This window comes from Pseudarthrobacter sp. NPDC092424 (genome assembly GCF_044754925.1).
Taxonomy (GTDB): domain Bacteria; phylum Actinomycetota; class Actinomycetes; order Actinomycetales; family Micrococcaceae; genus Arthrobacter.
The window spans coordinates 393,401-449,565 of sequence record NZ_JBIVQC010000003.1; the positions used below are offsets into that span (position 1 = coordinate 393,401).

At 67.4% G+C, this 56,165-nt stretch carries 52 protein-coding genes and 1 pseudogene (2 of these 53 running past the window's edge); 33 read left to right on the plus strand and 20 right to left on the minus strand.

Features of this window, described 5'->3' with window-relative positions; genetic code table 11:
• A protein-coding gene (locus ACIQCN_RS07595; RefSeq protein ID WP_400610224.1) for a S8 family serine peptidase crosses the window boundary here: on the plus strand, positions 1–2,131 show its 3' portion. 158 nt of this gene lie to the left of the window's left edge; 2,131 of the gene's 2,289 nt are visible here — the last part of the coding sequence; the start codon falls outside the window, past its left edge; the stop codon is at positions 2,129–2,131.
• A gap of 50 nt (positions 2,132–2,181) precedes the next feature.
• Here the strand turns inward: ACIQCN_RS07595 and ACIQCN_RS07600 are convergent, their stop codons facing one another.
• Complete coding sequence (locus tag ACIQCN_RS07600) at positions 2,182–2,481, minus strand: DUF4193 domain-containing protein (RefSeq protein WP_377216560.1); 300 nt, start codon at positions 2,479–2,481, stop codon at positions 2,182–2,184.
• Positions 2,482–2,631: 150 nt separating this feature from the next.
• Between ACIQCN_RS07600 and ACIQCN_RS07605 the strand changes: the two genes are divergently transcribed.
• The 6 genes from ACIQCN_RS07605 (at position 2,632) to ACIQCN_RS07630 (ending at position 9,107) form a co-directional block, all read left to right on the plus strand.
• Positions 2,632–3,222: a TetR/AcrR family transcriptional regulator gene (locus ACIQCN_RS07605; protein WP_400607562.1), complete on the plus strand. Its 591-nt coding sequence runs from the start codon at positions 2,632–2,634 to the stop codon at positions 3,220–3,222.
• Entirely contained in the window at positions 3,219–4,241 is a 1,023-nt protein-coding gene (locus tag ACIQCN_RS07610; protein WP_400610225.1) for a DMT family transporter, read from the plus strand. Before ACIQCN_RS07605 ends, ACIQCN_RS07610 begins: the two co-directional genes overlap by 4 nt.
• Positions 4,242–4,277: 36 nt before the next feature.
• Positions 4,278–5,012 (plus strand): GAF and ANTAR domain-containing protein, encoded by a 735-nt coding sequence (locus ACIQCN_RS07615; protein WP_400607557.1) that lies wholly within the window; start codon positions 4,278–4,280, stop codon positions 5,010–5,012.
• Between the two features lie 131 nt (positions 5,013–5,143).
• Positions 5,144–7,297, plus strand: coding sequence for a 4-alpha-glucanotransferase (malQ, locus tag ACIQCN_RS07620; RefSeq protein WP_400610227.1), 2,154 nt, complete (start codon positions 5,144–5,146; stop codon positions 7,295–7,297).
• Between the two features lie 292 nt (positions 7,298–7,589).
• Positions 7,590–8,405 carry a hypothetical protein gene (locus tag ACIQCN_RS07625; RefSeq protein ID WP_400610229.1) on the plus strand — a complete coding sequence of 272 codons (816 nt, stop codon included), beginning with the start codon at positions 7,590–7,592 and terminating at the stop codon, positions 8,403–8,405.
• Positions 8,406–8,414: 9 nt separating this feature from the next.
• Positions 8,415–9,107 carry a class F sortase gene (locus tag ACIQCN_RS07630; protein ID WP_400610231.1) on the plus strand — a complete coding sequence of 231 codons (693 nt, stop codon included), beginning with the start codon at positions 8,415–8,417 and terminating at the stop codon, positions 9,105–9,107.
• Between the two features lie 144 nt (positions 9,108–9,251).
• Here ACIQCN_RS07630 and ACIQCN_RS07635 read toward each other — a convergent pair whose 3' ends face one another.
• The 4 genes from ACIQCN_RS07635 to ACIQCN_RS07650 form a co-directional block, all read right to left on the minus strand.
• The gene (locus ACIQCN_RS07635; RefSeq protein ID WP_400607548.1) at positions 9,252–9,611 is read right to left on the minus strand and encodes a YtxH domain-containing protein; all 360 of its coding nucleotides are present in this window, start codon (positions 9,609–9,611) and stop codon (positions 9,252–9,254) included.
• Between the two features lie 112 nt (positions 9,612–9,723).
• Positions 9,724–9,990, minus strand: a complete 267-nt coding sequence (locus ACIQCN_RS07640; protein WP_377216569.1) for a GlsB/YeaQ/YmgE family stress response membrane protein — start codon at positions 9,988–9,990, stop codon at positions 9,724–9,726.
• A 168-nt stretch (positions 9,991–10,158) separates the two neighbouring features.
• Entirely contained in the window at positions 10,159–10,371 is a 213-nt protein-coding gene (locus ACIQCN_RS07645; protein ID WP_400607546.1) for a dodecin, read from the minus strand.
• Positions 10,372–10,460: 89 nt separating this feature from the next.
• Positions 10,461–11,165 carry a FadR/GntR family transcriptional regulator gene (locus tag ACIQCN_RS07650; protein WP_400607543.1) on the minus strand — a complete coding sequence of 235 codons (705 nt, stop codon included), beginning with the start codon at positions 11,163–11,165 and terminating at the stop codon, positions 10,461–10,463.
• Between the two features lie 147 nt (positions 11,166–11,312).
• Between ACIQCN_RS07650 and ACIQCN_RS07655 the strand changes: the two genes are divergently transcribed.
• From ACIQCN_RS07655 to ACIQCN_RS07675, 5 genes are all read left to right on the plus strand, one after another.
• The gene (locus tag ACIQCN_RS07655; RefSeq protein ID WP_400610233.1) at positions 11,313–12,848 is read left to right on the plus strand and encodes a four-carbon acid sugar kinase family protein; all 1,536 of its coding nucleotides are present in this window, start codon (positions 11,313–11,315) and stop codon (positions 12,846–12,848) included.
• Positions 12,849–12,859: 11 nt separating this feature from the next.
• Positions 12,860–13,759 carry an NAD(P)-dependent oxidoreductase gene (locus ACIQCN_RS07660; RefSeq protein WP_400610234.1) on the plus strand — a complete coding sequence of 300 codons (900 nt, stop codon included), beginning with the start codon at positions 12,860–12,862 and terminating at the stop codon, positions 13,757–13,759.
• A gap of 24 nt (positions 13,760–13,783) precedes the next feature.
• Positions 13,784–14,635, plus strand: a complete 852-nt coding sequence (locus tag ACIQCN_RS07665; RefSeq protein WP_400610236.1) for a class II fructose-bisphosphate aldolase — start codon at positions 13,784–13,786, stop codon at positions 14,633–14,635.
• A gap of 67 nt (positions 14,636–14,702) precedes the next feature.
• Positions 14,703–16,052, plus strand: coding sequence for an acyltransferase (locus ACIQCN_RS07670; protein WP_400610238.1), 1,350 nt, complete (start codon positions 14,703–14,705; stop codon positions 16,050–16,052).
• Between the two features lie 15 nt (positions 16,053–16,067).
• Positions 16,068–16,397 (plus strand): GNAT family N-acetyltransferase, encoded by a 330-nt coding sequence (locus ACIQCN_RS07675; protein ID WP_400607529.1) that lies wholly within the window; start codon positions 16,068–16,070, stop codon positions 16,395–16,397.
• A gap of 90 nt (positions 16,398–16,487) precedes the next feature.
• Here ACIQCN_RS07675 and ACIQCN_RS07680 read toward each other — a convergent pair whose 3' ends face one another.
• Complete coding sequence (locus ACIQCN_RS07680; protein WP_400607526.1) at positions 16,488–17,288, minus strand: IclR family transcriptional regulator; 801 nt, start codon at positions 17,286–17,288, stop codon at positions 16,488–16,490.
• Between the two features lie 119 nt (positions 17,289–17,407).
• Between ACIQCN_RS07680 and ACIQCN_RS07685 the strand changes: the two genes are divergently transcribed.
• The 13 genes and pseudogenes from ACIQCN_RS07685 (at position 17,408) to ACIQCN_RS07745 (ending at position 31,011) form a co-directional block, all read left to right on the plus strand.
• Positions 17,408–17,911, plus strand: coding sequence for a tripartite tricarboxylate transporter TctB family protein (locus tag ACIQCN_RS07685; RefSeq protein ID WP_400610240.1), 504 nt, complete (start codon positions 17,408–17,410; stop codon positions 17,909–17,911).
• A 2-nt stretch (positions 17,912–17,913) separates the two neighbouring features.
• Entirely contained in the window at positions 17,914–19,416 is a 1,503-nt protein-coding gene (locus ACIQCN_RS07690; protein ID WP_400607520.1) for a tripartite tricarboxylate transporter permease, read from the plus strand.
• Positions 19,417–19,462: 46 nt separating this feature from the next.
• Positions 19,463–20,469, plus strand: a pseudogene (locus tag ACIQCN_RS07695) (tripartite tricarboxylate transporter substrate binding protein).
• A 31-nt stretch (positions 20,470–20,500) separates the two neighbouring features.
• Complete coding sequence (locus ACIQCN_RS07700) at positions 20,501–21,130, plus strand: methyltransferase (protein WP_400610242.1); 630 nt, start codon at positions 20,501–20,503, stop codon at positions 21,128–21,130.
• Positions 21,131–21,149: 19 nt separating this feature from the next.
• Positions 21,150–21,932: a DUF1932 domain-containing protein gene (locus tag ACIQCN_RS07705; RefSeq protein ID WP_400610243.1), complete on the plus strand. Its 783-nt coding sequence runs from the start codon at positions 21,150–21,152 to the stop codon at positions 21,930–21,932.
• A 76-nt stretch (positions 21,933–22,008) separates the two neighbouring features.
• Entirely contained in the window at positions 22,009–23,346 is a 1,338-nt protein-coding gene (locus tag ACIQCN_RS07710) for a TRAP transporter large permease subunit (protein WP_400610245.1), read from the plus strand.
• A gap of 11 nt (positions 23,347–23,357) precedes the next feature.
• Positions 23,358–23,618, plus strand: a complete 261-nt coding sequence (locus tag ACIQCN_RS07715; RefSeq protein ID WP_400610247.1) for a hypothetical protein — start codon at positions 23,358–23,360, stop codon at positions 23,616–23,618.
• Entirely contained in the window at positions 23,615–24,604 is a 990-nt protein-coding gene (locus tag ACIQCN_RS07720; protein WP_400610248.1) for a cyclase family protein, read from the plus strand. Before ACIQCN_RS07715 ends, ACIQCN_RS07720 begins: the two co-directional genes overlap by 4 nt.
• Positions 24,605–24,804: 200 nt before the next feature.
• Positions 24,805–26,445 (plus strand): pyridoxal phosphate-dependent decarboxylase family protein, encoded by a 1,641-nt coding sequence (locus ACIQCN_RS07725; RefSeq protein ID WP_400610288.1) that lies wholly within the window; start codon positions 24,805–24,807, stop codon positions 26,443–26,445.
• Between the two features lie 2 nt (positions 26,446–26,447).
• Positions 26,448–27,806, plus strand: coding sequence for a lysine N(6)-hydroxylase/L-ornithine N(5)-oxygenase family protein (locus ACIQCN_RS07730; RefSeq protein ID WP_400610290.1), 1,359 nt, complete (start codon positions 26,448–26,450; stop codon positions 27,804–27,806).
• Positions 27,803–28,378, plus strand: coding sequence for a GNAT family N-acetyltransferase (locus ACIQCN_RS07735; RefSeq protein WP_400610250.1), 576 nt, complete (start codon positions 27,803–27,805; stop codon positions 28,376–28,378). The genes ACIQCN_RS07730 and ACIQCN_RS07735 overlap by 4 nt, the downstream gene beginning before the upstream one ends.
• On the plus strand, positions 28,375–30,201 hold the full coding sequence (locus ACIQCN_RS07740) for an IucA/IucC family protein (protein ID WP_400610251.1): 1,827 nt from the start codon (positions 28,375–28,377) through the stop codon (positions 30,199–30,201). The genes ACIQCN_RS07735 and ACIQCN_RS07740 overlap by 4 nt, the downstream gene beginning before the upstream one ends.
• A gap of 21 nt (positions 30,202–30,222) precedes the next feature.
• The gene (locus tag ACIQCN_RS07745; protein ID WP_400607497.1) at positions 30,223–31,011 is read left to right on the plus strand and encodes an SDR family NAD(P)-dependent oxidoreductase; all 789 of its coding nucleotides are present in this window, start codon (positions 30,223–30,225) and stop codon (positions 31,009–31,011) included.
• On the opposite strand, the gene ACIQCN_RS07750 is transcribed toward ACIQCN_RS07745, so the two are convergent.
• From ACIQCN_RS07750 to ACIQCN_RS07775, 6 genes are all read right to left on the minus strand, one after another.
• Positions 30,995–31,177: a hypothetical protein gene (locus ACIQCN_RS07750; protein ID WP_400607494.1), complete on the minus strand. Its 183-nt coding sequence runs from the start codon at positions 31,175–31,177 to the stop codon at positions 30,995–30,997. The two genes, ACIQCN_RS07745 and ACIQCN_RS07750, sit on opposite strands and share 17 nt — an antisense overlap.
• Positions 31,178–31,449: 272 nt before the next feature.
• Complete coding sequence (locus ACIQCN_RS07755) at positions 31,450–33,066, minus strand: MFS transporter (protein WP_400610252.1); 1,617 nt, start codon at positions 33,064–33,066, stop codon at positions 31,450–31,452.
• A 498-nt stretch (positions 33,067–33,564) separates the two neighbouring features.
• Positions 33,565–33,945 carry a universal stress protein gene (locus tag ACIQCN_RS07760; protein ID WP_400607491.1) on the minus strand — a complete coding sequence of 127 codons (381 nt, stop codon included), beginning with the start codon at positions 33,943–33,945 and terminating at the stop codon, positions 33,565–33,567.
• A 40-nt stretch (positions 33,946–33,985) separates the two neighbouring features.
• Positions 33,986–35,956 carry a tripartite tricarboxylate transporter permease gene (locus tag ACIQCN_RS07765; RefSeq protein ID WP_400607488.1) on the minus strand — a complete coding sequence of 657 codons (1,971 nt, stop codon included), beginning with the start codon at positions 35,954–35,956 and terminating at the stop codon, positions 33,986–33,988.
• 8 nt (positions 35,957–35,964) lie between these two features.
• Entirely contained in the window at positions 35,965–37,158 is a 1,194-nt protein-coding gene (locus ACIQCN_RS07770; protein WP_400610253.1) for a hypothetical protein, read from the minus strand.
• A 73-nt stretch (positions 37,159–37,231) separates the two neighbouring features.
• On the minus strand, positions 37,232–38,311 hold the full coding sequence (locus ACIQCN_RS07775; protein ID WP_400610255.1) for a PrpF domain-containing protein: 1,080 nt from the start codon (positions 38,309–38,311) through the stop codon (positions 37,232–37,234).
• Between the two features lie 277 nt (positions 38,312–38,588).
• On the opposite strand from ACIQCN_RS07775, the gene ACIQCN_RS07780 reads away from it, so the two are divergent.
• The 3 genes from ACIQCN_RS07780 (at position 38,589) to ACIQCN_RS07790 (ending at position 41,157) form a co-directional block, all read left to right on the plus strand.
• Positions 38,589–39,503 carry a LysR substrate-binding domain-containing protein gene (locus ACIQCN_RS07780; RefSeq protein ID WP_400610257.1) on the plus strand — a complete coding sequence of 305 codons (915 nt, stop codon included), beginning with the start codon at positions 38,589–38,591 and terminating at the stop codon, positions 39,501–39,503.
• Positions 39,504–39,570: 67 nt separating this feature from the next.
• Positions 39,571–40,734, plus strand: a complete 1,164-nt coding sequence (locus ACIQCN_RS07785) for an MFS transporter (protein ID WP_400610259.1) — start codon at positions 39,571–39,573, stop codon at positions 40,732–40,734.
• Positions 40,735–40,905: 171 nt separating this feature from the next.
• Entirely contained in the window at positions 40,906–41,157 is a 252-nt protein-coding gene (locus ACIQCN_RS07790; protein ID WP_400607475.1) for a hypothetical protein, read from the plus strand.
• A 116-nt stretch (positions 41,158–41,273) separates the two neighbouring features.
• Here ACIQCN_RS07790 and ACIQCN_RS07795 read toward each other — a convergent pair whose 3' ends face one another.
• A complete protein-coding gene (locus ACIQCN_RS07795) occupies positions 41,274–43,799 on the minus strand; it encodes an ATP-dependent DNA ligase (protein ID WP_400610260.1) in 2,526 nt (841 codons plus the stop codon).
• Positions 43,800–43,839: 40 nt separating this feature from the next.
• On the opposite strand from ACIQCN_RS07795, the gene ACIQCN_RS07800 reads away from it, so the two are divergent.
• Positions 43,840–44,895 carry a Ku protein gene (locus ACIQCN_RS07800; RefSeq protein ID WP_400610262.1) on the plus strand — a complete coding sequence of 352 codons (1,056 nt, stop codon included), beginning with the start codon at positions 43,840–43,842 and terminating at the stop codon, positions 44,893–44,895.
• A gap of 5 nt (positions 44,896–44,900) precedes the next feature.
• On the opposite strand, the gene ACIQCN_RS07805 is transcribed toward ACIQCN_RS07800, so the two are convergent.
• Entirely contained in the window at positions 44,901–45,167 is a 267-nt protein-coding gene (locus ACIQCN_RS07805; protein WP_400607469.1) for a Rho termination factor N-terminal domain-containing protein, read from the minus strand.
• Between the two features lie 162 nt (positions 45,168–45,329).
• Here ACIQCN_RS07805 and ACIQCN_RS07810 point away from each other — a divergent pair, with 162 nt between their 5' ends.
• Entirely contained in the window at positions 45,330–46,193 is an 864-nt protein-coding gene (locus ACIQCN_RS07810; protein WP_400610264.1) for a class I SAM-dependent methyltransferase, read from the plus strand.
• 112 nt (positions 46,194–46,305) lie between these two features.
• Here ACIQCN_RS07810 and ACIQCN_RS07815 read toward each other — a convergent pair whose 3' ends face one another.
• From ACIQCN_RS07815 to ACIQCN_RS07835, 5 genes are all read right to left on the minus strand, one after another.
• Positions 46,306–46,584, minus strand: a complete 279-nt coding sequence (locus ACIQCN_RS07815) for an HPr family phosphocarrier protein (RefSeq protein WP_400607464.1) — start codon at positions 46,582–46,584, stop codon at positions 46,306–46,308.
• A gap of 67 nt (positions 46,585–46,651) precedes the next feature.
• Positions 46,652–48,685 (minus strand): fructose-specific PTS transporter subunit EIIC, encoded by a 2,034-nt coding sequence (locus tag ACIQCN_RS07820; RefSeq protein ID WP_400610266.1) that lies wholly within the window; start codon positions 48,683–48,685, stop codon positions 46,652–46,654.
• Between the two features lie 2 nt (positions 48,686–48,687).
• Positions 48,688–49,668, minus strand: coding sequence for a 1-phosphofructokinase family hexose kinase (locus ACIQCN_RS07825; protein WP_400607461.1), 981 nt, complete (start codon positions 49,666–49,668; stop codon positions 48,688–48,690).
• Entirely contained in the window at positions 49,665–50,489 is an 825-nt protein-coding gene (locus tag ACIQCN_RS07830; protein ID WP_400610291.1) for a DeoR/GlpR family DNA-binding transcription regulator, read from the minus strand. The genes ACIQCN_RS07825 and ACIQCN_RS07830 overlap by 4 nt, the downstream gene beginning before the upstream one ends.
• 277 nt (positions 50,490–50,766) lie before the next feature.
• The gene (locus ACIQCN_RS07835; RefSeq protein WP_400607458.1) at positions 50,767–51,024 is read right to left on the minus strand and encodes a DUF6458 family protein; all 258 of its coding nucleotides are present in this window, start codon (positions 51,022–51,024) and stop codon (positions 50,767–50,769) included.
• A 161-nt stretch (positions 51,025–51,185) separates the two neighbouring features.
• Here ACIQCN_RS07835 and ACIQCN_RS07840 point away from each other — a divergent pair, with 161 nt between their 5' ends.
• From ACIQCN_RS07840 to ACIQCN_RS07850, 3 genes are all read left to right on the plus strand, one after another.
• The gene (locus ACIQCN_RS07840; RefSeq protein ID WP_400610268.1) at positions 51,186–51,803 is read left to right on the plus strand and encodes an alpha/beta hydrolase; all 618 of its coding nucleotides are present in this window, start codon (positions 51,186–51,188) and stop codon (positions 51,801–51,803) included.
• A gap of 104 nt (positions 51,804–51,907) precedes the next feature.
• The gene (locus ACIQCN_RS07845) at positions 51,908–52,645 is read left to right on the plus strand and encodes an HAD family hydrolase (RefSeq protein ID WP_400607453.1); all 738 of its coding nucleotides are present in this window, start codon (positions 51,908–51,910) and stop codon (positions 52,643–52,645) included.
• 134 nt (positions 52,646–52,779) lie between these two features.
• The gene (locus ACIQCN_RS07850; RefSeq protein WP_400607451.1) at positions 52,780–55,122 is read left to right on the plus strand and encodes a glycoside hydrolase family 65 protein; all 2,343 of its coding nucleotides are present in this window, start codon (positions 52,780–52,782) and stop codon (positions 55,120–55,122) included.
• Between the two features lie 32 nt (positions 55,123–55,154).
• Here ACIQCN_RS07850 and ACIQCN_RS07855 read toward each other — a convergent pair whose 3' ends face one another.
• Positions 55,155–56,165: the 3' portion of an MFS transporter gene (locus tag ACIQCN_RS07855; RefSeq protein ID WP_400610270.1), read on the minus strand. Its footprint extends 288 nt past the window's final position; 1,011 of the gene's 1,299 nt are visible here — the last part of the coding sequence; its start codon lies beyond the right edge, outside the window; its stop codon occupies positions 55,155–55,157.

A 56,165-nucleotide genomic window follows, 5' to 3' on the forward strand; every position in this document is an offset into this window, starting at 1 on the left:
CAGCCCGGAAACCCGGTTCGTGGTCAAGTTCAAGGACTCTGCAGCGCCTTCGCCGAAAGGGCAGTTGCTTCGGACCCAGGCCTACGACGCCGTGGGCCGCCGGCTCGGGGTCCCGCTACAGGAGGTGCGCGGGGACAGCCGCAGCCTTGCGGTGGCCACGGCGGGCAAGCGGCTCACGGCCCAGGATGCCCGGCGGGTGGCGGAAAGCCTGGGAGCTTCCCCCGGCGTCGAATACGCGGAAGTCGATACCTTCCTGCGGCCCGCCGCGGCAGCGCCCAACGACTCCTACTATGAACTCCAGTGGAACCTCTTCGAAGAGCCTGGCGGAATCCGGGTTCCCGGGGCGTGGGAGCGCTCCACCGGGGCGGGGCAGATTGTGGCCGTGGTGGACAGCGGCATGACGCCCCATTCGGATCTTCAGGCGAATGTCGTTCCCGGCTACGACTTCATCACGGATGACTCAATGTCCCGCGATGGCGGTGGCCGGGACTCCAACCCCCAGGACGAGGGTGACTGGTGCGGCTCGGAGAAGTCGTCATGGCATGGGACGCACGTGGCGGGCATCATCGGTGCGGCCACGAACAACAGCAAAGGCGTGGCCGGCATTGCCCATGGTGCCAAGATCCAGCCGCTGCGGGCCATGGGGGCCTGCGGCGGGTACATGAGCGATATCTCCGACGCCGTCATCTGGGCTGTGGGAGGTGCGGTGCCCGGCATTCCACCGAACGCGACGCCGGCTCGGGTGGTCAACCTCAGCGTGGGCGCGATCGCCGAATGCAGCGCTACATTCCAGAACAGCCTGAACTTCGCGGCGGCCAAAGGGGCTGTGGTGGTAGTGGCTGCCGGCAACGACGGGAGGCCCGCAGCAGACTCCACGCCGGCAAACTGCGACCGCGTTATCACCGTCGGTTCCACCGGGCGGGACGGCGCCCGGGCTCCCTACTCCAACTACGGCCCGGCCGTGGATATCAGCGCACCGGGAGGCTATATGGCCACCGGTGTTAAGAACGGCATCGCGTCCACCTTGAATACCGGAACCACCACCCCGGCGCAGGAGACCTATGTGTACATGCAGGGAACCTCGATGGCGGCCCCGCACGTGGCCGGCGTGGCTGCGCTCCTGCTGGCAGCCGACGGCACCCTGGCGCCTGAACAGGTGGAGAAAACACTCATGGGCAGCGCGCGTGCGTTGCCCCAAAAATGCGACGTGAACGGCTGCGGCGCCGGCTTGCTGGACGCCACCGCCGCCCTGGCCGCCCTGCCCGGGCCGCCGGCGGCACCCCCGGCTCCGGAGTTGGCTCCGGGATCGGCCGTGGTGCAGGGCGACGCCGCCGTGGGCCTGACCCTGACGGCGAGTGAGGGCACCTGGGTTCCGGCGCCGGACGCGTTCGCGTACCAGTGGACGCGTGGCGGAAACCCCATTCCGATGGCAACCGGACGTACCTACAAGACCAGCCGCCTGGACACCCTGCAGGACCTGCGGGTGGTGGTGACGGGCTCCAAGCCGGGATATGCCGCGGCGTCCAGCACTTCCCCGGCGGTCCGCGTCCGCCCGTTCATTGACATCGGGTTCACCAGGGTTTTTGCCTCTGAGATCCACTGGATGTCCGCCAGGGGTATCAGCAACGGCTGGGCCGGTGCCGGTGGAACCCGGACCTACCGTCCCGCACTGGCGGTATCGCGGGACGTTATGGCTGCGTTCATGTACCGGCTGGCAGGAAGCCCCGCTTTCACCCCGCCCAGGGTTTCCCCTTTCACGGACGTTTCGGTGGGGCACGACTTCTATAAGGAGATTTCCTGGCTGGCCAGCACGGGAGTCAGCAGGGGCTGGGCCGGGCCAAACGGAACCCGGACCTACCGCCCCACGCTGGCGGTGTCCCGGGATGTGATGGCTGCGTTCATGTACCGGCTTGCGGGGAGCCCAGCTTTCACCCCGCCCGCGGTTTCGCCGTTCTCCGATGTCTCCGTGAAGCGGGTCTTCTATAAGGAGATTTCCTGGCTGGCGGCGGCACGGATTAGCGGTGGGTGGTCGGAACCTGACGGAACGAAGTCCTACCGGCCCACCTTGGCCGTATCGCGGGACGTTATGGCAGCGTTCATGTACCGGTTCGCAGCGTACACATCCCGCTAGGCCACCCGTCTTCCGAGCAGGAACCGCTCAGCGGGCGGCAGCCCGAACCGTCAGGACTCGCATTCCTTGCAGTACTTTTTCCCGTCCTTCTCCCGCGCCAGCTGGCTGCGGTGGTGGACCAGGAAGCAGGACATGCAGGTGAATTCATCGGACTGGACCGGAACCACCTGGATCTGGAGTTCCTCCTGGGAGAGGTCCGCGCCGGGCAGTTCGAAGCTGTCCGCGAGGTCCGTTTCGTCAACGTCCGGAACGGCCTCGCGGCGCCCCGCCTTGTCGGTCTTCAGCCCCTCGAGGTCGTTGGCCGGCTCTTCCCCGGGCGTGGCCCGCGGAGCGTCGTAGTCAACTGACATGGCTGCTTCTCCTGTTCGGCTGGTGGTGAGCAGATTACCTGAACAGATCGAAAACCCGAGCGGTGCCTGAAATATTCCCGGCATGTGGCGGCCGTGGCATCGGGTAGGTAGACTGGTCTACCTACCCGATTTCCAAGGAGTTGCCGCACCGTGCCGGACACCCATGCGCCGTCCCGCAGGCCCGCCCGCGAGCTGCTGCTCGACGCGGCAGCACAGCTGTTCTATGCGCACGGGGTGGCGGGCACCGGCATCGATACCATCACCGCCCGGGCCGGTGTGGCCAAGAAGAGTTTGTACAACAACTTTGCGTCCAAAGCCGAGCTGGTGGCGGCCTACCTCGAGGCCCGGCACGCGGAATGGCTGGACCTGTACAACGCACGCGCCTCTGCCGCCGCCAACCCGCGGGAGCGGGTCCTCGCCGTTTTCGATGCCTATGCCGACCACGCCCATGGCGCCTACGCGCACGGCTTCCGTGGCTGCGGGCTGCTCAACGCGGCTGCCGAACTCCCGGCGGGGGATGCAGGCCGGGCCGCCGTCCGGCGGCACAAGGAGGAAGTGGAGGAACTGCTGGCCACGCATGTGCGTGAGCTGCTGCCCGGAGCGGAGGAGCGTGCCCCCGGGGTTGCCCGGCACCTGTCGTTCCTTCTCGAGGGGTCGGTGTCGCGTGCCGGCCTCGAAGGGGACGACGCCCGGCTGCGGGACGCGCGGGGCATCGCCGTCGAGATCCTGGCCGCCCTGTGACGGGCCGCGACGCGGCAGCCCGGGCGGGCCGGAGCCAGCACGCCAGGGCCGCCCTCTGGGGTGCCCTGTTCGTCGTGGGGGCTTCGATCCTTTGGGGCACCACGGGTACCGCGGCTAGCTTCGCGCCGGCGGTAAGCCCGCTGGCCATCGGCGCTGCGGCCATGGGAGTGGGAGGACTGCTGCAGGCCCTGTACGCGGCCAGCGCCATTGCGGCACACCGGCTCCGACTCCGCAGCCAGTGGCGGCTCGTAGGCCTGGGCGCCGCGGCCGTCGCCGTCTACCCGCTGGCTTTCTACAGCTCGATGCGCCTGTCCGGCGTGGCCGTGGGAACTGTGGTGTCCATCGGTTCGGCCCCTGTTGCGGCGGCCCTGATCGAACGGTTCGCCGACCGGAGACCCCTCACCAGGCGCTGGACCGCCGGCGCGGCCCTGGGCATCTGCGGCGCCGCACTGCTGTCCTTCGCCGGACACGCCCCGGCCACAGCCGGGGATCCCCCCAGCCAGTGGGGCACGACGGCGGGAATCGCCCTGGGCCTGCTGGCCGGCGCCACCTACGCGGTTTACTCATCGGCGGCGCACCGCCTGATCGGTCGGGGCATCTCCTCGAGGGCCGCCATGGGGTCGGTCTTTGGTTTGGGAGGCATCCTGCTGATGCCGGTGCTGGTCCTGACCGGTGCACCGCTCCTGGCGTCCTGGACAAACTTCTCGGTGGGCGCCTACATGGCCGTGGTGCCAATGTTTGCCGGCTACGTCCTCTTCGGCTGGGGACTGGCGCGGACCGGGGCCAGTACCGCCACCAGCATCTCCCTCCTCGAGACGGTGGTGGCCGCTGTCCTGGCGGTGCTGGTGGTGGGGGAGCGGCTTCCGGCACCCGCGTGGCTTGGCGCCGCCGTCGTGCTTGGCAGCCTGTTCATCCTCACCCCGGCGAGGGAACGCACTGCCGTGCTGCCGGCCACCCGTGACGGGCAGCCGCGTTCCTCCCCTGGGCAGGTGGAAGCGGTTCAGCCCAGCTCGTCGTAGCGCAGCCCCCTAAGGCGGATGGGCTTATATTGAGGGATGGACACCTCCGGAACACACGACCAGTTCCTGCAGCTGCATGACCTCATCATCGGCAGCAGCAACGTGAACGATTTCCTGGGGGAACTGTCGATTGTCGCCGCCGGCACGTTGACCCAGACGGCGGGCAATGCCATCGAATGCGGCGTGACCCTCCGGCGGCGCAAGCGCAGCGCCACCGTGGCCGGCAGCAGCGACCGCGCCAGGGAACTGGACCGGCTGGAGCAGGTGCTCGGGCAAGGTCCCTGCCTCACCGCCATGGAGGCCATGAAACCGGTGCTGCTGGCGGACGTCGCCACGGACAACCGGTGGCCTGAGTACCAAAGGGTGCTGGCCGAGCACGGCTGCCAGGCCGTGCTGGGTGTGCCCCTGCCCCTGGACGAGAACCACGCCGCGGCGCTGAACTTTTTCGCCGCCGAGCCCGGAACCTTCTCCGAAGACATCATTAAACGCGCCGAGAGTTTTGCCGGCCTGGCCGGGAGGGCACTTCGGCTGGCCCTGAAAATTTCTGACGCCCAGAACCTCGCCGACGACCTCACCGCTGCCCTGCAGAACCGCACCACGATCGACCTGGCCTGCGGCATCATCATGGCCCAGAACCGCTGTTCGCAGGAGGAAGCGATGGCGCTGCTGACCAAGGCCTCCTCCCACCGCAACCAGAAACTGCGGGTACTGGCCGCCGAGATCCTGGGCAGGGTCAGCGCCGGGACGGTCAACACGCACTTCGACCCCTAAGGGGGCGCGGCTTCCGTCCGGACGCCGCCCTGCAATAATCTGAACCAACGGTTGTGCACGGGGTGCAAGCGCCCGGTGCAACAGGCAGCACTGTAAGTTCGGGCCCACCACACCACGCGAGGCGGACACGCATGACGGCTTCAGACCAGCAGCTCAAACAACAGCCTGACCTCCACCTGCTCCAGCAGCTGGCGGATGCCCACGGCGTGGAAACCTCGTTCCAGGGCTGGGACGGTCTGCCGCACTCCGTGGCCGAAGGCACCCTCATCAAGGTGCTCGCTGCACTCGGTGTCGAAGCCGGAACGGATGAACAGATCCGCGCGGCGCTCACGGAAGCGGAACTGGCGCCGTGGCGTCGGATGCTGCCTCCCGCCGTCGTCATCCAGGAAGGCGAGCCGGCGCTGGTGCCGGTCCACGCCCCCGACGGCGCACCGGTGAGCCTGACCGTAATGCTTGAGGACGGCTCCGGCAGCCGCGAGGCCGTCCGACAGAAGGCGCGCCTGGCGCCGATGCACGTTGACGGGGTGCCTACCGGGCGGGCCAACTTCGCACTGCCGCAGGACCTTCCGCTGGGATGGCATGCGCTGTGCGCTGAAGCCGGCGGCGCAACGGCCACAGCCACCCTGGTGGTTACGCCCGCGCGGCTGGGCACGGCACGGCAGCTGGAGGAACGCCGGGGTTGGGGACTGGCAACCCAGCTGTACTCGGTCCGGTCCCGGCGCTCTTGGGGCATCGGCGACTTTTCAGACCTGGCGGACCTGGCCGCGATCAGCGGCACCCGCGGCGCCGACTACGTTCTGGTCAACCCGCTGCACGCCGCCGAGCCCGTTCCGCCGGTCCAGCCCTCGCCCTACTCGCCGTCGACGCGCAGGTTCTTCAACCCGCTCTACATCCGCATCGAAGACATCCCGGAGCTCGCCTACCTGAAGCCGCGCCGCCGGGCTGCGGTGGAGAAGCTCCGCGAAGAGGTGGCGGCGTTAAACCGGGAGGGCGGACGGCTGGAACGGGACGCCGTGTATGCCGCCAAGCTCCAGGCCCTGGAGATGCTCTACCACGCCCGGCGGCCCCCGGCACGGCAGGCCGCCTTTGACGCGTTCTGCCGCGTGTCCGGGCAGGGGCTGGAGGACTTTGCCCTCTGGTCCGCCATCCGTGAGGATATTCCGGCCGATGATCCGCGGTGGACAGATCCCGGTTTTGCCTTGGGCAGCAGGGAAGCCGAAACGCTCCGGGAAAAGCTGGCCGACCGCATCGGGTTCCACCGCTGGCTGCAGTGGATCTGCGATGAGCAGCTGGAGGATGCGCAGCGGGCTGCCCTCCGGGCAGGAATGCGGCTGGGCGTGGTGCACGACCTCGCCGTGGGGGTGGACCACAGCAGCGCCGACGCCTGGACGCTCCGCAATGTGCTGGCGCCGGGGACCAGCGTCGGCGCCCCGCCGGACATGTACAACCAGCAGGGACAGGACTGGGGCCAGCCGCCGTGGCACCCGGCGCGCCTTGCCGAAGCGGGCTACCTGCCGTTCCGCAACATGCTTGCCACGGTGCTGCGGCACGCCGGCGGCATCCGGGTGGACCACATCCTGGGTCTGTTCCGGCTCTGGTGGATCCCCTCTGGCAACGCGCCCGGCGACGGCGCCTACGTCCGCTACGACCATGAGGCGCTGATCGGCATCCTCGCCCTTGAGGCGCACCGTGCCGGTGCCGTGGTGATCGGCGAGGACCTGGGCACCTTCGAACCGTGGGTGCGGGATTACCTCGCTGCGCGCGGCATCCTGGGCACGTCCATCCTCTGGTTCGAGTACGACGGCGACGCTCCCCTTGCGCCTGAAAAGTACCGGACGCAGGCGCTCGCGAGCGTCAACACCCACGACCTCCCGCCCACCGCGGGTTACCTCGCCGGGGACCACGTTGGCCTCCGCAGCCGGCTGGGCCTCCTGGAACGGTCCGAGGAGGAAGAACGCGCCGAACACGAGGCGTCGCTGGAGAAGATGTTCGCCCTGCTCCGGGAGCGCGGCTACCTGGCGGGAGAAGCTTCGGAGGAACGCACCATCGAGGCGCTCCACCTCCTGCTGAGCCAGACCCCGTCGGCCCTTCTGGGCGTGGCGCTGGTGGACGCCGTGGGGGAGCGGCGGGTGCAGAACCAGCCCGGCACCACCGGGGAGGTTTACCCGAACTGGCAGGTGCCGCTGGGCGGGCCGGACGGGCAACCGGTCCTGCTGGACGACCTCCCGGCCAATCCCCGGTTCAACGCGCTGCTGGCTGCAGTGGACCGCTCCCTCCACGCTTAAAGCAACGCGGGGTCAGATGTGGCCCAATGCAGGGCCGTTGTTGGGCCGGATCCGACGCACCGCGTTGCCTGGATCACCTTTACCTTGTATTTTTAGGTTTCACAGCGGTCTTTCGGGCGGCACACAGGCTCAGGCCCGCCTCTCCAATCCGGACGATCAGCAGCAGGGACCTCCCCAATGCTTCTCCGGCGAACCTCCTTGGTACAGAGCGCATCCGGGATGCCCTGCGGCGCGCTGAAACCGCCGGGGCTGGCCCGGCGGTCGCTTCGTGTCCTAGGGGGACTTTCACGTTATGACTGCTGTATCCAAATGGGTCGCTGCCGGTTCTTCGGCAGCTCTTCTGGCCGGCGGGCTCTTCCTCGGAGCCCCGGCCGCAAGCGCGGCACCGGGCGACGCAGCCTGCCTGCAGGCTTCCACCCAGTTCGAGGCCGCCCTGGCAGCGGCCGGCATCACCGAGGAAAGTGTTGCCCAGCTTGAGGCTGCCGCCGAGGCCGCTGCCGCTGCAGAGGCCAAGTATTTTGACCTGCTGGATGCCGCCGAAGCCGGTCCCCTGGCTGAGCTCGAGGCCGCGGAAGCAGACCTTGAGGCGGCTTCGGCCGCCACCGTGGAAGCCGAAGCGGCATTGGCTGCGGCGCAGGGTTCCGGCGACGCCGACGCCATCGCTGAAGCCGAAACGGCCCGGGACGAAGCTGTTGCTGCCGAGACTGCGGCCGCGCAACTGGTGGACGACCTGACCGCTGCTTACGAGGCAGCGGTCAGCACCCCGGAGATCCTCGCCGCCGAGGAAGCCTACGACGCTGCGGTCGCTGAATTTGAGGCAGCCCTGGGCATACTCTCGCTGGACGAAGAGTCCGCGGCCAACCTGATGGCGCTGTTTGACGCCTTCCTGGCAGCCTGCAACCCGGAAGCCATTGGTTCGGACACCCCGGCTGTCGTTCCGGCCGCCACGCCGGTGGTCAACAAGGGCCTCAACGTCCAGACCGCGGTTGAAGCGGAACCGGCAACGCACCCCGGCCTGGCGCTCCTGGCAGGTCTTCTCGCCGCCGGCATTGCCGTGCCCTCGGGTGTCGCCCTCCGGATGCGCCGCCTGGAATCGGCCCGCAAGTAACAGCCCGCAGTGCAATCACGGACCACGGACAACCGGCGCCGGCCCATCCGCCGGCGCTGGTTTGCCGTGTCCGGACTGGGCGTGGCAGGCCTTGCCGCAGCCCTCTTCCTGGCGCCCGCGGACGGACTCTTCGGGAACCCCGCCGCAGGTTCCGCGCGCGACGGCGGCAGCACCGGCGCCGGACATTCTTCTGCGCCGTCCGCGGCGACTCCGTCGGCGGGACTTCCGTCTCCGGCAACGGTGCGAAAGGCCGCCGGCCCGGCGGCCGCCGCGCCTACCCGCGTGTCCATCAAGGCCGCCGACTTCGACGTCAGGGTCCTGCCGCTGACCGTCAGCGAGGACCAGTTCGCGTCCGGATTGCTGGTCCCGCCGCTCACGCTGGAGGCCTACTGGCTGACCAACTACGGCGTGCCCGGCCGCGGTTCAGTGAACACGACGTACATCGCGGGGCACAGCCTGGACGGCGGCGACGCCCCGTTCAACCGCCTCAGTGACACCGGGCTGGTGGGCAAGCCGGTTACCGTGACCACGGCGAAGGGCGTGCTGGGCTACGTGGTGGATTCGGTCACCACCTACGACAAGAACACCCTCAAGGACAGCGACATTTGGAGCGTGGCGCCCAACCGGGTGGTCCTGATCAGTTGTTACACCCAGGACCCGTGGGGCAAGAACGTGGTGCTCACCGCCTCGCCGCGGCGCTGACGCTTCTTGCGGAATGCTCCGCACACGTCGCTGGCCGCCGCGTCCCCCAAGGATCGCGACGGCCAGCAAGGCAGTTCAGTTGTAGCACAGGCGCGCGCATCCCCGTTGTCACACCGGGGCCCTGCGCAATGGGTGCTGGTTCCGCTACGGCTTGGCGCCGTCCTCAGCGGAGGTTCCCAGGTTGGTGGTTTCGGGGTGCGTGCTGTGGGCGGGGATATGGTCCCCATCGGTGCCGGTGCCCGATTTTACCGAGGAGTCATCGCGGTGCATCGCGGATCCCAGGACCGTTCCGGCGCGCCGGGCAGCCTCGGTCAGCTGGTCCGCCATGACGGGTGCCTTTTCCTTGATTGCGTCGGTGGCCGAGGTGACCTTCTCCTGCACCGGCGGGCTGTCCCAGATGCCGGCCGCACGGGCCTTGAGCTTGTCATATGCGGCGCGTCCCGAGCGGGATCCCAAGACGTAGCCGGTGGCGATTCCCACGCCCAAAAGAAGCTTGTTTTTCACGTTGAACTCCTGTTCCGTGAGAGGTTTTGCGGTCCGGGCCGGTATGGCCGGGGTAAAGAAAACCGGCCCGGGGATTGTGTCCCCCAGGCCGGTTTCCTGGCGTGCGCGTCAGTTATCCGCGCGCGCTGCGCTTGGTGATCATGCCGTACACCAACAGCACGATAAGTGCGCCGCCGATGGCCAGCAGCCACGTCTGCAGGGAGAAGAACTCCTGCAGTCCGCTGCCGAAGATCATGCCGCCGATCCAGCCGCCGAGGAGTGCTCCCACGACGCCCAGGACGAGCGTGATCAGCCAGCCGCCACCCTGCCTACCCGGCAGGATCGCCTTGGCGATGGCACCAGCAATAAGTCCGAGAATCAGAAATGCAATAAATCCCATTTTTCGTTCCTCTTCCTAGTAAAGGAGGCCCCCGGATTCCGGAAGCACTTCATCCTTCTGGCTCAATAGTAATCATGCTTACTATCGATTTGCCAACCCGGCGCGCGGAAAAGTCCATGTCAGGGGCGTGGCGGGAGGGCGTCCCGCCCCGGATTGCTGCGGCGGGGATCAGCCTTCGTCGAGGCGGAATCCGATCTTGATGGTCACCTGCCAGTCGGCAATTTTGCCGTCTTCGAGGTGCCCGCGGATCTCCTTGACCTCGAACCAGTCAAGGTTCCGGACCGTCTTGGCTGCCTGGGCGATGCCGTTGCGGACGGCGTCATCCACGCCCTGGTCCGACGTGCCGACAATTTCAGAAATGCTGTACGTGCGGTTGGACAACTTTCGCTCCTCGTGATTGCCGATGATCCCGGTTGCGGGCGTCCTTGAAGACTAGTGGCGATTCCGGGCACTGGCCAGAGCGGGTGCGCCTACCTGCCGTCCAGGACCAGTGTCTTCAGGTCGTCCAGGGTCTGCTGCATGTGGGCGTCCATGGCTTCGCGGGCCCGGGCTGCGTCGCGGGACTTCAGTGCGTCGGCGATGGCCTGGTGATGCCCTATGGCATGCTCCTGGATAGCGGGTACCGCGGACGTTTCGGTGCGGCGCTTCTCCAGGACCCGGTGCAGCGGCTCGAACAGAACGGACACGAAGACGTTTCCGGACGCCTGCAGGATCAGGTTGTGGAATGCCAGGTCCGCCGCCACGAATGCGGCGACGTCGTTGACGCTGTGGGCCTGCCTCATCGTCTCCACGCAGGCGAAGAGCTGTCCGGTTTCATCTGCTGTTATACGGGCGGCGGCCAGCTCACAGGCGCCGGTTTCCAGCATGCGGCGCAGTTCAATGAGCTGGATTGCGGCGTCGGCGTCGTTCTTGCCTTCGGACGCCGCACGCAGCACCGCCTCAAGGGAACTCCAGCGGTTGAGCGGATTGACGAAGGTGCCGCGGCCGCGCTCCACGCTGAGGATCCGCTGCGCCTGGAGCGTTTTCATCGCTTCCCGGACGGTCATTCGGCTGACCTCGTGGCGGGCGCTGAGCTCGTGCTCGCCCGGGACGGTGGCGCCGGGCGGGAATTCGCCCTGGATGATGCGGTCCAGCAGATCGTCGGCCACCACGCCCACCAGGGATTTCCTTGTCATGCCGCCCCAATCGTGCCTGCGCGCCCCCGGATGTCAGGGAAGGTCTGCTTGCGCCGGTTTATGCCGTATGCCACACTAGCAGCCGATGCAAGATGTCAGACATCTTACAGATAATGCTTTCCCGAAACCGCCACAATGGAGTGAACTGTGACCCTTGAAGCAGACATCCTCGCCGGCTACCCGGCAGAGGTCAGGATTCCCGCGTCCCTGGTGGCCAGTGCCGTTGCCGCCTCCGGTGCCGAGTCTCCCAGGGTCCTGGTAGTGCTCGACGACGACCCCACCGGCACCCAATCCGTTGCTGACCTTCCCGTGCTCACCAGCTGGGAAGTGGCTGACTTCGAATGGGCCTTCGCCCACATCGCGGAGAGCGGCTGCGGCCCCGCCGTCTACGTCCTCACGAACACCCGCAGCCTGGACCCGGCCGAAGCCGCAGCCCGGAACCGGGAAGTGGTCCGTAATGCCCTCGCCGCCGGCACTCCGGACGGATCCGCGGGTTCCGGACTGAAGCTGGGGTTCGTGAGCCGCAGTGACTCCACCCTCCGCGGGCACTTCCCGCTTGAGCCGGACGTCATCGCGGCCACGGTAGCCGAGGCCAGCGGAGAATCGACCGAGGGCGTGGTCATGGTCCCGGCCTTTCCCGACGCCGGGCGGGTCACCATCGGCGGCGTCCACTACATGCGCGGCACCGGCGAGGCGGCAGGAACCCTGACCCCCGTGGGGGAAACCGAATTCGCCCGCGACGCGACGTTCGGCTTCGCCAACTCCGAGATCGCCAAATACGTGGAGGAGAAGTCCCAAGGCCGGTTCGCCGCGGAGTCCGTAATCGTCCTGGACCTGGGCGTCATCCGGGCCGGAGCCGCCTCGGACGGCGCCGACGGCGACCCCAAAGTGTCCGCCAGCGCCATCGCGGACGCCATCGATGACGCCAAGGACTCCACCCCGATCGTGGCGGACATCGTCACCGAAAACGACCTCCGTGCCCTGGCGCTGGGCCTTGAAGAGGCAGAACGCCGCGGCAAGAAACTCCTCTACCGCGTGGGTCCGCCGTTCGGCCGCGCCCGCATTGGCCAGGAGATCCGGCCCGAGCTCACCGGCGAGGAAGCCTATGCCGGCCACAACCCGTCCAGGGCCGGCGGCCTGATCGTGGTGGGATCCCACGTGGGCGTCACCACCCGCCAGCTGAAGGTCCTCACGGACCAGCACAGTGCGGCCCGCATCATTGAAATCGACGTCGAAAAGCTCCTCGCCGCCGGGACCGAGGAACAAGCCGACGCCTACCTTGCCCGCACGGTGGACTCGGTCGTCGAGGCCCTGCGCGGAGGCGACGTTATCGTCCACACCAGCCGCCTGCTCATCAAGGCGGATAACCCGGCCGAAAGCCTGCGGATTGCGCGCACGGTGTCTGCCGCCGTCGTCAGCGTTGTGAACCGCACCCTGAAGACCTTCCCGCCGCGGTTCGTCATCGCCAAGGGCGGCATCACGTCCTCCGACGTGGCAGCGCACGGCCTGGAGATCCGCCGTGCCATTGTCCGCGGGCCCATGCTGCCCGGGATCGTGAGCCTGTGGGAACCGGTGGACGGACCCGCCAAGGGCATCCCGTACGTGGTGTTCGCCGGGAATGTGGGCGACGACGAGTCCCTGGCCCAGGTCACGCGCAAGCTGAGCAGCACTTTCCAATCCTGAAGGAACACACCATGACCAGCGATTACACCGTCAGCGTCCTGGGCCTCGGCGCCATGGGACTGCCCATGGCGACCCGCCTGGCGAGTCGGCTGACCGTCCACGGTTTCGACGTCGCCGAAGCACGGCTCAGGCTCGCCGAAGAAGCCGGCATCGCCACCTTCGCCTCGGCCCGCGAAGCCGCCAAGGGCGCCGACGCAGTCCTGCTGGCCGTCCGCAACGGCGAGCAGCTCAACGACGTCCTCTTCGGCGGGAACGGCGTGGCCCCCGTTCTGGAGGCGGGTGCCGTCGTCATCCTCAGCAGCACCGTGGGCACTGACGCCATCCCCGCCACGGTGGAAAAGCTTGCCGAATACGGCGTGGAACTGGTGGACGCTCCGCTGTCCGGCGGGCCCAAGCGCGCCGGCGAAGGCGACCTGCTGATCGTCGTCGGCGCCTCCCCGGCAGCCCGCGAAAAAGCAGCCCCCGCCCTGGAACTGCTGGCCTCCACCCTGACCGTGGTGGGCGACAACCCCGGCGACGGCCAGGCGCTCAAGACCGTCAACCAGCTCCTCTGCGGCGTCCACATCGCCGCCGCCGCCGAGGCCATGGCCCTCGCCGACGCGCTGGGACTGGACCAGGCCAGGACGCTCGCCGCCCTCGAAGCCGGCGCCGCAGGTTCGTTCATGCTGTCCAACCGCGGTCCACGCATCCTTGAGGCCTACAGCGAGGACGGCGCCGAGGTGCTCTCCCGCCTGGACATCTTCGTCAAGGACATGGGCATAGTCGGCAAGGCCACCCGCGCGGCCGGCCTGGCAGCCCCCGTTGCCGCAGCCGCCGAGCAGCTGTACCTGCTGGGCCAGGCCCAGGGCCTCGCCGCCGCAGATGACTCGGCAGTCATCAAGGTCGTCGCCCCCGCCAAACGAACTTCCTGACCCCCCACCGAGGAACATTTTCTGATGCGAACCCGACTCGACCACCTCGTCACCTCCGCCCTGCAGCAGGGCTCCGCCGTCCCGGCCTTCACCTGCTATGACTTCACCACCGCGCTGGCCGTGGTGGCCGCCGCCGAGGACTCCGGCAAAGGCGTGATCCTGCTGGTGGCCCCGAAGACCGCGGCCACACCCAACGGGCTGCGCCTCATCGCTGCCCTCCGTGGCCTGGCAGATTCTGCTTCCGTTCCGGTCTCCGTCCAGCTGGACCACGCCACCGACCTGCGCGTCATGGCCGATGCCGTGGCCGCCGGCGCGGACGCGGTCCTCGCGGACGGCTCGTCACTGCCGTATGAGGACAATATTGCGCTGGTCCGTGCGGCGCGTGCCCTGCTGGGTCCCGCCGTCGTACTTGAAGCTGAACTGGGCGGGCTGGCAGGCGACGAGGACCGCGCTTTTGAACCCGGCCAGGCAGGCGTGGAGGTTACGGGCCTGACCGATTCGGCGCAGGTGGAGGACTTTGTCTCGCGTTCCGGCGCGGAGCTGCTGGCCGTGGCCGTGGGCAACGTGCACGGCCGGTACAAGGGCGAGCCGCAGCTGCGCTGGGACGTGCTGCAGGACATTGCGGTGCGCACGCGGCTGCCGCTGGTGCTGCACGGCGCCTCGGGCATCCCGCCGGAGGAGCTGGTGAAGGCCGCCGCGATGAATGTGGGCAAGGTCAACTTCAACACCGAACTGCGTACCGGCGTGCTGGCAACGCTGCAGGAGCAGCTTCCGGCGCAGCGGGCCGACGGCGAGAACCTCCAGGCGCTGCTGGGCCACTGGAACCGGTCGGCGGGTTCGTTCGCTGCCGCGGCCTTGGCGTTTTTGTCCAGGTAGAGACCTTAAAACGCGCTCATACCCTCGACGGGGACAAAAACGCCTGGGACGGGCGCACAATGGTGCTGTGAGCGGCATCGGCCCCGCGGAGCCAAGCGTGCAGCCCGGAACGGAGCCTGTCCGTGATCCGGCGATCGACCTTGTCCGCTGCATCTGTTTGGCGCTGGTGGTGGTGGGGCACGCCATGATGGTCAGCCCGGTCCTGCATCCGGACGGCACCGTCACCACGCAAAACACGCTTGGGGACCAGGACTGGTTTGAACCGGTCATCTGGGTGTTTATGGTGATGCCGCTGTTTTTCGTGACCGGCGGCATCACCGGGCTGCAGTCGTGGCGACGGCTGGTGGCCCGCGGCGGCACGGCGGCCGACTTTGTGCGCGGCCGCCTCCGCCGTTTCCTCCGCCCCGCGGTCGCCGTGCTGGCCGCGATGTTCCTGGGCTTTTGGCTGGCCGGGCTGCTGGGCGTACACCCGCAGGTGGTGCAGCTGCTGGCCTCCGGCGGTGCCATGCCCCTGTGGTTCCTGGCTGCCTACCTCGCCGCGCAGCTGAACATCCCCCTCCTGTCCGCCCTGCACTCCCGCAGTCCCTGGCTGACTTTCCTGGGGCTCGCCACTTTGGTGGTGGCGGTGGACAGTTTCCGCGGGAGCATGCCGCAGCTGGCCTACCTCAACCTGCTGTTCCTGTGGTGGGCGGTCCAGCAACTGGGGTTCCTTACCGCGGACGGCCACGCCGCCCGGCTCCCGCGGCCGGCCCTGGCCGTGATTGCATTGGCGGCGAACCTTGTCATGGGCGTGGTCACGGCGCTTGGGATCTACTCGAACAACATGCTGGTCAACCTGAATCCGCCCAACCTGACCCTGTTATTGCTGGGCATCTCGCAGGCGTCCCTGATGCAGTTGGCCCGCCCCGCCCTCACCGCCGCCGGATCGGCGCCGCGCGTCCGGCGGATGTTGCTGGTGACCGGCAGCAGGTCCCTCACGGTGTACCTGTGGCACCTGCCCCTGCTCGGAGCGATGTCCGGGCTGCTTCTCCTTACGCCGTTCCCCAAGCCCGCCGCCGGCACGGCAGAGTGGTGGTGGGCGCGCCCTGTAGTGCTGCTGGCGCTGGTGCTCCTCTTGCTGCCGGTCCTCGCTGCGTTTGGCCACCTTGAGCAGCGTACGACGGCGTCTCCCGCCACGGGCTTCCGGCCGGCCGGTGCGGCGGGGGCCGCCGTCGTGGTTTTCTTCCCTGCCGCGGCAGGAGCGCTGACCGGGCTGACGCTTGAATTGCTGGGAGTCGGGGCGGTCTGCTTTGCCCTGGCCCTGTTGATGCTGCGCGACCGGCACGCACCGGGCAGGAGGGGCCGCCCGCGGGCCGCCCGGGATGCGCACCGGAAGCGGCGGCGTGGCAGGGGAGGCATTGCCAGCGGCGTGAAGTAGTGCCAGTGTCGAACCATGACCGAGAACATGATGTCCACTGACGACCGTTTTGCCGCCGGTGTGTCCCTTGCCCGCAATGACGCACGGCACCGGTACGAACTGAGCGTAGACGGACAGGTGGCGGTGAAGACCTTCTTCCGCGACCTTCCCGGCCACATCGACTTCACCCACACCGAAACCACCGAAGGGTTCGAGGGCCGCGGCCTGGCGAAAGTGCTGGCCCATTTTGCCCTGGATGACGTGGTGGCATCGGGTAAACGGATCATTCCGCATTGCCCGTTCATCTCCGGGTACCTCCGGCAGCACGAGGGCTATGAGCAGTGCGTCGATTGGCCCGAACGGTAACGCCCCGCAGCCGGATTGCCGTACCGATCCTGGCCGGGACCGCTCGTTCGCCGGACTACACAGAATGGCCCTTCTACGTGGAAGACGCTGTTAATAAACCGAGCCTTCCAGCAGTTCCGACAACCTGCCGGCGGCACGCCTTAGTTCCGGGACCCCAGCCCGAAGCGTGGCCTCACTCGCAGCCTCAACGGGACTGGTCAGCGAGATGGATTCTGTGGGCAGTTCCGTCCTGTTGGATAAGGCAACGGCTACGGAATGCACGCCTGTGGCACGCTCATCAGCCGAGTATGCGAAATCAGAACCCGGCTCGGGGAGGCGGGACCGCAACACGTCGGCCGTGAACGATTCATCCTCTTGCCCTGCAGCTATGGCCGCGGCCGCTACTTGCTGAAGTTCCTCCGCGGACGCGGAGGCAAGGAGTATCTTGCCCGCTGCCCCGAGCGTGAGCGGCAGCCGCTTGCCCAGCGGAAGGTCATACCTAAGGGGTGCCTCGCCATCCACGCGGGCCACCAGAATTCTTTCGTAGCCAAGCCGGGTGTACAGGGAGGCCGTGAGCCCGGTCTGGGTCGCCAGTTGCTGCAGGATTGGGCGTGAGGAGACGACAAGGGGATCGTTTTCCAGGTAGCTCCTGGCCGCGGGCAGGACGGCGGGGCCAACCCGGTAGGACTTGTCCGTCTGGCTGACCATGCCGAAGTCCTGGAGCACACGGAGGATGCGCAGTGTGGTGGGCAGGCTCATGCCGCAAGCCCGGGCCAGATCACTGAGCCGCTGCGGCCTCTCGGCACGCTGGAGTTCAGCGAAGACCTCCAGCGCCCTGGACAAGGACCGCATGTTGGAGGCCTTCGGCCCTTCTTCCGCCGATGCCTCTGGGTTCTTAGGTCCTGTCGTCATTCTTTCATTCTATGTAATTTCCTTGCGCTTGACAGTGGGTTGTGTCTGCTGTCACAATTTCTATGCATGTAATTCTCTTCCATTGTATGGAAGGACGAGTCGAAACTAAGAAGGAACTCATGACAACGGAGTCAGTGATGAGGGCACCGCAGCGCGCGGCCAGAGTCGCACCGTCAGTCCTGGTGGGCATCGGCGCTTTCACGGCAGTTGGGATTTACGTCCTGATGAGCTCTGTAGGCCTTGGCCTGTGGACTTCCCTCGGGCCGGGTCCGGGATTGTTTCCCTTCGCCATGGGTGCGGTGCTTGCCCTGATGGCGGCTAGCTGGCTGGTCCAGGAACTGCGCCATCCGAGTGAGGCGCCAGCAGGCGTGGACAGGGGACTGGTGATCGCAGTTGTCCTGAGCCTGGCAATCCTGGCATCCGTCATGGATCTGCTCGGGTTCCAGTTGAGCATGTTCCTCTTCCTGATGTACCACCTGAAACTTCGCAGCCGCAGATCGTGGGTTTCCTCGCTCATCATCGCCCTGGCCGGAAGTGTCGGCGCCTTCTACGCCTTCAACTACGGACTGAACGTCGCGCTGCCGGTCTCTGCCTTCCCCCTGCTGAACACGATCGGACTCTAGGCGTGGACATTTTCAACGAACTGCTCGGCGGTTTTGCCGCTGCCATGACCTGGCAGAACCTCCTGTTCGCCTTCGCTGGCTGCCTTTTGGGCACATTCATCGGCGTACTGCCCGGCATCGGCCCGGTCGCCGGCGTCGCCCTATTGATCCCCCTGACGCTGAACATGGACGCCACCGGCGCGATCATCATGCTGTGTGCCATCTTCTACGGCACCGCCTACGGCGGAACGATCACCAGCGTGCTTCTGAACACTCCCGGTGAAGCTGCGTCGGCGATCACCACCATAGATGGCTATGCCATGACCAAAATGGGCAAAGCAGGTGCTGCCCTGACCATCGCCGCGGTCGGGTCCTTCGTCGGTGGAACGATCGCGACTGTCGGCCTCGTCGCCGCAGCCAAACCGCTTGGCGAGCTGGGCCTGCTCGTCGGACCTCCTGAGTTCTTCGCCCTAATGGTGGTGGGAATCTCCCTGCTCGTTGCTCTCGCGGGCAAATCGATGGTCAAGGCCGTGATCTCCGGTGCCCTGGGCCTGCTGATTTCCATGGTGGGCATTGACCCTGTTGCAGGCGCCCCGCGCTTCACCTTCGGGATGGACCGGCTCCTTGACGGCGTTAGCTTCGTGGCCGTGATCGTTGGTGTCTTCGGGCTCTCGGAACTTCTTTCCTACCGAAAAGGAACCCCGACGCCCGCTGTCCATGCCCCGAACCTCGTTTCGCTGCTCCCCACGGGCAAGGAATGGCGCCGGAGCGCTCCGGCCATGGCCCGCGGCACCGGCATCGGCTTCGGCCTGGGCCTCATTCCCGGCATGACCGGCTCCGTGTCCTCCCTGCTGGCCTACGGCGCCGAGAAGAAGTTCTCCCGCCACCGCAACGAGCTGGGCAAGGGCGCCATCGAAGGCGTCGCAGGGCCCGAAACGGCCAACAATTCCCACGCGAACGCTGCACTGATCCCGCTGTTCACACTCGGCATCCCGGCATCCCCAACTATCGCTGTCCTCATGGGAGCCTTCCTCCAGCAGGGCCTCACCCCGGGCCCGACCCTGTTCACGGAAAACTCGGACATCGCGTGGGCGATCATTGCCAGCCTGTTCATCGGAAACCTGATGCTGCTGCTGCTGAACGTGCCGTTGGTCGGGCTGTGGACCTCCATCCTCCGGGTACCGTATTCAATCCTGACCGCCCTGATCCTGCTCTTCATGGTCATTGGTGCCTACACGATCAACTTCAGTGTCTTTGACGTCTTCGTCATGATCGGCTTCGGCCTTCTAGGACTCGCACTGCGGCACCTGGACATCCCCCTCGCCCCGATGGTGCTCACGTTGGTCCTCGGACCCCTCATGGAACGTTCACTGCGGGAATCGCTCGAGATCTCCCAGGGTGACTTCAGCATCTTCCTTAACCGCCCCATCTCCGCAGTCCTCATCGGCCTCGGACTCCTCATCGTCTTCAGCCCGCTGCTCAGACTCCGCAAGCCCAAGGCGCTGAGCGAAGACCCAGAAACCTAATCCACCCCCTACCCCAAGAAACCCGCACCTTCAAAGGAGAAGTACCATGACCATCCGCCCCCGTATCGCAGCTGCGTTCGCAGCAGCAACCCTGATCGCAGTCACCGGTTGCGGCGCCAATGCAGGTTCCCCGAACACTTCCGCCGCCGACGGCTTTCCGAAAAAGGGAAAGTCCATCGAACTCATCGTCGCGTTCTCCTCCGGCGGCGCCGTGGACACGGCAGCCCGGCTGATCCAGCCCGTCCTGGAGAAGGAACTCGGCACCAACGTGGAAGTCATCAACAAGCCCGGAGCCGGCGGACAGATTGGCTACACCCAGCTCACCAGCGCCAATCCCGACGGCTACACCATCGGGGCCACCGGTTCCCCGTCCGTGGTCGTCTCGCCGCTGGATCCCAGCCGTGGCGCAAAGTACACCCGGGACAGCTTCCAGCCCCTCGGCCGGCAGGTCATCGACCCCACCGTGATCGCCGTTCAGCCGGACAGCCCGTACCAGACTTTGAAAGACCTTCTGGACGCGGCCAAAGCCAAGCCCAAGTCCATGACCGCTTCCACCACCGGCCTGCAGACCGGCGAGCACTTCGCCTTGACCCAAATCCAGGAAGCTACGGGCTCCGAGTTCGCCCCGGTCCACTTCTCTGAAGGCGCATCCCAGGCCACCACTGCGTTCCTTGGCAGGCACGTGGATATCCTCGTGGCCAACGTCAGCGACGTCACCGACCTTACCAAGCAGGGCAAAGCACGCGTCCTGGGGGTCATGTCCGAAGAGCGGGCACCCTCCCTGCCGGACGTACCCACGTTCAAGGAATCGGGCCATGACCTGATAGCAGGAACGGCACGCGGATACTCCGCCCGGCCGGGCTGCCGGACGAGGTGGCCGAAAAGCTGGAAGCCGCACTGCAGAAGGCCATCCAGGACCCGGCCGTCGTCAAGAAGATGGAGGACCTGGGCCTGCAGACCAGCTACCTCAACGGCGATGACTACCAGCAGTTCTGGGCCGCCCAGGAAGGGGACTTCAAGAAGGTCCTCCCGCTGGTTCAAAAGACCGACTAACCCTTGCCGCGCCCCACCGAAAGAACGCACCATGACAACGCCCGCCCCTGAGACCATCGACGCCGACTTCCCCCGCCCCGACAGGGATGTCATTGAACGGCTCGCCAAACTGCCGGCTGCCAACATCGGGGACGCCGTGGACCGCCTTGGCGTCGCCCATTCGGCAATCCAGGCCATCTGGCCAGGAGCGAAAATCGCCGGGCCGGCCTTCACCGTCTGGACCCGGCCCGGCGACAACCAGGGCATCCACCAGGCCCTGCGCCTGGCTCAGCCGGGGGATGTCATCGTCGTAGCCGGCGGGGCCGATGAGTCCCGCGCCCTCCTTGGTGAACTGATCGGGGAGCGCGCCATCAACCTCGGCATCGCCGGATTCGCCCTTGACGGGGCGGCCCGCGATGCCGAGGCCCTGGCCGAAATTGGTATGCCGGTCTTCGCCCGGGCCACCACGCCCGCCGGTCCCTATAAGAACGGGCCCTTCCGGCTGGGAACTGCCATCGCCTTCGGCGGCGTCCCCGTCCTGCCGGGCGACGTCATCATCGGCGACTCCGACGGCGTGGTGGTCGTCCCCCGGGATCAGGCAGCCGCCGTCGCGGAAGCCGCGGAAGCCGTGTTCGCAGACGAAACCAACCGCCGGCAAGCAATTGTTGCAGCCCGCTCCTAACCACGAAAGAGAAGACTCCATGACTGCCTGCACCGTCATCGGCCTCGGCGAGGCCGGAGCAACCTATGCCGCAGCCCTTACCGCGGCCGGACACGCCGTCACCGGCTACGATCCCGTTGCCCCCGCCACTCCGTCAGGCGTCACCCGCGCCGCCACCGCCGCCGAAGCATGCCGGGGCGCCGACATCGTCCTGGTGATGACCGGCGCGGCGGCAGCCCGGGCCGTTGCCCAGGAATGCCTGCCGGTCCTGGCGACCGGAAGCTGCTATGCGGACTTCACTTCCTCTTCTCCCTCTGTCATGCAGGAACTCGGCCGGCTTCCCGGCAAGGCCGAGTTCGCCGACGTCGCCATCCTTGGACCCGTTGCCGCGCTGGGGGAGAAGACCCCCCTCATGGTCAGCGGCCCCGGCGCCCAGGCCGTCGCCGGCCTGCTGCGCCCGCTCGGTGTCGACGTCGAAATCGCCGAAGGTGAGCCGGGCGCCGCCATGGCCCACAAGCTTCTGCGCAGTGTCCTGATGAAGGGCCTGGCAGCAGTGGTGGTCGAAGCCGTCACCGCAGGCAAGGCCGCGGGGCTGGAGGACTGGATCCGCGGCCAGATCGCCAGGCAGCTCGCCGGTGACGGCCAGGCGGTCATCGACAGGTTCCTCACCGGCACCAGCAAGCACGCGCTGCGCCGCTCCCGGGAAATGCAGGACACTGCCCACTATCTCTCCGAACTCGGCGTTCCGGCGGAAATGACGACAGCTTCCGCGGCCGCCCACGCCCGCATCGCCGAAGCACAACCGGCTGCGGTGTTGCGCTGACCCTACGGCGCGGCAGAATCAATGAGCAGGGAAGTACCAACCACATGACATCCAACAGAACGTCAGGAGCAGGCGCATGATCGGCATCTGGGCACTCGGGGCCTACCTTGCCGCGATCCTGGTCTGGACAACCGTGATCAAGCGCAGCGTCGGCGAGGCCATGATCCTCGGCTTCCTGGTGGTGCTCCCGTTCACTGGCTCCGCGGCCGCCCAAATGGGATGGGAGGCGCTGTATGGGGCCATTACCGACGAGATTGTCTTTGCCACCATGGCGTTCGTTTTCATGGGGTACCTGCTGGACAGAACCGGCGTGCTGGACCGGCTGATCGACCTGCTGAATTCAGTGATCGGCGGAGTCAAGGGCGGCCCGGCCTGGGTGTCTACCGTGGCGTCAGCGGGGCTGGGCAGCGTGGTGCACAACCAGGCCGCCATCGCCGCCACGGTTGGCTCGGTCACCATACCCTGGATGGAAAAATCCAAGCTGGACAAGCCCGCAGCTGCCACACTGGTGGCCGGGAATGCGGGAATGGGCATCACGTTTCCGTTCAGTGCCTCGATGTTCGTGCTGGTCGGGTCGGCCACCGTCGGGCCCCTCCTGGACGTCAATGCGCTGGTCCTGCCGCTGCTGTTCGGCGGCCTGTGGTGCTTCCTGCACCGGCTGATCGTCACCTGGCTGCTGGTCCGCAAGAGCGGCATGGCTGCCCTCGATGCGTCGCACCGGCTGTCCGTCCGGGCAGCGTTTGGCCGCGGCTGGACCCCGCTGCTGCTCTTCGTTGTGGTGGCTATTCCGCTGGTCATCACCTCCGGTGCCATCGCCAAGGCTCTTTCCGGCTGGACCGGCGGCGACGTGACCAAGGCAGTCAGCGTGATTGTGTGGATTCCAGTGGTCCTGATCATCACAGGCCTCCTGCTGGGCCGGAAGAACCTGCCCGGGGATGGCCGGAAGTGGTGGGCGCTGCTGCAGGACTCCGCGCCGCGCTTCGGGATCGTGGGGGTGACCGTGGTGTTCGCCTTCGCCGGCGCCAACGCCCTGGCTGCCACCGGGCTGCCCAAGCAGATGACGGAGCTGCTGAACGGGATGAGCCTGCCGCTGTGGCTTCTGGCCATCCTGATCGGGCTGATCGTCATCGCCGTCGCCGCACCGCTGTCCGCGACGGCCACCATGGCTGCCGTCGGAACGGTAGGAGTGGCCGCACTGGTGGCAGCCGGCGTGCCGGCAACCACGGCTGCCGTCGCCGTCCTGGTCTTCTCCTCCTGCGAAGCGGCGGTCCCGCCGGGCGGAGCCCCGCTGTACGTGGCGTGCGGCATCGCCGACGTGGACCCCATCAAGACCTTTGCCCGGCTCCTCACCCACTACGCCCTGCCGCTGCTCGGCATCGGCGTCCTGATCATCATCGGCGTCCTGCCGGTCTAAGGGGACACACCATGCACAAGATCCGGCGCGCCGTCCAGGCCGTCTTCGTCCTCACGCTCCTGCTCCTGCTCCTGGGCGGAGTGATGTTCGTCGCCGGCCAGGCGGTGGCGCTCGCTGCCGGGCAGGGGCAGTGGCTGGAGTTCTTCAACACAACCTTCAAGGACCCGATGTGCATCGCAGCCTCGGTGTGCGCGGTTGCCGGGTTCCTGCTCACCTACCAACACGGCAATGAACAAGGCGTGGCCGCCCAGGAAGCAACAACATCGCGATGACGGACATTGAGGACTCCCCGGCCTACCCCAGTTACGGCGAACTCCTGGAGCGGCCCGGAGAGCTTGCAGGCACCTCGTGGGGACTGTTTCCCGAGCCCGGCCGCGGGACCCCGTCCTTCATCGGGCCGGACATAGTCCTGCATGCCAGGGACTCCATCCGGACCGGTACCGTGTTCGGCCTGGACTACCCCGCAGATGCATTCGATCCCGGCATGTCCCTGAAGCGCGGTGCTCCCAGGCACACCATCTACTCCTCACATCCTGCCCACCGGGACGACTACCTGGACGGGTACTACCTCCAGGGATCCACCCAGATAGACGGACTGCGGCACCGCAGGGCGGACGACGTCGGCTTTTACAACGGCACGCCTGATGACCTGATCGTTGAGGGCACTCCCGAGCTGGGGGTGCAGGAGTGGGCGGAACATCCGATCGCCGGCCGGGGGATCCTGGTGGACCTGGCCGGATACCGGGAGGGCGTCGGTGAGCCCATCAACCACGCGGAGGGCGAACCCCTCGGCCTGGAGCCGATTCAGGAAGCCCTGGCAGCCCAGTCCCTCATCCCCAGGCCGGGCGACATCCTGATGCTGCACACCGGCTGGTGCGAATGGTTCCTCGCCCTGGCTCCCGGGGAGAAACAGCGGATCCGGGACAGCCGGAAGGCAACGGGAGTGGCCCAGTCCCGGGAATTCCTCGCGTGGGCGTGGGACAGCAGGTTCGCCGTCATCGCTGCTGACAACTTCGCCGTCGAATGCCTTCCCGCCATCGCGTACAGCCCGTTCCGGAACTCCGCGCCCAACGACCACGGAATGATGCACCAGGATCTCTTGGCCAAACTGGGCGTGCCTCTCGGCGAACTCTGGAAACTCGGCCCGCTGGCACGGCATATGAGGTCCAGCGGCAACTGGGATTCCTTCGTCAGCATCAAGCCTCTGAACATCACCGGCGGTACGGGGTCGCCCGCCAACGCCACAGCAATCACCTGACCTGCAACCCGCCATCAGGTGGGCATATTCTGCCGTAAAGTTGCCGATCCAGCGAGTCAATGACGCCGGGAGAACCGGCAAAAATCCCGGAATTACGCACCGCAACGGAAATAGCTCACAAAAGTTTGCTTAAAAGGGTTCCCTAAGTAAGGCTTACCTATGCCACCCTGCCCTTGAGCAAAGGAAGACCTGTGCCGCTGATGCCCCGCCTCGACGAACCGCCCGTGGACGACCCACACGGCCGCGTGCGTCCCAGCACCGAAGCCACCAGCCCTAAAGGCCCCAGCCCCCGGAACACCCGCCCCCAAAACCCCGCCAAAGACTTCGGCTCCCGCGTGGAACTGGCGCTCGGTGCCACCAACCACCTCTTCAATGCGCGCAACTCGCCCCGCTACGTGGCGCAGGTGCTGCAGGGGGTCAACGCCGTTGCCACCAAGCTGGAGCGGACCGCGCAGCCGTTCACCGGCGTCGGTCCTTCCCAAATGAAGGCGCGCGTAGCGGCTGTCGACCTGGACGCGCCGCTGCCGGACACCGCCGCGGCACTGCAGGAGCTGGAGGAGGTGTACCTCCGCGACGCCGTCTACTTCCACGACGCCAAATACGCCGCGCACCTCAACTGCCCCGTGGTGATTCCCGCGCTGGTGGGCGAAGCGGTGCTCTCCGCCGTGAACTCGTCGCTGGACACGTGGGACCAGAGTGCCGGTGCCACCATGATTGAACGCCGCCTCATCGACTGGACCGCCGAACGCCTGCACCTGGGCGCGAACGCGGACGGCGTGTTCACGTCCGGCGGCAGCCAGTCCAACCTGCAGGCCCTGCTCATCGCACGCAACCACGCCGTGGCAGGCCTCCGCCGCGACCCCGCCCGCAGCAGCCACCGGCTCCCGGCGCTGCTGGACACCCTCCGCATCTTCACCTCCGAGGACAGCCACTTCAGCATCCAGAAGTCGGCGTCCATGCTGGGACTCGGATTCGACGCCGTCATCACCGTCCCGTGCACGGCTGACCGCAGGATGGACCCGGCCGCGCTCGCCGCGGCAATGGCGGAAGCGCACGACGCCGGCCTCACCGCCATGGCGGTCGTCGCCACCGCCGGAACCACCGACTTCGGCGTGGTTGACCCGCTCGCAGAGCTCGCCGCGCTGGCCCGCGCCTACGGCGCCTGGTTCCACATTGATGCAGCCTACGGCGGCGGCCTCATGGTCTCCGGCCGCTACCGCCACCTGCTGGACGGGTCCGGCCTGGCGGATTCCGTCACCGTGGACTTCCACAAAACGTTCTTCCAGCCCGTCAGCTCGAGCGCCCTCCTGGTCCGCGAATCCGCCATGCTCCGCCACATCACCTACTACGCCGACTACCTCAACCCCGAAAGCGCGGCCCTGGCGGACATCCCCAACCAGGTGGACAAGAGCATCCAGACCACCCGCCGCTTCGACGCCCTGAAGCTCTGGTTGACCCTCCGGATCATGGGCGCGGACGCCGTGGGGGCCCTCTTCGACGAAGCGATCGACCTCGCCGCGCGCGTCGGCTGCCTCCTCGAGGCCGACGATGACTTCGAGCTCGCCGCCGCACCCCAGCTGAGCACCCTGGTGTTCCGCTACCGGCCGCGGACCGGCTCCGGCGAACACATCACCGAGGACGCCGCCGACGCGCTTAACCCCGCCATCCGGGCCGCCGTGTTCGCCTCCGGCCAGGCAGTGGTGGCCGGCACCAAGGTTCAGGGGCGCCACTACCTCAAATTCACTCTCCTCAACGCCGAGGCCACCCTGGAGGACATCGGCGGCATCATCACCCTCCTGCGCACCACCGGCGCGGAGCTCCTCGCGGAGGCGGCGGCATGAGCATCAGCACTTCCAACAGCGGCAGGATCTACGACTTCGCCGCGATCGGCGTCGGACCCTTCAACCTGGGCCTTGCCGCGCTCGCGGAACCCATGGACGGACTGGACGGCCTCTTCCTGGACCGCAGCCCGTCCTTCGACTGGCATCCGGGCATGATGCTGGAGCCGGCGCACCTGCAGGTCCCGTTCATGGCGGACCTGGTGACCATGGCCGACCCCACCTCGCCCTACTCCTTCCTGAACTTCCTCAAGCAGACCGGCCGGCTCTACCGCTTCTACATCCGCGAGGACTTCTACCCCCTCCGCGCCGAATACAACCAGTACTGCCAGTGGGTGGCCGGCCAGCTGTCCTCCGTGCGTTTTAGCACGGACGTGCTGGAAACGGCGTATGACGACGGCGTGTACCACCTGTCAGTCCAGGGCCCGGCCGGGCCGGAGGTGCTCAGGGCGCGGCGGCTGGTGCTGGGCACCGGCACCAGCCCGTACGTCCCGCAGGCCGCGGAAGGGATCCTGGCCGACTCCGCCGCGGGCCGCGGGGGACTGGTCCTCCACAACTCGGACTACCTGGCCAGGAAGGCGGAACTCCAGCAGCGGCGCAGCATTACCGTCCTGGGCAGCGGCCAGAGCGCGGCCGAGGTGTATTACGAACTGCTCCAGGAGGCGGAGGCCCACGGCTACCGGCTGAACTGGGTGACCCGCTCCGGCCGCTTCTTCCCCCTGGAATACACCAAACTGACCCTCGAAATGACCTCGCCCGAGTACGTGGACTACTTCCACGGCCTGCCGCGGGGCCAGCGCGATGACCTGATCAGGAGCCAGAAAAACCTCTACAAGGGCATCAACTCGGACCTGATCAACGCCATTTACGACCTCCTCTACACCCGCAGCCTCTCGGGCCTGGTGGACACGCAGCTGCTGACTCACTCGGCCCTCACCGGCGCCCGCTGGGATGCCGCCGCAGGGACCCACACTCTCCAGCTGCACCACGGCGAACAGGGAACCGCCTACACCCTGGAGAGCGAGGCCGTGGTCCTGGCCACCGGCTACGGCTACCGCGAACCGGCGTTCCTGGCCGGAATCCAGGACCGCATTGCCCGGGACAGCGCAGGCCGCTTCGCCGTGGACCGCAACTACGGCACCGGTGTGGTGCCGGGCGAGATCTTCGTCCAGAACGCCGAGCTCCACACCCACGGATTCGTCACCCCGGACCTGGGCATGGGCGCCTACCGCAACTCCTGCATCCTGCGCGAAATCACCGGGCGCGAGGTCTACCCGGTGGAGCGGAGCATCGCGTTCCAGCAGTTCGGCGCCACGGCAGGCATTCCCGCCGGTGTACCTGCGGCAGAGGAGGTGCCCGCATGAGGTTCACTTTCCGTTGCCTGGACGCAGAAGCCGACGCACCCCTGCTCCACAGCTGGGTCACGCAGCCCTACGCCTCGTTCTGGGGCATGGAGTCCGCGTCAGTCGCCGATGTCGCGGCAGAGTACTCCGCGATCCAGGCGAGCGGCCACCACCACGCGCTTCTGGGGCTCGACGACGGCGTCCCCGCCTTCCTCACGGAGGAATACCTTCCGGGGTCCTCGCCGCTGGCCTCCCTCTATCCGGTGAATCCCGGTGACGTGGGGATGCACCTGCTGGTGGCGCCGCCGTCGTCCGCTCCAAAACCGGGGTACACGGCCGGGGTGATGGACGCCGTCCTCAGCCGGCTGTTCGACCGGCCGGACGTGGAGCGCGTGGTGGTGGAACCGGACATTCGGAATACCAGGATCCACGCCCTCAACGCCCGGTTCGGCTTCCGGCCAGCCGGGACCGTCGCCCTCCCGGACAAGGAAGCCCTGCTCAGCTTCTGCACCCGCACGGATTTCCACGCCGCCCGCGCAGCCCATTCCCCCAAGCCCGACTCCGAAACCAACCTCCAGGGAGCCGCACTGTGACCATCCACCTCGAACCCGTCCCCGCAACCCTGACGCAGGCCTCCCACCTCACGGCCGACCGCTGGGCCCGCGCCAACCGGCACCTGCTGCGCAAGGCGCTCGCCGAGTTTTCACACGAACGCATCCTCACCCCGGAACCTGCCGCGGACGGCACCTACCGCGTGGCCCAAGGCAGCCACGAATACCGGTTCCGCGCACGGCTCCTCGAACTGGACCACTGGTCCATCGACGCAGGTTCCATCCAACATTTCCGGGACGGCACCGAGGCGCCGCTGGACGTCCTGGAGTTCATCACGGCCTTCCACGAAACCCTCGGAATCAATATCCAGATGCTGCCGGTCTACCTCGAAGAGGTCAGCAGCACCCTGTCCAGCCACGCCTACAAGCAGTGGGCCGGGCAGCCGTCCGCCGCGGAACTTGCCGCCGGCGTCACCGGCGGGCAGGATCCTGCCGCGGACTTCCAGACCATCGAACGCAGCATGACGGAGGGCCACCCGTGCTTCGTGGCCAACAATGGCCGGCTGGGCTTCGGCATCAGCGACTACCTCGCGTTCGCCCCGGAAACCGGCGCTCCGGTGCAGCTCGAATGGATCGCCGTACACCGCAGCCGGGCCGTGTTCACCACCAGCGCCGGGCTGGACTACCGGGCCCACCTGGACGCTGAACTCGGGCCGCTGGCGGGCCGGTTCACCGCCCACCTGCAGCTGGAAGGGCTGGACCCGGACCAGTACTTCTTCATGCCCGTGCACCCCTGGCAGTGGGAGAACAAGCTCACGGTGACATTCGCGGCGGAGATCGCCCGGCAGCTGATCGTGCACCTGGGCACCGGGACGGACACCTACCAGGCGCAGCAGTCCATCCGGACGTTCTTCAACACCGGTGCACCGGACCGGCACTACGTCAAGACCGCCATGTCCGTGCTGAACATGGGCTTCATGCGCGGCCTTTCCCCGCAGTACATGAAGGCCACGCCCGCCATCAACGACTGGCTGCGCAAGCTCATCGAGGCGGATGCCGCACTGCAGTCGCGAGGCTTCACCATGATCGCCGAGGTCGCCGCGATCGGCTACCACAACGGCACCTACGAGGCAGGGTCGGCGTCCGGTTCGCCCTACCGGAAGATGCTGTCCGCGCTGTGGCGCGAGAGCCCGCTGCCCGTGCTGGAGGAGGGCCAGCAGCTGGCCACCATGGCGTCCCTCCTGCACGTCGACGCGGCCGGCAAACCGATGGTTTCCGCACTGATCGGACGGTCCGGCCTCGCGCCGGACGCCTGGCTGCGGCGCTACTTCGAGGCGTACCTGGTGCCGCTGGTGCACTGCGTGGCCAAGTACGAGCTCGCCTTCATGCCGCACGGCGAAAACGTCATCCTGGTCCTCGAAAACGGGGTACCGGTCAGGGCCATCATGAAGGACATCGCCGAGGAAATCGTGGCGATGGGGGACCGGCTGGACCTTCCGGAGGAAGTGGCCCGGATCAAGGCCGACATCCCCGACGGGGAGAAGGTCCTGGCCGTCTTCACCGACATCTTCGACTGCATCTTCCGCTTCCTCGCGGCCCTCCTGGACGAGGCCGGGACGCTTCCGCAGGAGGAATTCTGGCGGACGGCGGCCGCGGCGGTGGCCGACTACCAGGCGCAGCACCCGGAGCTCGCGGACCAGTTCGCCCGTCACGACCTGTTCGCCGCTGACTTCGAGCTCTCCTGCCTCAACCGGCTCCAGCTGCGCAACAACCAGAACATGCTGGATCTGGCCGACCCCTCCGGCGGGCTGCAGAAGGCCGGGCGGCTGGCGAACCCCCTGGCCCGGTTCCGGCCCGGCGCCTGAAGCGTTGGCTAGGCTGGCAGTATGACCTCCGCCGCACCCGAGACCGCCCTCATCACCGGAGCCAGCGCCGGCCTGGGAGCCGAGTTCGCCCGCCAGCTCGCCGCCCGGGGCCACCGGCTGGTGCTCGTCGCGCGGGACCGCGCGCGCCTCGAAGAGGTTGCGGCGGAACTGGAACGGCGGTACGGAACCACGGCTGAGGTGCTTCCCGCGGACTTGACGGACGACGGCGGCCTGGCCGCCGTCGTCGGACGCCTCTCCGATCCGCTGCGGCCGGTGGGGGTCCTGGTCAACAACGCGGGGACCGGCCTGTTGCGCCAGTTCGAAAACAATCCGGCCGAGGAGGAAGTGCAGCACCTGCGGCTGCACACCGAGGCGGCCCTGGTGCTGACGCGCGCCGTCCTGCCGGGCATGCTGGAGCGGGGTGCGGGCCGGATCGTGAATGTGGCGAGCATCGCCGCGTTCCTGCCGCGAGGGACCTATTCGGCGGCAAAGGCGTGGCTGGTGAGTTTCAGCCGATGGGCGAACCTGGCCTATCGTGCGGGCGGGGTGCGGGTGACGGCCGTGTGCCCGGGTTTCACGCACACCGAATTCCACGACCGGATGGGGATGGACAAGTCGGTGGCGCCGTCCTGGGCCTGGCTGCAGGCTGAACGCGTGGTCCGGGAAGGCCTGGCGGACAATGAACGCGGGAAGGCCTTGTCCATCCCCACCCGCCGGTACAAGATCGTGGCCGCGCTGGCCCGGGTGGCGCCCGCCAGGCTAATGGCGGGCCCGCCGCGCCGGCCCAAACAGGTCAGCGCCGCCCAATAAGCCGGGGAGCGTGCGCGACCCCGCTCCGGCGGACCGCTACAACGGCGGCGATGCCCACCAGCGCACCCACCAGGGTCTCCACCCCGCGTTCCAGGATCAGCACGCCCGGGTTTATGAACGCGGAAAGCTGGGAGATGAGCAGCATCACCGGCGTGAACGACACCATCGCAGACCCATAGTGGCGGGTGGTGAACACGGTGGCCGCTGCCGCTGAACACCCCGGCGGTCCCGGCCGCTCCCACGGCCGGCACGTAGCGGCCGGCGTGGTCCATCACGCACTTCATATGCTTTGAAATATTCCGCGAACGCCTGGCGGCTGCGGCATCCTGTGTCGCCTGAAGACGGCTAAGGCCCGCCCCGCACGTTCCCTGGTCGGGAAGTGCTGGACGGGCCTCGTGAGCGCGGGCTGAAAGAAGTGCCCTGGCCGGGAGCCGGGGGCTACACCCGGGCGGGGAGCTTTCCGGATCCGGAGGAGTCCGTGATGTCCTGGGTTTCGAACGGCAGTTCGTCCAGGTCGATCAGCGGGTTCTCGTCCTGCGTGGCAACCAGTTCGCGTGCCTCCGCCTGGCTGTCCACGCTGGGCATGGAGCCCGGCAGCGGACGCTGGGCCGATTCCTTCAGGAAGTAAATGGCCACGGCACCGATCAGGGAAGTAGCCATCAGGTAATACGCGGGCATCATGTCGTTGCCCGTGGCGCTGATCAGGGCGGCCACGATGAACGGCGTGGTGCCGCCGAAGATGGCCACCGAGAAGTTGTACGCGATGCCCATGGCGCCGTACCGGCTTGAGGTGGGGAACTGGGCCGGCAATGCCGAGGCCAGGTTTGCCACGTAGAAGGTCACGGGGAAGGCGATCAGGCCGAGGCCTGCCAGGGTGGACCAGATCTCGCCGATGCCGATGAGCAGGAACGCCGGAATGGCGAGCAGGACGGTGCTGACCGCGCCGATCCAGAGAACGGGCCGGCGGCCGATCCGGTCGGAGAGCTTGCCGGTCAGCGGGATGCACAGGCTCATGACAACCAGCACGGGGATGGTCAGCAGCGTGCCGTGCACGGGATCGTAGCCCTTGGACTCGGTGAGGTACGTGGGCATGTAGGAGGTGAGGGCGTAGCCGGCCGTGTTCGCGGCGGCCACCAGGATCATGGCCACGATGATGGAGCGCCAGTAGGCCTTGACGATTCCTATCGGGCCCTTGGCCGCGGCGTCCTCGGAGGCAGCGGCGTGCTTGGCCAGGTCCTCCTGCGCGTCCAGGGTGGCCTGGAACTGCGGGGACTCTTCAATCCGGCTACGGAAGTAGATGGCGATGATCCCCAGCGGGCCGGCAATCAGGAACGGAATGCGCCAGCCCCAGTCCTCCATGACGGCCTGCCCCAGCGTCAGCTGGAGCACTGAAACGAGGGCTGCGCCGATCGCGAAGCCAAGGTAGCTTCCCAGGTCAAGGAAGCTGGCGAAGAAACCGCGGCGCTTGTCCGGAGCGTATTCGCTCACGAACGTGGTGGCGCCGGCGTATTCACCGCCGGTGGAGAAACCCTGCACGATCTTCAGCAGGACCAGCAGGGCTGCTGCCCAGAGACCGATCTGGGCGTAACCGGGCAGCAGGCCGATGGCGAAGGTGCTCGCGGCCATCAGCATCAGCGTGGCGGCAAGGATCTTCTGCCGGCCCATCTTGTCGCCCATCCAGCCGAAGACCACGCCGCCCAGGGGACGGGCAATGAAGGTGGCGGCGAAGGTTCCCAGGAGGAACAGGGTCTGGGTGGTGGGGTCCGATTCGGGCAGGAAGACCGGGCCCATGGTGGTGATCAGGTAGCCGAACACGCCTACGTCGTACCATTCCATCGTGTTGCCCACGATGGTTCCGCCCAGGGCTTTCTTCAGCATGGGCTGGTCCACGACGTTCACATCGGATTCCTTGAGCCGTCGCCGGCCCAGGATCTTGGGCTTCCGGGGGCCGGCCGGGCCCGCGTTCACCTGCGTACCAGGGGGTGTGGCTGGGTTGGTTCCGGAGGCGTTGGTGATGCCTGCGGAAGAGTCGGTGTTGCTTCGGTCTATGGGCATTTGGGCGACTCCTGTGGAGGTCATTTGCTTGCGACTTGTAGCTGCCCCGCTCCGGGCAGGCCTTCAATTTTACGGGAATTCCCAGCCTTTTTCGGTCCGGGTGCCGTAGGATCGGGTGTTTTTGGGCTGTTTGGCGGCCGACGGCGGCGCGGGGCACCGCGGCCTTTCCCGCGCCAGCACTGGGATGCGGCAGGTCACGGCGGATCGTTACCTAAATTTTTCCTTGTCCGCCCCTCCCCAGCGCACCTAAGCGCCCAAACCAGCGCTGAATGTGACGGGCGACACCGCTTTGGCTGCGCCGGGAGGGGAGGCGATTGCCGCCGTCGGACGCCGGCTGGGAACGCTGATGGAGGCAGGTGGTCCAGATGGACCACCTGCCTCCTGCTGCGTGGCTGCCCCTCCGCCGCGCCCGTCCTTCGGGCTGCCTGTTGCGATGGAATGCGGGGAGGGATGCACGCCCGCCGGAAGGACCGGCAGCCTGGGTCCGGCCGGGTGCCCCTACAGCCTGTCGGGGCGTACCGCGAGCACGGGGCACGTGGCGTCAAGCAGGATGCGCTGGACGGTGCTGCCGAGGATGAGCTTGCCCACCATCGAGCGGTGGCGGAGGCCAACCACAATCATGTCCACCTTCCGATCCTGCGCGATTTGGATCACGGCATCGCCGGGGTCGGACAGGACCGAAGACTCAAGCGTGAGCGTCAGCCCCGCTGCCGTCAGCTGGGATTCCAGCTGCTGCACTTCCGCCGGTTCCAGGTCGTGGTGGCCGCGGCCCACGTTCACGATGAGCAGGTCAGTTTTCCTAAGCAGCGCTTCGGCTATGCCCGTGGTCAGGGCCTCACGGCCTTCGAGGGAGGGCTGGTAAGCAACGAGAACCGTCATGTTGGGCTTCTCTCCGGTATGTGGTGCGGGTGGGCTGGGGCTAGACGAGGGTATTGAGCCAGCCCTGCGGCAGGTCGATCGGCAGCAGGGAGGGCAATACCAGCAGCACGGCGTAGAGGGCCAGGGTGTAGATGACGGCCACCTTGAGCCTTGCCCTGGCGACGACCAGCAGGAACGCGGGGATGAATATGGTCACCGCCACGAGGTAGCCGAATGCTGCGGTGAGGGCCAGGAACCCGGTCATCCACAGGAACGTCTTCAGGGCGAAGCCGGCATCAAGCGTCCATCCCGCACCCGCGGTCCGTCCGCGGAACCGGGTCCTGATTTCCGTGGCGAGCAGGATGCCCGAGAACACCAGGCCGCCGATGCTGACCAGCTGGGGGACCAGCCGCGCTTCCGGTGAGAACGATGCCGACGCGATGAGGGCTGCGGCGAATGCCGTGGCGAAGATGCCTGCCGCGGCAAGCGACCAGGTGGAGTTCTTCAGCGGGCTCTCGTCCTCTTCGGGACGTTCGTCGCGGTGGCCGTCGTCGAGGTTGGTGTTGCGGCGGGCCCGGATGAACTTGATGAACGCCCAGATCATGGGCAGGACCAGGATCGCGAGGAAGACCAGCACGCCCGGGCGGGCCATCCAGTCCAGGCCGTTGTAGAGGCTGTCCGTGAGGAAGTAGTAGCGCTCCAGCGGAATGGCCAGGACGAAGCCGATCAGGAACGGGGCCCGGGGGAAGCCGGTGGACTTCAGCAGCCAGCCGAAGACGCCGAGGATGATCATGACCCAGAGGTCGCCCAGCTGGCCGCCCTCCTGGAAGGACCCGAGCAGCATGACGGCAACCAGGCCGGCCGCGAGGACGGCGAAGGGAACCTTCGTGAGCCTGGCGAGCTGCTTGACGCTGAGGAAGCAGAACAGGGCGCCAAGGATGGACGCGATGGCGAAGGACCACACGATGAGGTACATCAGGTCCAGGTGCTCCGTGATGATGGACGGGCCAGGCTGGATGCCATAGGTCAGGAGCATGCCCAAAAGCATGGCTGAGGGAACGCCGCCGGGGATGCCGAAGAGCAGCGTCGGAATGAGGTCCCCGGCTTCCACTGAGTTGTTGGCGCTTTCCGGGCCCACGATGCCGCGGGGGTCGCCCTTGCCGAACTTGCGCTTGTCCTTTGCCGTTGCCACGGCCTGCCCGTACGCGAGCCAGGTTCCCGCTGTGGCGCCGACGCCGGGCAGCACGCCCGCCCATATCCCGATCAATGCTCCACGGATTACCTGCGTCCAGTGGGACAGCCATTCGCGGATGCCTTTGCCCCAGCCGCCGCCGAGGCTGATGTTCTGCTTCTGTCCGCGCCGCTGGCTTGCCCGCGACGCGATTTCCGCCAGGCCGAAGATGCCCAGGGCCACAGCCACGAGGGACAGGCCGTCACCAAGGAAGAGGCTGCCGAAAGTGAAGCGCTCCTCGGCCGTGGTGGGCGAGGTGCCCACCATGCCGAGGATAAGACCGAGGAGGCCGGCCGAAACGCCCTTGATGATGTTCCCGCGGGACAGGACTGCCGCGAGTGCAACGCCCAGGACCGTCAGCATGAACAGTTCGGGGCTGGCAAAGGAAAGCACGAGCGGCCGGGCGAGGGGAATGGCGAGCGTCAGGCCGATGGCACCGATGATGCCGCCGGCCATGGACGACAGGAAAGCGAGCGTCAGGGCCCGGGCGGCCTCGCCCTTTTTCGCCATGGAGTAGCCGTCAAGCATGGTGACGCTTGCGGAGGCCGAGCCCGGCGCGCCGAGCAGCACGGCCGAGACGGTGTCGGACGTGTGGACGACGGCGAGGGCGCCGATGAGGAGTGCCAGCGCCTGGGGTGGTTCCATGCCGAAGGTAATGGGAAGGAGGATGGCGACGGCGCCGGTGCCGCCCAGGCCGGGAATGAGGCCCATGACCAGACCGGCCACAACGCCGATCAGGAGCATGAGGAGCAGGGAAGGGTCAGCGAGTGACGCCAGCGCTGCCATAGCGGAATCAAGCATGATTGTCCTTATTCAACGTGGATGTCGTATTTGCTCTCGAGCAGTTCCTTGACATAGGACCTGACGGAGCTGCTGACGGTGTAGGCGTCCCTGACGCGATCGGCCATGCCGGCGTCGGCCACGAGCGGGTAGCCGCCGAGAACTTTGGCGGCCTTATCTTGGAAGTCCTTGTCGGCACCCAGCTTTTCGCTGGACTCCCGCAGCAGGGTGACGGCCTTTTCCGGCGTCTCCTGCGGTACCCAAAGACCTTTCTGGTAGGTATAGGTGAGGCCAAGCAGGGTCTTGTAGGCCTCGAACTTCTCGCCCGATGGCTTCTTGCCGTAGAGGCGTTCGTAGGCCTCCGGAACGGTGGGGACATCGGGAAAATTGGGGTCGCGGATGACTTCGCCGGACTCGTCGAGTTGGCCGAAGGACATCAGTACCGTCGCCTTGCCTTCCTCGGCGATGCCCTTGACGGCCGAACCGTAGGCGGAAGTGGTCTGGTAGTCCAGGTCGATTTCGCCCCGCTGGAGCGCCAGGTTCACAGGCCCCCGGCCTTCGAAACCGAACGTGGAGGTCACCTCTGCCTCGAGCAGGTCGAAAGCGACCAGGGTGGTGATGTCCAGCCCGGTGGCGCTGATGCCACCAAATTCGAGGGGCTTATCCCGGTCGACCAGGTCCTCGACGCCGTTCACGCCGGCTTCGGTCCGGGCATAGATGACGCCGCCGGTGCCGTTCACCACTAGGGGCTTGAGGTCCTCGAAGGAGTACCGTACGGCGGAGCGGCCCAGGACCCAGGGCACCACCGTGGAGGCGGTCCCTACGAGTATTTCCGTGCCGTCCGTCTTTGCCGAGCGGGCAAATTTGTTGGTGCCGGAGATACCCTCGCCGCCGGGCTCGTTGACGGGGGCAAATCCCGGGCTGCCGGGGATGTAGTGGGTCAGTTCGGTGCCGATGAACCGCGCCCAGGTGTCTGTTCCGCCGCCGGAAGCGAGGGGGATGAGGAATTCCAGGGTCTCGCCGCTGAAGTTGCCGTCTTCGGTGCTGGAGGGCGGGTTCAGCAGGCCGCCGCCCACCACGGTGGTGGCGACGCCGAGCGCGGCGAAGGAGGCAACTACGGCCAGTATGGTTCGCCGGGAGTGCTTCGGAGGTTCCGGTTGCTCGGCGGTGGGGGTGTCATATGACGGACCGGGGGGTTCCACGTATGTTTTCTGACTCGTCATTGAGGATGTCCTTTGATTGTAAGCCGCCTGCGCGGGGAGCCGCGGCGGATTTGGGGTGGCCTGTTTAGTGGGGCTACCAGGTGTCCGGGAGGATGAGCTCGGCGTCCGCGATCCTGCGGGCGCTTCGCAGTGCGCCCACCACCGTGGCGCCGTCGATGGTTTCCGACCAGGTCTGCACCAGGCCGGCGGGGGTCCGCATGGTGACTCCTGCTGAGACGTCGGTGGAAATCAGGCCGGCCAGCACCGTTCCGGTGTGCTGCGCCGCCATGGTCAGTGCCACGCTGCCGGTGATTGCAAGGGCGGGGTGCAGGCGGCCCATGGAAAGCATCCGGACCACGACGTCGGCCTCGTCCGCCTCCCCGGCCCTTGCTACCAGCGCCAGCTTGGGAATGGCGCGTTCGGCCGTGGCGCGGCTGGCGGCAAGGCCCATCTGCACGGCGGCACCCCGCCGAAGGTCATCGAGATGCACCAGCAGGTCCTCCCTGGTGTCGATGTCCGCTGCCGTCTCATGACCGGTCAGCCCTACGGCTTCGGCTTCCACGATGACCAGCGGAGCTCCTGCATCGATGAGCGTGACCGCCACCTGCCTGCCGGCGAAGTCCAGTTTGTCCACCGGCTCCCCGGTGGGAAAGAGCTTGCCGGTGGTCCGTCCTGCAGGGTCGAAGAACCCCATTCCCACTGCCATGCCGGGGAAGGGGACCCCGGGGATCAGTTGCGTGCCGGGGTACAGCAGTTCCCCCTGGGGGGTGTCCACCTTTTGCAGGATGAGCTGGTTGGTGTTGGTGTTCAGCGTCCGGACCGACGTGCTGTCCGCACCGGCGGCGACCCACCCCCGCTCAATCGCGTAAGGCGCCACCACTGCGGAGCAGTTTCCGCAGTTGCTGGCCCAGTCCACCTTCTGCTCATCAACGCCCACCTGTGCGAAGGTGTAGTCCACGTCTGCCTCAGCACTGATGGAGCGGGACAGGATGACCGCCTTGCTGGTGGTGGACGTGCCGCCCCCCACGCCGTCGATCTGGCGGTGGTCAGGGCTCCCGAAGAGGCGGAGGAGCACCTCATCCACGGTCTTGCCGGGAACCTGCAGATGGTCCCATTCGAACACCCAGCACTTGCTGGTTCCTCCGCGCATCCACGTAGCCGGAATCTTGAACATGATCGCTTTCAACACCTTTCTCTGGCCTGTTTTCCAGGCCACCGGCCTCATGGCCTAACCCAGTGTGAGGCCGGTCATGTATGAATTACAATCACGAAAAAATGCATAGACGTGCAGTTTTACTTCATTTACTACTCGGCAACGGAGCATCGGGCGGTGCTTTCGGAGTTTTCATGGCCCGCGCGCCTGACCGGAGCGTGGGATTTCGGGCCGATCGTGAAGACTATGTATAGAATCGTTAGGCCGGGTTAATCAACACTTCAAAGGCGGACCGCGGATGCTCAACATTAGAAGGCTCGAGCTCTTGCTCGATGTCGTGGAGCTCGGCTCGATCACGGCGGCAGCAGAGAAGCATATCTACTCACCCTCCGGGGTTTCCCAGCAACTGCGCCGGCTGGAAGCGGAAGTCGGACAGCCCCTGCTGCAGCGCCAGGCCCGGGGAATGGTTCCCACCGATGCCGGCCATGTCCTGACGGCCCATGCCCGCCGGATACTGCGGCAAATGGCAGCAGCCGAGGCAGACCTCGCCGAAATCGCAGGGCTCAACCGCGGCAGCCTCACCCTGGGAACCTTCCCCACCCTTGGCGGATCATTCCTGCCCCTGGTGATCAGCAGATTCAAAGCCCAGTACCCGGCCATCGAACTGCACGTCCGTAGCAGCCGGTTCGATGACCTGATCGAGATGCTTGAAAACGGCCAGGTAGGCATGTCGCTGCTGTGGGACTATGAGTGGAACCGGCTCAGTCCGGACAATTTCGCGCTGACCACCGTGTTCGAGGATTCCACCGCGCTCATCGTGGGCAAGGAACACAGGCTTGCCCGCCGCAAGCAGGTGGACATGGCGGACCTGGCGCACGAAGAATGGATCGTCCGGGAGCAGGACCACCCCGTCGTCGAAGTGCTGCACAGAAGTGCGCACATGGCAGGGTTCGAACCGCGGATTTCCTTCCACGCGAACGACTACCAGGAAGCGCAGGCCATGGTCAGTGTGGGGCTCGGTATTGCGCTGGCCCCGCGGACGGCCGTTGTGAACAAGCACCCGGGCGTCAGCATCGTGTCTTTGGGCAGCAGCGCACCCTCCCGGCGGGTGCTCCTGGCCCACCGGCACGACCGGGTACGGGCTGCGGCCGAAATCGCCTTCCAGGCAACGCTCCTGGAAGTGGCGAAAGAAAGCAGCGGCGACTTCAAGTAGCGCGGGCGCAGGCAACGACGGGGGACCCTTGAGCAAGAACCGATCGCGATCGCAGCGGTGGCTGTGGATGCTGATAGCAGCTGCCGTCCTCTGCCAGATCGCCCTGAACCTTGCCCGCCCGCTGATCTCCTATAAAGTCCTGGCCCTTGGCGGTGACTCTCTGTCAGTGGGCCTGACGTCGGCGTCGTATGCGCTGGTCCCCGTGGCCGCGGCAATATCGCTGGGCAGGGTGTCCGACCGGCGAAATTCCCTCCGCGGGATGGTGGCCGCAGGTACCCTGCTGCTTGCCGCCGGCCCGTTCGTGCTCTTCACGTCCTCGTCGCTTCTCCTTGTTGCCGCGGCCAGCGCGGTGCTTGGGCTTGGGCATCTCTTCTTCACCATTGCCGGCCAGTCGGCCATTGCCCGTTTCGTTTCCCTGGACCGGATGGACGCTGCCTTTGGCTGGTTCACCGCGTCCTTTGCCGTGGGACAAATGGTTGGGCCACTGCTCGCCGGCCTTGCCATGGGCGATGCCGGAGGAGCCCCGGCCGGGGTCCGCCTCGCGGACTCCAACGCCGCCCTGATCATCGCCGGCATCATTGCCGTCCTTGCTGTCCCCTTCGCCCTCGGAACCGCCGCCGGCGGTGCCGCAGGCGGGCCAAAAACGGAGGCGCCAGGGGCCCGGCCGGCCTCCATTGCCTCACTGCTGCGCTACCCGACGGTGAAGACCAACATGGTGGCGAGCCTGGCACTCCTTGCCACCACGGATATCCTGGTCGCTTTCCTCCCGCTACTGGGCGAGTCCACCGGCGTCTCTCCCACAGTGGTCGGCGTCCTCCTTGCCACGAGGGCGGCCGCCTCCATCGCATCGCGCCTGCTGCTGCCGCTGCTCGTGGCCCATTGGAGCCGTCCGGGGCTGGTCCTGGCCAGCCTTGCCGGAGCCGGAACCGCGCTCGCTTTGGTGCCTTGGCTTTTTGAACGTCCATGGATTGCAGGGATCCTGCTGGCGCTCGGCGGGTTCTTCCTGGGGCTGGGCCAGCCCATCACGATGTCCCTCGTAACCCAGGCGGTTCCACCGGCCTCACGGGGCGCGGCGCTTGCCCTTCGCCTGCTGGGAAACCGGATAGGACAGGTCACGCTGCCGGCCGCGGCCGGGCTGCTGGCCGCTCCGGTCGGGCCAAGCGGGGCGCTTTGGATGTCCTGCGTCGTCCTCGGCGCAGCCTGCCTTCGCTGGCCCGGAAAGAAGGAATAAAACCCTGGGCTTCGCAGCCCTCCCGGGGGTTCCCAGACGCGCACGGCGTGCCTATCGTTGATCCATGGGACTCCTGGTTCGGCGAGGCCCGCGCCTGCCGCCGGATGTTCCTCCAGGCCTGCCCCGTTTCCGGGGAAAGATTCCATTTCACAACGGCGGAAAGGAAGAACAATGGCTCACCACGAACCTTCGCTTGCACCCGAGGTGGCGGACCACCTGGCAGCGGCAATGAACGTCCCGGACATGCCCGGGCCGGCGCCCGTACGTTTCGGCGGTGCTCCGCAGCAAAACTCCTGGCCTGACGGCAAAGGCAAGCGCCGGCACCCCAAGGAACGGGGCGCCGGGCACGGCCGCATGGGCCACGAGGCCGCTGTGACGGCGGTCCACCGCACCAGCAGGCCGCAGATGCCGCATTCCTCGTAGGCTGCCGACACCCAAAAATGAAATCGACGCGCAGATTCCCTGGCGCCCACTGAATATCCGGTGCGCCAGGGAATCTGCGCGTCGCCAGGGAATATGCGGGTCGAAAACGCGGCGGCTCAGCCCTCCCGGACCACCTCGTCCGCGCCCTTATCCAGCCGCCAGCCCCGCCACACGGGGTGCCGCAGCCGACCGGGCCCGGTCCATTCGCTGTAGGCCACCTCGCCCACCAGCTGCGGCGTGATCCAGTGCGCGTCCGCGGAATCGGGCCGGGGGACGTCCTGGAAAGGGGACGTCTTCCGGGCCAGCCGGTCCACGGTCTGCCGGAGTTCCGCCAGTTCCCGGGTACTGAACCCGCTGCCCACCCTGCCCACGTACTGGAGTTTGTCGCCGTCGGGAATCCCTACCAGCAGTGAACCCACGGTGTCCTGGCGTCCGCCCTTCCCTGGCCGCCAGCCGCCCACCACCACTTCCTGCGTCTGCTCCACCTTGAGTTTGATCCAGGTGCGCGTCCGCTGTCCGCTGACGTAGCGGCTGTCCGTCCGCTTGGCCATCACGCCCTCGAGCCCCAGTTCCCTCGCGCTCTCCAGGATATGTTCCACCTTGTCGGGGAGAACCGGGGACAGTTCCACCGGACAGCCCTGGCCGAACGCGGCCGAGCCGAAGAACTCCTCCAGCCGGGCCCGGCGCTTGCTGAAGCCGAGACGGCGAAGGTCCGTGCCGCCGTCGTACAGCAGGTCGAAAAGGAGCAACCGCACGGGGACGGCCGCCTGCGCCTTGGCGACGTCGGCGGGCCGGGTCAGCTTCATCCGCCCCTGCAGCAGGCCGAAGTCGGGACGGCCGCCGGGGCCCGGCGCGATGATCTCGCCGTCGGCCACGAACGGCTGCTCCGGCCAGCACTTCCGGTCCGCCAGTTCGGGGTAGGTGCGGGTGACGTCGTTGCCGTTGCGGCTGAAGATCCGGATCCGGTCCCGGTCCGCCACCAGGACCGCGCGCACACCGTCCCACTTCAGTTCGTACCGCCAGTCGCTGCCCTGCAGGTCCGCGGTGTCGCCGGACGTGGCCATCATCGGGCGGAAGTCCAAGGGGTCGACGGCGGGTTCCCCACCTGAGGGGGCCGCCGCCCGGGGCCCTTCCTCCTGAGCCCGGGAGGCTGCCGCCGCGCCGTCCCGCGGCGCCGCGTCCTGGCGGGGGCCGCCCGCCCCAGCCGCAGGCCGCCGTCGTCCGCCCTTCTGCTCCTGGTCCATCAGGTGGATGAGCCACTGTCCCTCCGCGTCCCCGCCCTTCCCCCGGCCGGTGTGGATCAGCGCGAACTTCCTGGTCCCGCCCAGGCCGCCGCCCTCGGAACCGGTGAGGGTGGCGATGACCTCCTTGCCGTTGATCCATTTGTGCAGCTCGTAGGTGCCGTGGTCCCAGATGGTCACCTCGCCGGCACCGTACTCGCCTTTGGGAATGGTCCCTTCAAACGTGGCGTAGTCGAGCGGGTGGTCCTCCGTCTGCACCGCCAGGTGGTTCCGGCCGCCGGTCTCGGGGACGCCTTTGGGCAGCGCCCAGGAGACCAGTACGCCGTCGTGCTCCAGCCGGAAGTCGTAGTGCAGCCGGCTGGCGTGGTGTTCCTGGATCACGAAGGAATCCCCGCTGCCGCCCGCTCCGGTGAACGGCTCAGGCGTGGCGGCGGGGTCCCGCATGCTGCGGTATTTGGCGAGCCGTGGGTTGGAGTCACGGGACGCGCCGTCAGCGTCCGGGGTGCCTCCCGAGGCGTTGACGACGGCGGCGAACGGGTCCTTGCCGTCCCGCACCCGCCGCATCACTTCGCGGTAGTCGAGGTGCTTCAGGCTGGCTGAACCGATCTCCCGCCAGGTCCGCGGTGCTGCGACCAGGGGAGTGGGCCGGCCGCGGAGCGAGTAGGGGACCACCGTGGTCTTGGCGGCACTGTTCTGGCTCCAGTCCACCAGGACCTTGCCGGTGCGGAGCGTCTTCTTCATGTCGCTGACGGCCAGGTCCGGGTGGTCCGCTTCCAGGGCCCGGGCCAATTCCTTGGCGAACGCCGAAATCTGCTCCGAGGTCTGGGTTCGGTCCAGCGCCGCGTACAGGTGGATGCCCTTGCTGCCGCTCGTTACGGGGACCGGGTCCAGCCCCACGTCCTGCAGGATGGCCCGGGCAAGGAGCGCAACCTCGCGGCATTCGGCCAGCCCGGCGCCCTGGCCGGGGTCCAGGTCCAGCACCAGCCGGTCCGGGTTCAGCGCGTTGCCGTGGGAATCCACCTGCCACTGCGGCACGTGGATTTCGAGCGAGTTGATCTGCCCGAACCAGGCCAGCGTGGCCGGATCGTTGACCAGCGGGTAGGTGATGGTCCGTTCCTTGTGGGTGATCTCGGCCCGGGGCAGCCAGCCGGGGGCCGAGTCCTCCAGGTCCTTTTGGAAGAAGACCTCCCCCGGCTTGTCCGCCGTGCCCACCCCGTTGACCCAGCGCTTCCGGGTGGCCGGGCGGTTGGCCGCCGCCGGGATCAGGACATGGGCCACGGCCGCGTAGTAGGCCAGGACGTCCGCCTTGGTGGTGCCGGTCTCCGGATAGATGATCTTGTCCAGGTTGGTGAGGGTCAACTCCCGTCCGGCGACACGGACACGCTCCTTACTGCCGGCCATGGGGCTTCACCTCCGGCCCGGTGTGATGTTCACTTGAGGGATGAGAGCCATCTGGAAAGGTGCCATCGCGTTTGGGCTGGTCAACGTGCCCGTCAAGGTCTACAGCGCCACTGAGGATCATGACATCAGTCTGCACCAGGTCCACAACGCCGACGGCGGACGCATCCGTTACCAGCGGCGTTGCGAGGTCTGCAGCCAGGTCATCGACTACTCCGACATCGAAAAGGCGTATGAGGAAGACGGCCGCACCGTGGTGCTCTCCAAGGATGAGCTCAAGTCCATTCCGGCGGAGAACAGCCACGAAATCGAAGTGGTCCAGTTCGTCCCGTCGGAGCAGCTCGAGCCGATGATGTTCGAGAAGAGCTACTACCTGGAGCCGGATTCCAAGTCGCCCAAGGCCTACGTGCTGCTGCGCAAAGCCCTCGAGGACACGGACAGGGTGGCCATCGTGCAGTTCGCGCTGCGGGAAAAGACCCGGTTGGGCGCGCTGCGCATCAAGGACGACGTCCTGGTCCTGCAGTCGCTCCTCTGGCCGGACGAGGTGCGGGAGGTGGACTTCCCCGCGCTGGACACGTCCATCCGGATTTCCGCCCAGGAGCGCGAAATGTCCGCGGCACTTGTGGAGTCCATGGCGGCCGACTTCGAACCCGCGTCCTTCACGGACGAGTACCAGGTCCAGCTGCGCCAGCTCATCGAGGCCAAGCTGGAGCAGGGCGAGTCGCTGGATACCGAGGAGACCTTCGGCGCGGACGCAGGCGAGGGCGGCAAGGGCGAGGTCATCGACCTGATGGAGGCCCTCAAGCGGAGCCTCGACCGGAAGCGCGGCGCAGAGTCCGGTACGGGCTCCGATGGCGCGGAAGCGGACGACGACGGCGCGCACGAAGGCGGGGACGGCAAGGCTCCCGCGCGGCGCACTTCCCGGGCCAAGGCTTCGGAGGGCAAGGGAGCCGCCGCTGCCCAGGCCGGTGCGGCCAAGAGCAGCACAGCCAGGGCAAGCGCCCCGAAAACCAGCGCCTCGAAGACCAGCGCCTCGAAGAGTACGGCGTCGAAGTCCACGGCCAAGTCTCCGGGCAAGCGGGCGTCCAAGGGCGCCTGAGGTGCTCAGGAGTTTCGCAGGGCGGAGATGAGCTCGCCCTTCTTCTTCTTTGAGTAGCCGGTGAGTCCGATGTCCTTGGCCTTTGCCTTCAGCTGGGGAACGGTCCAGTCCTCGTAGCTGCCGGACTTGCCGCCCTTGTGCCCTACGGCGGAGCGGCCGCTCTTCGCTGCCGCGTTGGAGATCCGGGCGGCCTTTTGCTTGGACGCGCCGTCCTCGCGCAGTTCCTCGTACAGCCCGGGGTCCTTCAGGCTGGGGTTCTTCTTTGCCGGCATGGCGCCCTCCTCGGTTCGCAGCTGCTGATCTTCCCACGCTATGCGCGGGCCGGAGGCGATTCAAGGACCTTTCCGGCACCGAACCTTTACAGTCCGACGGCACGCGTCCACAATGAGTCGCATCGAGTCCGCGGAGGTGCCCTCCGCGGGAGAGGATCCGGGATGAGCCACACCAAGGACACGGACCAGGCGGAGCAGGCGGCGGAAGCGGACCGTGCGCTCAAGCAGAAGCACCGGGCCATGTGGGCCTCGGGAGACTACCCGGCACTCGCCGGCGAGCTGGTCAGCGAACTCGGCGCCGTCCTGGTGGAAGCCTGCGGCATCAGGGCACGCCAGCGTGTCCTGGACGTGGCTGCCGGGGCGGGGAACGCCGCCATCCCGGCGGCCATGCTGGGCGCGCGTGTGGTCGCCTCGGACCTCACCCCCGAGCTGTTCGAGGCCGGCCGTCGGCAGGCTGCCGGACGCGGCGTCAGCGTCGAGTGGGTGGAAGCGGACGCGGAAGCCCTCCCGTTCGATGCAGGCGCTTTCGACGCCGTGATCTCCTGCGTGGGCGTCATGTTCGCCCCGCACCACCAGGACGCTGCGGACGAACTGGTCCGCGTGTGTGCGCCCGGCGGCACCATCGGCCTGCTGAACTGGACGCCGGAAAGCTTCGTGGGGCAAATGTTCACGGCCATGAAGCCGTTCGCCCCGCCGCCCCCGCCTGGTGCCCAGCCGCCGCCGCTCTGGGGGAACGAAGAACATGTCCGGTCGCTGCTGGGGAACCGGGTCACAGATGTGCATGCCCGCCGACGGCAGCTCGCCGTCCGCAGCTTCCCCGGCCCGGAGGACTTCGTCCGTTATTTCAAGTCGCACTACGGTCCCACCATCGCCGTCTACAAGAACCTGGCCGGTGAGGCGGACAAGGTCAAGGCGCTGGACCAGGCCCTCACCGATCTGGCCGAGGCCTTTGGTGACGCCCATGGGGACACCCCTTTCCAGATGGAATGGGAGTACCTGCTTCTCACCGCGAAGAAGGCCCGCTGAGCGGGGGCGCATAAACCGCGGAAGCCGCCGTCGGGCGCTTCTTCCGGGGAAAATCACCGGAAAAACGTCCGACGGCGGCCGCCGGGTCAGGTGCGCTGGCGCACCGGCGCCGCTACTCGGCGTCGTGGTCCGTTTCCAGGATCTGGACCAGGCGGTCCAGGGCGCCGTCCGCGCCCTCGCCCTCGGCGCGGAGGACCACCACGTCGCCGTGGGCGGCACCCAGGCTCATGAGGGACAGGATGCTGGCAGCGTCCATGGCCTCGTCAGCGGGCTCGCCTTCGCGGGCGATCGTGATGTCCAGGTCGAACTCTCCGGCTGCCTCGGCGAAGATCGCGGCAGGGCGGGCGTGCAGGCCAACCCGGCTGGCGACTGTTGCGGTGCGTTCTGGCATTCTTGCTCCTTTGGCTAGCGGCCCCTGTGGTGCGTGGGGGCCGTTGGGATTGGGGGGTGCTGCGGGGTCAGACCGTCGCGGGAACGGTTTCCACCGTAGCAGTGCTCTTCGGGGCGGCCCAGCGCTTGAGCGCGATCACTGCCAGAGCCGTCACAATCGTTCCGGCGACGATCGAGACCACGAACATCAGGAAGCTCTCGATGGCGAAGAACACGAAGATGCCGCCGTGGGGTGCCTGCGACGTGACACCGAACGCCATGCTCAGCGCTCCGGTCAGGGCGCCGCCCAGCATGCTGGCGGGAAGGACGCGCAGCGGGTCGGCAGCAGCGAACGGGATGGCGCCTTCGGAGATGAAGGACGCGCCCAGCAGCCAGGCTGCCTTGCCGTTCTCGCGCTCGGCCAGGCTGAAGAGCTTGCGGTCCAGCACGGTGGCCAGTGCCATGGCCAGTGGCGGAACCATGCCTGCAGCCATAACCGCGGCCATGATCTGCCACGGGGCCTGGTTGTCCGCGCTGCCCGCGCTGAGGCCGGCAACGGCGAAGGCGTAGGCCACCTTGTTCACGGGGCCGCCCAGGTCGAAGCACATCATGAGGCCCAGGATGACTCCCAGGATGATGGCAGAGGCTCCGGTCATGCCGGACAGCCAGCCGTTGAGGCCTGCGGTGATGCCCGCTATGGGCCCACCGAGCACCAGGAACATCAGGCCGGAAGCCACGATGGAGGCCAGCAGCGGGATGATCACCACGGGCATCAGGCCACGCAGCCAGCGCGGTACCTGCCAGGTCCCGATCAGGTGGGCGACGTAGCCGGCCAGCAGGCCGCCCACGATGCCGCCCAGGAAGCCGGCGCCCATGAATCCGGCAACGGCGCCGGCAACGAAGCCCGGGGCGATGCCGGGACGGTCGGCGATGGCGTAGGCGATGTAGCCTGCCAGGGCCGGGACCAGGAAGCCCATGGACAGCGCACCTATCTTGAAGAACACCGCGCCCAGATACGCAGCAAGGCCGCCTTCAGGGAGGTTGCCGAAGCTGTTCTCCACTACCACCTTGTCCGCGACGTCCGTGATGTCGTAGCCGCCCAGCAGGAAGCCCAGGGCGATGAGCAGGCCACCGCCGGCAACGAACGGAATCATGTAGCTGACGCCGGTGAGGAGCGCACGCTTGAGCTTCTGGCCGATGTGCTCGCCCTTCTCGCTGGCTGCACGTTCCGCCTGTTCCTCGGCGCCGAAGTGCGGGACCCGGCGGGCGTGCGGGTCCGTGGCGGCCGCGAGGGCTTCCTGGACCATCTTGGCGGGTTCGTCGATGCCGCGCTTCACGGGTGCGTTGATGACGGGCTTGCCGGCGAAGCGCTCCTTGCCGCGCACGTCCACGTCCACTGCGAAGATCACGGCGTCCGCGGCGGCGATGACGGCCGGGTCCAACGGCTTGGCGCCGGAGGAACCCTGCGTCTCCACCTGCAGGTCCACGCCGGCTTCCCGGGCTGCTGCCACGAGCGAGTCGGCTGCCATGTAGGTGTGGGCGATGCCGGTGGGGCATGCGGTGACTGCTACGAGGCGCTTGGGTGCTGCAGCGGTGGGGGTAGGGGCGCCGCCGTCGGTAATGGGGGCAGGTGCGGCGTCAACCGGGGCGGCGGCTGCGTGCGTGGCCGGCTTGTCGGCCAGGGCGCCATCCACCAGCGCCACGATCTCTTCCTCGGAAGACGCGGCACGCAGCGCGGCCGTGAAGTCCTTCTTGATAAGCGAACGGGCCAGCTTCGAGAGCAGCTTCAGGTGTTCCTGGTCCGCTCCGTCCGGGGCCGCGATGAAGAACACCAGGTCGGCGGGGCCGTCCTTGGCCCCGAAGTCCACCTTCGGGTTCAGGCGGGCCATGGCCAGGGCGGGCTCGGTGACGGCCGCGGACCGGCAGTGCGGAATGGCAATGCCGCCGGGGATGCCTGTGGCGGTTTTCTGTTCACGGGCGTAGGCGTCCGCGAAGAGGCCTTCAACTTCGGACGCGCGTCCGGCGGCAGCAACCTTGCTTGCCAGGTGCCGGATCACCGTCTCAGGTGCATTGCCCAGGTTCTGGTCGAGCTCGACCAGTTCCGTGGTGATGAGCTGGGTCACTGTCAATCCTTTCGAAGGGCCGTGATGGTTACGGCATCCGGGGTGGTTTGGTTGACTGCCGGAACAGTGGATCCGGGCAGGGAAGCGGCGGCGGCACCGTGGGCCACCGCCTGTCGGAGGCAATCAGCCGGGGCGGCACCCCGGCCGTGGGCGAGCAGGTAGCCGGCCAGCGCGGAGTCGCCCGCGCCCACCGTGCTCACGGCGGCGACCGGCGGATGCGTGGCCAGCCACGCGCCGTCGGCCGTTACAAGGACAGCTCCCTTGGATCCGAGAGTTGCCAGCACAGCACCCACACCGGAACGCACGACGGCGGCGGCGGCCTGGGCGGCTGCCTCCGGATCCGCTTCGAGCTGGTCAGCGGTGGCCGGGGCGAAGCCTGCTGCAGCAGCCAGTTCCGCCAGTTCTTCGGCATTGGGCTTCAGGAGGTCCGGCATGCCGGCCGCACCGCCGGAAACGGCTGCGGCGAGTGGCTGCCCGGACGAGTCGACGGCAACGAGTGGGGCCGCGCCGTCGTCCGTGGAACGCAGGCGGCGCGTCACGGTGGCATAGAAATCCGCGGGGAATCCGGGCGGGAGCGAGCCTGCCAGGACCACCCAGCGGGCGCCGCGGGAGCGTTCCAGCAGCAGCGTGATCAGGGCTTCCTGCTGGCTTTCGTCCAGCGCGGGCCCGGGTTCGTTGATCTTGGTGGTCACGCCGCCCGGCTCGGTGAGCGCTACGTTGGTGCGGAGCGGTTCGGCGATGGGCAGGGAGACGAAGGGGACGGCCTGTTCGCGCAGCCCGGCCAGGACCGGATCGCCGTCCGCGCCGGGCAGCACGGCCACGGAGTCCAGGCCGGAGGCCACCAGCGCGCGGGAGACGTTGACGCCTTTGCCGCCGGATTCCTGGCTGACGGAGACGGCCCGCTGCACTTCGCCGCGCTCCAGCGGGCCGGGGAGCGCCACCGTGCGGTCCAGGCTGGGGTTGGCCGTGAAAGTGACGATCATGCGATCACCACGTCAACGCCGGCCTCATCCAGGGCGGCCGCGAGTTCGGGGCCAGGTTCGCTGTCTGTAATCAAGGTATCCAGGTCTTTCAGGGAGGCGAACTGGACCAGGGTTTCCGCGTCCAGCTTGGAGGAATCGGCCAGCACCACGATGCGGCGGGCCGAGTGGACGAAAGCGGCCTTGACGGCGGCTTCTTCGGCGTCCGGGGTGCTCAGGCCGAAGGTGGCGTGCACGCCGTTGGTGCCCACGAACGCGATGTCCGGGCGGATACGGGCCGCGGCTTCCACCGTCCCGTGCCCCACCGCGACCTGCGTCAGGCCGCGGACCCGGCCGCCCAGGATCTGCAGTGCGATCCCGGGGACAGCGGACAGCTTTGCGGCGATCGGGACGGCGTGGGTGATGGCCACCAGCTCGGCGCCATCGGCAGGCCGGGCTTCGGGAAGGCGCCCTTCGGAAGGTACGACGGCGGCGCGCCTGGCCAGCAGGCCGGCCAGTACTTCGGTGGTGGTTCCGCCGTCGAGCAGGATACTGGCGTGTGAGTTGCGGGGAACCAGGGCCAGCGCGGCTTCGGCGATGCGGACCTTCTGGTCGGGACGCTGGATGGCGCGGGCCGTGACGCTCTCCTCGGTGGTGCTGAACCGGTCAGGGGCTACGGCGCCGCCGTGGACGCGGCGGACGGTGCCGGCGCTCTCCAGCGCGGCGAGGTCCCGGCGGACGGTTTCGGTGGTGATGCTGAAGCGCTCGGCCAGCAGGGTGACGCTGACCCTGCCGTTGCCGGCCACCAGGTCGGCAATCTTCTGCTGGCGCTCCTCGGCAAACACATACCCTCCATTGCGTAGTTCCGGCGTGGTGACTCGCATCACATGATGTTGAGATACTTGACTTTATCTTTGAATCTGTTGGTTTGTCAACGGAAACCAACACGAAACCAAATGGAGGAGTGGTTGTTACTTTTCTCCCGCCAGCCGGCCGTTGCTCCCGAAAAGCGAAGCGGCAGAAGTCCGACAGGCGGGGAAGCGAACGGGCCTTTAAAAGGCGGGAGCCGGGCCGGACCATTGCGTTGGTCCGGCCCGGCTTCGCGGGGTCGCTGTTCCGGGGCTAGAGTTCGCCGTCGCGGCTTTCGTTGCGGGTGATGCGCTCGCCGGTGGCCGGATCCACCACCGACCTGGTTTCGCTGACCCGGCGGCTGCGTCCGGGCGAGGCCAGAACCAGGGACACGACCAGCCCGATCACACCCACAACCATCAGGATGTAGCCGACGAGGACCTGGTCAATAAAGGGGATCAGTCCCGGGGCTACAGCCCAAGCGAGGATGGCGCCCAGGGCGATGAGGAAAATTGAGGAACCGATTCTCATGACGTACTCCTTCGTGTCCGCGGCGGCGGAGCCAGTAGGTGTTACTGCCGGTGTGTCGAATTCTGCCTGCAAGCGTCACGGTACCGCGCCCCTCGGGCTGATTCAATGACCCGCGCCGGCACGGAAGGGCCAGGTCAGGGCGGCCTCGCTAGTATGGCCCCATGGAAACTGTGGTGTGGTCACGCCCCGAACACCAGCGGGCAGGAACACCTCTGCTGGTGATGATGCACGGCTACGGCACGGACGAATCGAGCATGGTCCGGCTCTTCGATTACCTCCCCGCGGGGTTCACCTGCGCGGCGCTCCGTGCCCCGATGCCGGTGGGAGACCACTACGGCTGGTTCCTCCTGGACTACTTCCTGGCCAACGATTTCGCGGACGTGGTCCGCGTCAGCAACGCCGTGCACGCCTGGGTGGAATCCTTCCGGGGCGGGCACAGCAGCGTGAGCCTGCTGGGCTATTCGCAGGGAATGGCCATGGCGAGCACCCTCCTGCGCCTGCACCCCGCGGACTACCGGGCGGTGGTGGGACTGTCCGGTTTCGTGCTCAACAATGAGCTCCTCGCCTTGACCGATTCGTTTGAGGCCAGGCCGCCGTTCTTCTGGGGCCGGGACAAAGCCGATATGGTGATCAACCCGGACGCCGTTCATTACACGGCCGAATGGCTGGAAGCGCACACCCAGCTGACCGCGCGGACCTACCCCGGAATGGGCCATGCGATGTCCAAACGGGAGATGGCGGACGTGTCCGCATTCCTCCGCCACTACGTCCCGGGCTGAAGGTGGGGAAAAAACAGTTGCCAGCCAAATTTGTAAGCGCTTACACTCTACTTCGGCCGCGACCGCGGCTAATCGACCGGGGGACTAAGGACACTGCACTGCTGATGACTGAACACAATGCAACCGATGCCCCCGCCTGGACCGGCGCCTCCGGCATCCTCTTCGACCTCGATGGCGTACTCACCCCCACCGCCACCGTGCACGAAAAGGCCTGGCAGGAACTCTTCGAGGGGTACCTTGCCGCACACCCGGAAGCCCGGGCCTACAGCGAAAGCGACTACTTCGACCACATCGACGGCAAGCCCCGGTTCGACGGTGTGCGTGACTTCCTCGCCTCGCGCGGGATCACGCTCCCGGAGGGACCCCTGGACGACGACCCGGCCAATGCCACCGTGCAGGGTCTGGGAAACCGGAAGAACGCGGTCTTCAACGAGATCGTCAGCGCCGGAGTCGAGCCGTTCGAAGGATCGGTACGATTCCTGGAAGCCGCGCTGGCCCGCGGACTGAAAGTCGCCGTCGTCTCCTCCTCCCGGAACGCCCCGGCGGTCCTCGAGGCCGCCGGCCTGAGCCACCATTTCCCCGTGGTGGTTGACGGCGTGGTCGCAGCCCGCGAAGGCCTCCCCGGCAAGCCGGACCCCGCCACCTATGAGTACGCCGCCCGGCTGCTGGGGCTGCCCGGCAAGGAATGCGTTGTGGTGGAAGACGCCGTTTCCGGTGTCCAGGCCGGCCGTGCGGGGTCGTTCCACTCGGTCATCGGCGTGGACCGCGGCGCCGGCCGGCAGGTCCTGCTCGACGCCGGAGCCACGCTGGTGGTCAACGACCTGCAGGAACTCGTTCCCTAGATCCGCAGCGGCGCCCTCCCCCCAAGACGCCACAGCCCCGAACCGCCGCACCCCGGCACCACCCCGGCACCACCCCGAATACTTGCCCGGCCACGAACCGGCAGCACAGCCGACCGCCAAAGGACCCCAACACCATGGCACTCATCACCGCGGACCGCGAAAGGTTCCCCGACACCCCCTGGCAGCTCGTGGAAACACGGCACGAACCAGGAAGCGCCGGCACCCTGGAAACCCTCTTTGCCCTGGGCAACGGTCATCTTGGCATCCGCGGGGCCCACTGGACCCCGGCCGATGCGGAGCTGCCCGGGACGTTCATCAACGGACTGCACGAGACCTGGGACATCAAGCACGCCGAAAACGCCTTCGGCTTCGCCCGGACCGGCCAGCGCATCATCTATGTCCCCGATGCGAACAACTTCACCATCGTGGTGGACGGCGAGGCGCTTAGCCTGGCCGAGTCCGAGGTGCTGGATTACCGCCGCTCCGTCGACTTTTCCACCGGCGTCTACGAATGCCGCGTCACCTGGCTGTGCCGGTCCGGGGCTACCGTGACCACCACCGAACGCCGGGCTGTGGGCTACCGCTCGCGCGGAAGCCTGGGCATTTCCCTGGACGTGGACACGGACCGGCTGGTGTCGCTGGACGTGACATCCTCGGTCATTAACCGCCAGGACCAGCCTGTGGAGGACCACTCCGAGCATGATCCCCGCCGTTCCGGCCGGCACGCAGGGCGGGTGCTCCAGCCGGTGCGGCTCGACGGCGGCGACGGTTCCCTGCGGCTCTCCTGGCAGACCGCCGCCTCCGGGCAGCGCGTCGGGGTGGCCGTGGACCACTGGACGTCCGCGGGCCACCAGCCGTTTGAGACGAAGGTGGACCAGGACGACAGCAACGTCCGCTACGTCCTGGCCGTCACCGCGGAGGAACCGTTCCGGCTGGAGAAGAGCGTCGGCTACGCGGCCGTTTTCGATGCGCACGATGACCCCACGGATGCAGCCGAAGCCGCCGAGGCCGGCCTGCTCCCCGTCCTGGACGTTTTTGCCGAGAGCGCGGCGCACTACGGCGCCTATTGGGCGACCTCTGACATCGAGGTGGACGGCCAGCCGGGGCTCCAGCAGGCCATCCGCTGGAACCTGTTCCAGTTGGCACAGGCAACAGCCCGGGCAGACGTGGCCGGCATCCCGGCCAAGGGCGTCACGGGTTCCGGCTACGAGGGCCACTACTTCTGGGACCAGGAGGTCTATCTCCTGCCCTACCTCACGTACACCAATCCCGACGGCGCCCGCCAGGTCCTTGAGTTCCGTCACGGAATGCTTCCCGAGGCGCGGGTCCGCGCCAAGGAACTGAGCGTTGACGGCGCACTGTTCCCGTGGCGCACCATCAACGGGCTGGAGGCCAGCGCCTACTACGCTGCCGGCACCGCCCAGTTCCACATCGCCGCGGCGATTGCGTTCGCCACCAACCGCTACCTCTGGGCCACCGAAGACATTGCGTTCCGGACCGGGATGGGCGCGGAGCTCCTGATCGAAACCGCCCGCATGTGGGTCTCCCTGGGCTTCTTCGGCAAGGACGGGCTCTTCCACATCCACGGGGTTACCGGCCCGGACGAGTACACGGCCGTGGTCAACGACAACCTCTACACCAATGTCATGGCCCGCTTTAACCTTCGCGCCGCCGCGGCCCTGGAGCACGCGGGCATCACCCAGGAGGAGCGCCAGCTCTGGCAGGCTGCCGCGGACCGGATGCACCTGCCCTTCGACGACCGCATGCAGGTGTACTCGCAGGACAACGACTTCATGACGCTCGAAGGGTGGGACTGGGACACCCCGCGCTCGAAGTATCCGCTGCTGCTGCACTTCCACCCCCTGGTCATCTACCGCCACCAGGTCCTGAAGCAGGCCGACACGGTGCTGGCGATGTTCCTGCAGTGGCAGGACTTCACCGCGGAGGAGAAGCAGCGCGCCTTCGATTTCTACGATCCCATCACCACCGGCGACTCCACACTGTCCGCCTGCGTGCAGGGCATCATGGCCGCCGAGGTGGGCTATTCGCGCGAAGCGCTGGCACACTTCACGAACGCCGCATTCATCGACCTCGATGACACGCACGGGAACACGATCGACGGTGTGCACATCGCCTCCACCGGCGGCGTGTGGAGCTCGCTGGTCTGCGGCTTTGCTGGCCTGCGCGACCAGGGTCCGGTGCCGTTCTTTGACCCGCGCCTTCCGGCCTCGTGGGACGGCCTGTCATTCCACCTCCGGATCCGCGGCAGGCTCCTCCGGGTAACGCTCGACGCCGGTTCCCTCACCCTGGTGGTCCAGGAGGGCGAACCGCTCGAGGTGGACGTACGGGCGCAGCTGCTCACCGTGGGCTCCGCGCCGGTGAAGGTGGCGCTGGACCCGGTCAGTGTGCCCGAGGCGACAGTCTTCCCGAGCCAGCTGCCGACGTCGAGCATTCCCGTAGTGCGCGGCCGCGGCTGACCGCCGGGGAGCGGGAGCTGGCGCCGCTTGCGTCAGTCTCCCACCGCCGTCGTGCTTTCCATCCCGGCGGCCTGGACAAGGGGGTGCGCGAGTTCATCGTCCGGCATCCGGGCGGCGGCCACCGCGACGATCGCCATGACCGGGCCTACGCCCCCGGCCACCAGGAAAATCAGCCAGATGGGCAGCACCTCGGCGGCGGGGCCGGCCAGCGCCATGGACACCGGCATGAGCGCGAGTGAGACGAAAAAGTCCAGGCTGGACACCCGGCCCAGCAGCTGCGGCGGCACGCGCCGCTGCAGCAGGGTGCCCCAGATGACCATGCCCACGCTGCCGGTGGCGCCGAAGACGAACAGTGCCGCGGCAACGGCCCAGAAGCTGTCCATGATTCCGACGGCGGCCAGCGGCAGGGTGCCCGCGCCCCACGCCGCCATCATCACCGTGAGGTAGCGGCGGGGGAGCGGCAGCGATGCGGTGAGGAGCGAGCCGAGCGCCGAGCCCGCTCCGAGGACGGCGAGCAGAAAGCCGAACATGCGGGAGTCGCCGCCCAGCTGGTCGCGCACCACGAAGGGAATCAGCACTTCGATGGGGCCGATCAGGAACAGCACCGAAATGCAGGCCCAGAGCAGCGTCCAGAGGAGCCAGGGCGTGCGGACTGTGTACGCGACGCCCTCGCGGAGGTTCTGGACGAAGGTGGATTTCGACGCGGCCTCAGTGCCCTCCTCCGTTCGGGGCGCCGCCAGGGCGTGCCGGCCCAGGAAATTCAGCACGATGAACGCCGCCAGGTGGCACACAGCCACCGCTGTCACCGCGTGCGACGGCGACAGTGCCGCCACCACGATGCCCGCCACCGCCGGGCCGGCAGCCTGCTGCAGCACCGGGCGCATGGTCCCTTCCAGCCCGTTCGCGGCCAGGAGGTCGCCGGGCGGAAGGATGCGCGGCAGGATGGCGGAGTAGGCCGGAAAGAAGAAGGCCGCGCCCACGCCCAGCACGAACGCGCCGAGTGCCAGATGCCAGACCTGCAGCAGCCCGGCCATAGCCAGTCC

Excerpts from the sequence above, each read along its gene's own strand:
- ACIQCN_RS07800 (WP_400610262.1), top strand. The coding sequence starts at position 43,840 with ATGAGAGCCATCTGGAAAGGTGCCATCGCGTTTGGGCTGGTCAACGTG.
- ACIQCN_RS07780 (WP_400610257.1), top strand. The coding sequence starts at position 38,589 with ATGCTCAACATTAGAAGGCTCGAGCTCTTGCTCGATGTCGTGGAGCTC.
- ACIQCN_RS07640 (WP_377216569.1), bottom strand. The coding sequence starts at position 9,990 with ATGGGATTTATTGCATTTCTGATTCTCGGACTTATTGCTGGTGCCATC.
- ACIQCN_RS07850 (WP_400607451.1), top strand. The coding sequence starts at position 52,780 with ATGGCACTCATCACCGCGGACCGCGAAAGGTTCCCCGACACCCCCTGG.
- ACIQCN_RS07675 (WP_400607529.1), top strand. The coding sequence starts at position 16,068 with ATGACCGAGAACATGATGTCCACTGACGACCGTTTTGCCGCCGGTGTG.
- ACIQCN_RS07680 (WP_400607526.1), bottom strand. The coding sequence starts at position 17,288 with ATGACGACAGGACCTAAGAACCCAGAGGCATCGGCGGAAGAAGGGCCG.
- ACIQCN_RS07770 (WP_400610253.1), bottom strand. The coding sequence starts at position 37,158 with ATGACGAGTCAGAAAACATACGTGGAACCCCCCGGTCCGTCATATGAC.
- ACIQCN_RS07650 (WP_400607543.1), bottom strand. The coding sequence starts at position 11,165 with ATGACAAGGAAATCCCTGGTGGGCGTGGTGGCCGACGATCTGCTGGAC.
- ACIQCN_RS07660 (WP_400610234.1), top strand. The coding sequence starts at position 12,860 with ATGACCAGCGATTACACCGTCAGCGTCCTGGGCCTCGGCGCCATGGGA.
- ACIQCN_RS07790 (WP_400607475.1), top strand. The coding sequence starts at position 40,906 with ATGGCTCACCACGAACCTTCGCTTGCACCCGAGGTGGCGGACCACCTG.
- ACIQCN_RS07825 (WP_400607461.1), bottom strand. The coding sequence starts at position 49,668 with ATGATCGTCACTTTCACGGCCAACCCCAGCCTGGACCGCACGGTGGCG.
- ACIQCN_RS07735 (WP_400610250.1), top strand. The coding sequence starts at position 27,803 with ATGAGGTTCACTTTCCGTTGCCTGGACGCAGAAGCCGACGCACCCCTG.
- ACIQCN_RS07795 (WP_400610260.1), bottom strand. The coding sequence starts at position 43,799 with ATGGCCGGCAGTAAGGAGCGTGTCCGTGTCGCCGGACGGGAGTTGACC.
- ACIQCN_RS07600 (WP_377216560.1), bottom strand. The coding sequence starts at position 2,481 with ATGTCAGTTGACTACGACGCTCCGCGGGCCACGCCCGGGGAAGAGCCG.
- malQ (WP_400610227.1), top strand. The coding sequence starts at position 5,144 with ATGACGGCTTCAGACCAGCAGCTCAAACAACAGCCTGACCTCCACCTG.
- ACIQCN_RS07815 (WP_400607464.1), bottom strand. The coding sequence starts at position 46,584 with ATGCCAGAACGCACCGCAACAGTCGCCAGCCGGGTTGGCCTGCACGCC.
- ACIQCN_RS07615 (WP_400607557.1), top strand. The coding sequence starts at position 4,278 with ATGGACACCTCCGGAACACACGACCAGTTCCTGCAGCTGCATGACCTC.
- ACIQCN_RS07845 (WP_400607453.1), top strand. The coding sequence starts at position 51,908 with ATGACTGAACACAATGCAACCGATGCCCCCGCCTGGACCGGCGCCTCC.
- ACIQCN_RS07720 (WP_400610248.1), top strand. The coding sequence starts at position 23,615 with ATGACGGACATTGAGGACTCCCCGGCCTACCCCAGTTACGGCGAACTC.
- ACIQCN_RS07685 (WP_400610240.1), top strand. The coding sequence starts at position 17,408 with ATGACAACGGAGTCAGTGATGAGGGCACCGCAGCGCGCGGCCAGAGTC.
- ACIQCN_RS07710 (WP_400610245.1), top strand. The coding sequence starts at position 22,009 with ATGATCGGCATCTGGGCACTCGGGGCCTACCTTGCCGCGATCCTGGTC.
- ACIQCN_RS07745 (WP_400607497.1), top strand. The coding sequence starts at position 30,223 with ATGACCTCCGCCGCACCCGAGACCGCCCTCATCACCGGAGCCAGCGCC.
- ACIQCN_RS07625 (WP_400610229.1), top strand. The coding sequence starts at position 7,590 with ATGACTGCTGTATCCAAATGGGTCGCTGCCGGTTCTTCGGCAGCTCTT.
- ACIQCN_RS07805 (WP_400607469.1), bottom strand. The coding sequence starts at position 45,167 with ATGCCGGCAAAGAAGAACCCCAGCCTGAAGGACCCCGGGCTGTACGAG.
- ACIQCN_RS07785 (WP_400610259.1), top strand. The coding sequence starts at position 39,571 with ATGCTGATAGCAGCTGCCGTCCTCTGCCAGATCGCCCTGAACCTTGCC.
- ACIQCN_RS07810 (WP_400610264.1), top strand. The coding sequence starts at position 45,330 with ATGAGCCACACCAAGGACACGGACCAGGCGGAGCAGGCGGCGGAAGCG.
- ACIQCN_RS07835 (WP_400607458.1), bottom strand. The coding sequence starts at position 51,024 with ATGAGAATCGGTTCCTCAATTTTCCTCATCGCCCTGGGCGCCATCCTC.
- ACIQCN_RS07725 (WP_400610288.1), top strand. The coding sequence starts at position 24,805 with ATGCCCCGCCTCGACGAACCGCCCGTGGACGACCCACACGGCCGCGTG.
- ACIQCN_RS07715 (WP_400610247.1), top strand. The coding sequence starts at position 23,358 with ATGCACAAGATCCGGCGCGCCGTCCAGGCCGTCTTCGTCCTCACGCTC.
- ACIQCN_RS07760 (WP_400607491.1), bottom strand. The coding sequence starts at position 33,945 with ATGACGGTTCTCGTTGCTTACCAGCCCTCCCTCGAAGGCCGTGAGGCC.
- ACIQCN_RS07700 (WP_400610242.1), top strand. The coding sequence starts at position 20,501 with ATGACAACGCCCGCCCCTGAGACCATCGACGCCGACTTCCCCCGCCCC.
- ACIQCN_RS07775 (WP_400610255.1), bottom strand. The coding sequence starts at position 38,311 with ATGTTCAAGATTCCGGCTACGTGGATGCGCGGAGGAACCAGCAAGTGC.
- ACIQCN_RS07755 (WP_400610252.1), bottom strand. The coding sequence starts at position 33,066 with ATGCCCATAGACCGAAGCAACACCGACTCTTCCGCAGGCATCACCAAC.
- ACIQCN_RS07705 (WP_400610243.1), top strand. The coding sequence starts at position 21,150 with ATGACTGCCTGCACCGTCATCGGCCTCGGCGAGGCCGGAGCAACCTAT.
- ACIQCN_RS07765 (WP_400607488.1), bottom strand. The coding sequence starts at position 35,956 with ATGCTTGATTCCGCTATGGCAGCGCTGGCGTCACTCGCTGACCCTTCC.
- ACIQCN_RS07840 (WP_400610268.1), top strand. The coding sequence starts at position 51,186 with ATGGAAACTGTGGTGTGGTCACGCCCCGAACACCAGCGGGCAGGAACA.
- ACIQCN_RS07750 (WP_400607494.1), bottom strand. The coding sequence starts at position 31,177 with ATGGTGTCGTTCACGCCGGTGATGCTGCTCATCTCCCAGCTTTCCGCG.
- ACIQCN_RS07665 (WP_400610236.1), top strand. The coding sequence starts at position 13,784 with ATGCGAACCCGACTCGACCACCTCGTCACCTCCGCCCTGCAGCAGGGC.